Raw genomic sequence first — 57,671 nt, 5'->3', positions numbered from 1 at the left:
TTTTTCTCTCACTAATGCCAGATCCAATACTTCTTGGAACTCTTTTACCGGAATGACCTCAATCCCGTCAATTTCCTTGATGATCGACTGCATATTATCTGCCGGAATGATGACCCTTTCCGCTCCAGCCTGTTTGGCAGCCTTAATTTTCGGAATCACTCCACCGATTGGTTTAACAGTGCCATGTATACTGATTTCCCCTGTCATAGCCACAAGATTACTTACTGGTATTTTGAAAATGGCAGAGTAAATCCCCGTTGCCATCGCTATTCCAGCAGAAGGGCCGTCAATCGGGATTCCCCCAGGAAAATTGACATGTATATCATAATCGGCTGCAGGTACTCCGAGTTTTCTTAATACCGTGATAACATTCTCCACAGAACCTTTTGCCATACTCTTTCTGCGGATTGATTTACCGCCTTGATTGCCCATGCTTTCTTCTTCCACAATTCCAGTGATGTTCACCGTTCCTTTTTTCTCTTCGGTCGGAATCGCTGTCACCTCTATTTCCAGCAGAGCTCCAGAGTTTGGACCAAATACTGCAAGACCATTAACAAGTCCAGGTTGAGCGGCTTCTTTTATTTTGTTCTCATATTTCGGCGCCAATTGACTGGAATGGATCACCCATTCGATGTCTGCCACCTTTACTGTATCCCGGTCTTCCGTGATAGCGAGTCCACATGCGATTTGCATCATATTTACCACTTCTCGCCCGTTCCTGGTATAGGAAGCAAGCAGGCTTATACCCTCTTCTTCGACCATCATATTGATCTTTGAAGCTGCATTCCTTCCCACCGTTTCCAGCTCTTCCTGATCAAGCTCCCTGAAGAAAACCTCCATGCATCTTGATCTGATTGCCGGTGGGATCTCATTTGGTGTTCTTGTTGTCGCTCCGACAAGGCGGAAATCAGCTGGCAGGCCATTCTGGAAAATATCATGGATATGTGTAGGGATTTGGTTATTTTCTTCGCTGTAGTACGCGCTATCTAAGTATACTTTCCTGTCTTCCAATACTTTAAGTAATTTGTTCATTTGGATGGAGTGAAGTTCACCGATTTCATCAATGAAGAGCATCCCTCCATGTGCATGTGTTACAGCTCCTTGCTTAGGTTGGGGAATCCCAGCCTGTCCCATCGCTCCTGCACCTTGATAGATGGGATCATGCACCGAGCCAATTAATGGATCCGCAATCCCTCTCTCATCAAATCGTGCAGTGGTAGCATCCAATTCTATAAAAACGGCAGAGCCCCTGAATGGAGATTTCGGATTCTTTTTTGCTTCTTCAAGAACAAGCCTTGCTGCTGCGGTTTTCCCTACTCCCGGCGGCCCATAGATGATGACATGCTGGGGGTTTGGTCCACAGATGGCAGCTTTTAATGCCTTAATTCCATCCTCTTGCCCGATAATCTCTTTGAAGCTTGTGGGCCTTACTTTTTCCGCAAGTGGTTCAGACAATGAAATACTTCTCATTTTCCTCAGTTGTTCCATTTCCTTTTTCGATTCTTTATCGATCGTCACTTTTTGCGTCCGTTGGTTCTTGAGCAGGTTCCAGAAATAAAGCCCGATGATGACCCCGAAGAAAAGCTGTATGAACAGTGCTATACCTGTAAAAGACATAGAAACCCTCCTGCATTCTTGATGTGATTATATGGTAGTATCTCCGCGGGAAGGGGGAATAATCCAATAAAAATTATTTGGTTAAAATAGGCTCCACACGAAAAGATTGGAGGGTATAATATGCTTTCAGAAAATGAGAAAGATGAAACTTGTCCAAGTGTTTCTTCGTAATGATATAAAGGAGGCGAAAAACTATGACAGAGCTAACTTTCACCCTCCCACTACTAATACATTCTTCTAAACCAATACCAATCCTTGACTCAACTGGACACCAAGTAGCATCTTTTAACCGTACATACCGGAGTAAGTGGGTAGAAATTGTTTCAAAGTTGCCAATCCCGATCCTCTCGGAAGGTGTACAAGCTTTTTTCGAAAAAAAAGATTTGGTTGGAGTTTCAACTATTGGAGAAGCGATCAAAGTAGAGGAGCGTACCTTTAAAGAAAACCTATTTAAACCAAAATGGGATGTTCACTATACTACAAGCCAAGGAGGAGAAGAAACCTTTTTCTTTCAAGATGTTACTAAAATAAAAACCCATGGACGGTTTATTTACAAAAGAAACGAACGAGAATTCATGCTTGAAAAAAACATGCTGGACGGTACAACGTACATAAAAGAAGAAGGGATTTTACTAACTGAAATCACTAGGGTAAAATCATTTCCAAGGCCTACCTATATCATGAAACCTTTGGAAGGGTGTCCCATTTCTTTACTGGAAATGGCTGTTCTTCATCAAGTATGCCATCTTCAATTAAAGGATTGATAGCAAACGAACCACCAAACGCAAAAGAGCACTCTCCCATTAAGGAAAGTGCTCTTTGTCGTTCATATTATGCGGAAGTCTTTTCGTCTTCTTTCAACTCAGACCCATCGTCTAAAATTAATTTTGGTGCAACATTATCCGCAACCGTTTCAGCAGTTATCACACATTTCTTGATATCCTCACGAGAAGGAAGCTCATACATGACATCAAGCATAAGTCCCTCAATGATAGATCGCAATCCACGTGCCCCAGTTTTTCTTTCGATCGCTTTTTTCGCAATCTCAGATAATGCGCCTTCTTCAAACTCAAGTTCCACATTATCAAGATCAAGCATTTTTTGATATTGTTTCACAAGTGCATTTTTAGGCTTTGTAAGGATTTCAATCAATGCATCCTCATCAAGCGGCATTAAGCTCGCTGTAACAGGAAGACGCCCGATGAATTCTGGAATCAAACCGAAACGAAGTAAATCTTCCGGCAATACTTTTCCAAGCAATTCTTTTTGCTCCAAGTCATCCGCTTTTGTTTCAGCAGTGCCGAAGCCGATAACTTTCTTACCTAGACGGCGTTTGATGATCTGTTCGATCCCATCAAATGCACCACCGCAGATAAATAGGATGTTCGTCGTATCAATTTGGATAAATTCTTGATGTGGGTGCTTACGACCACCTTGAGGAGGAACGCTTGCAACCGTACCTTCAAGAATTTTCAATAGCGCCTGCTGAACACCTTCACCAGAAACATCACGAGTGATGGACGGATTTTCAGATTTACGAGCTACCTTATCAATTTCATCGATGTAGATGATTCCTTTTTCGGCTTTTTCCACATCATAATCAGCAGCTTGTATCAGCTTTAATAGAATGTTTTCTACATCTTCCCCAACATAACCAGCTTCTGTTAAGGAAGTAGCATCCGCAATGGCAAATGGCACATTCAGAATTCTTGCAAGTGTCTGAGCAAGTAAAGTTTTCCCGCTACCAGTTGGTCCGATCATAGCAATATTACTCTTCGCAAGCTCTACATCATCAATCTTACTGTTGGAGTTAATACGCTTGTAGTGGTTATAAACCGCTACAGATAAAGATTTCTTCGCAGACTCCTGACCAATAACATATTCGTCTAAAATATCGCGAATTTCTTTAGGTTTTGGAACGTCTTTAAATTCTACTTCTTCCTCTGTACCCAACTCTTCTTCTACGATTTCCGTACAAAGTTCAATACATTCATCACATATGTATACGCCTGGACCTGCTACAAGTTTACGAACTTGATCTTGTGTCTTTCCACAGAAAGAACACTTTAATTGTCCTTTTTCGTCATTAAATTTAAACAAATTGTTTCACCCCTTATCATTTCTCTCTTTTCCCATCCATCGGCTGGTTTCCTAAAAAATGAGAAAATCTCATCACTTTTAAAAAAATAGTTATGTACTGCATTTTACCACATTTTAGCCTAACATTTCTAATAATAATACTTTGGTTATGTATGGATATTTTAGAAGATGGGTCCGTACTATTGTATCCATGAATCCATTTTACTAACACAGTGATGAATGGAAAAAGCGGAAAACTTTACTTTTAAAAAGGTCTAGATGGTACAAAACAAGGCACGATCAAGTCGCGCCTTGTCTCTTAAACTCTATTATGCAACATCTTTGCTGTTTTCTACAAGGAAATCAATTGCTTTTCTGATTTTCAAGTCTTCTTTAAGACCTTCCAAGCTGCCTAATGCTTGCTTGATTTGGTCAACAGACATGTTGTACATGCCAGCCATTTTTTCGATTTCTTCGTTTGCTTCTTCATCTGTTACTTCGATGTTTTCAGCTTTGGAGATTGCTTCAAGCGTAAGGTTCATTTTCACACGCTTTTCTGCATCTTCTTTCATTTGAGTGCGAAGAGCTTCTTCATCTTGACCGGAGAACTGGAAGTAAAGCTCCATGTTCATTCCTTGCATTTGAAGACGTTGTTCGAATTCACGAACCATGCGATCTGTTTCAGTTTTCACCATTGCTTCAGGAACTTCCACTTCTGCGTTAGCAGCAGCTTTGTCCACTAGCGTGTCGCGTAGGTGGTTGTCAGCTTCTGTTTTCTTCGCTTCTTCAAGGCGAGCTTTAGTTTTAGCTTTAAGCTCTTCAAGCGTTTCAACTTCTTCGTCTACATCTTTTGCGAACTCATCGTCAAGTGCAGGAAGTTCTTTTGTTTTGATTTCGTGTACAGTCACTTTGAACACTGCAGGCTTACCAGCAAGCTCTTCAGCGTGGTACTCTTCAGGGAAAGAAACTTCTACTTCTTTCTCCGCTCCAGCTGCAAGTCCTACTAATTGCTCTTCGAAACCTGGAATGAACGTGTTAGATCCGATTTCTAAAGAATAGTTCTCCGCTTTTCCACCTTCGAATGCTTCGCCGTTAACGAATCCTTCAAAGTCCATAACCACTGTATCGCCGTTCTCTACAGTTCCTTCTTCTTTCACAACAAGCTCAGCTTGACGCTCTTGAAGGCCTTTCAAGTCAGCTTCCACGTCTTCGTCCGTCACGTTATCGTCTAAACGCTCCACTTCTAATCCTTTGTATTCGCCAAGTTTAACTTCAGGCTTCACAATAACTTTAGCAGTGAATACAAGCTTTTCGTTTTTAGCGATTGTTTCGATGTCGATTTCTGGTTGATCAACTGGCTCGATTCCAGTTTCAACAACTGCGTTAGAGTATGCAGTTGGAAGAATGATATCAAGAGCATCTTGGTATAGGGATTCTACACCAAAACGTTGTTCGAACATTCCACGAGGAATTTTCCCTTTACGGAAACCTGGTACGTTTACTTTCGTTACTACTTTTTTGAATGCAGCGTCAAGACCTTTGTTAACAGTGTCAGCATCCACTTCAACCGTTAATACGCCTTGATTACCTTCTAATTTTTCCCATTTAGCAGACATAATTTTCCCTCCAACATCTATTTTCAAAAAAGATAATGTTTCGGACACTATCCATTCTGATGAACCACACATGGTGGTTGTTGTTTTCTACAATTTGCTGCAAGTACACAGTCTTAAACACCCCTTAAACAAGAGGTAACCTAAGAGCCTATATCGTATATACAGTTTACAACCCTTACATTATAACATAATCCACGGCGAGTTCAACACATAGCCTTATAATCGTAAATATGAAAAATCTTCAAGCTTATTGATCTCCCGTACCGCAGATTTTATTTCCAATGCAGACACATCATATTCCTCTGCCAGCTCCTCATCTGCCACACCTAAACCAAATAGCTCTACACCCGCACTATGCAGCCCAGCCGCCCATACTTCTGGTTTCTCCGGTGTGAAAGGGAATGGGAATTGTACAGTATGAATACGGACCAGCATTTCTTTTAACCCTTCAAAAAGAGATGGATTATCACTTTCCACTTTGTCTTCCAAGATGGATATGATCTTGTTTAAGAAAGGATCCTCTTCACCGCTCATTAAATCAGTCGGAACGATGGTGATCCGTTGCCCCATTTTATGCACTTCTGTTTCCTTGTCCCAGCCCTGTTCTATAAGAATATGAAGCAAGAACGTTTTCAGGACCGGATGCTTTAGTTCGTCTACTAAGTATTTCTGAATATCAGGGATGAGTGGGCGTATGTTACGGTGCTTAAACATCTGAATCAACTCATATTGTTTTTGAATCGTCCCTTCATGTAACAAAAAAACCTCATCTTCTTGGTCATTTGCTTGACCGTAGTCTGGCTCAATCTGTGACGAGTCTTCTGAAGGGAGCATTTTTCTGGCAAATTCCAAGAGCTGATAAAAATTTTGCGCATACTGAGCGGGCAATTTATCTTCTTCGAGGATTGCTTCTATTGTCAGTTTGACTTCTGCATACTCTTTTAATTGAATCAGTATGGTTATGTATATTTGAAGCACATGAAAATAATCGCCGATATCCTCACGCAACATTTTCTTGCAACGATTCTTTGCCTCTGTGAGTTGACCGAGTTCCATAAAGCAAACAACCATCCCAAGTTCAACTTCGGCATAGGCATAATCATTTTCTCGAGCCTGTTCAAAAAGCTCTAATGCCTCAGAGAACTTTTTCTCTTTCATGGTTTGCATCGCTTTTTCCAACAGCCTCTGTTTTAGATTGGGAAATTCAACTATCTTTTTTGGTTTTTTCATATGTATGTAGCCGTCCTATTTTTATTGTGGAAATATTTGAAACAAGTTTATCAGTGTTTGGAGGGGAGCACAAGTGAAAGGAGGTATGGTTATGTTTAATGATGATAGATAAAAAAACAAAAAACCATGCAATCATTTTTATCAACACTCTTTTTAAGAGTATTCATAAAAATGCACATGGTGTTCTTTAGGTAAAATGGCGTCCCAGGAGGGATTCGAACCCCCGACACACGGCTTAGAAGGCCGTTGCTCTATCCAACTGAGCTACTGGGACAATATAAAAATAAGGCTTGCTATATTCTGGAATACCGTCGTCCCGATTTTGCTTGGAAGATAACTCAGGAAGTTTTCAAAATCGGTACGCTGAGGTTTAATCAGGTAGCGTATTCGATCGTGCTCTATCCAACTGAGCTACTGGGATAAAAGCTTGCTTGCTATGTATTCCCCGATAAGAAATATTTACTAATTATCATCAGCGACAAGATTTATTATATGAGATACATAAATCAAAGTCAACACTTTTTAAAAACTTTTCTCAAATAATTTTGATTCAAGTAAAGAGAGAGGGTAAACCTCTCCCTTGTCACTTCTCAAACGTATGGGAAGAAAGTTTTTCTCCCTTTTCATTATAGTAGTGTACAAAATAAGTGCTGTCTTTTATGTCTAGTATAGCATAGGTCTTGTTGCGTGTCATTCGGGGAAGCTCTATGCTACCCGGATTAATAAATAGGATTCCATCCAGAAACTCGGCACCGGCAATATGCGAATGTCCGAAGCAAACAATATTCGCTTCCTCTTCTTCTGCTGCATATTTTAATGGCAGTAAAGAAGACTTCACTTGATAAAGATGTCCATGTGTAGCAAAAAGTCGGTTGTTGGAAAATTCCTTGGTTAATTGTTGAGGATAATCATCATCATAATCGCAGTTTCCCCTTACACCATAAAAGCCTTTCATTTCTTCACATGTCGATGGGAGTTCAGAATCACCACAATGGATGAAAAGGTCCACTTCCCCTTGATGACGGGCCTTTATTTGCCGAAGTATCTCTGCTTGTCCATGATTGTCACTAACAATTAAAACTTTCATGCTTCCACTCCTAGTTTTTGCGGGAGAGCATCTCCCACTGATTAGTCAACTGACTGATGGCATTTCCTCTGTGACTGATTTCACTCTTTTCTTCTTTGGAAAGTTGGGCCATCGTCCTCTGTTTCTCTTCCACATAAAAAATCGGATCATAGCCAAAGCCGTTATCCCCTACAGGTTCAAAAGCGATGGTACCTTCACACGTGCCACGAACGGTAAACCTTTCCCCAGCTGGATCGACTACTGCCAATACACATACAAATCGAGCCGTACGCTTTTTTTCAGGTATTCCTTGCAGTCTTTCAAGCACCTTTTGGATGTTTTTTCTATCATCTTTATCCATACCCGCATAGCGAGCGGAATACACACCAGGCTCTCCATTCAGTGCATCCACCTCAAGGCCGGAATCATCTGCAAGCACTATTTTACCAAGATGTGTGGAAACCGCCTCCGCCTTTAGTAATGCATTCTCTTCAAAGGTGGTTCCCGTTTCCTCTACGTCTGGGATGTGAGGGAAATCAGCAAGGGATTTCACCATAAATCCTTTAGGTTCCAAAATCACTTTAAAATCTTTTACTTTCCCAGGATTATTGGTTGCTATAATAATTTCGGTCATTTTAGTTTTCTCCTTTTCCTTTTGCACTGATACTATCAGCTAAAGCTCCTAATGCCTTTTTTTGTTCCTCCACCAAATAAAGGACTCCTTCTTCTGCCAAATCCAACAATTCATTCAGTTGTTTTCTAGTAAATGTTGCTTCTTCTCCTGTCCCTTGTAATTCCACTAAATCCAAGGAACCCGTCATGATGACGTTCATATCAACTTGTGCATTGGAATCTTCTATGTAATTCAAATCAAGCAACGGCTCACCATTCTCCATTACTCCAACAGAAGTAGCTGCCAAATAGTCTGTCACTGGAAGATTGGGAATCTTCTTTGATTCCACCAACTTTTGAAAGGCAAGGACCATTGCCACAAACGCCCCTGTAATGGAAGCCGTTCTTGTTCCCCCATCCGCTTGGATGACATCACAGTCTATCCAAATCGTTTTTTCACCTATTTTATCCAGTTCCACAACCGACCGTAGCGCTCGCCCTATCAGACGTTGGATTTCCATTGTTCTGCCTGTCACCTTGCCCTTTGTGGACTCCCGCATGGTCCTTTTCTCCGTTGCCCTTGGAAGCATGGAATATTCCGCTGTAATCCATCCTTTTCCCCCACCGCGCATAAAAGGTGGAACCCTGTCTTCTATCGTGCCTGAACAGATTACTTTTGTATTTCCTACACAAATTAAAACCGATCCCTCAGGATGGGTGATGTAATTCGTGATGATTTCCACTGTTCTGATTTGATTTGGTACTCTTCCATCTGATCTGGACATTCTAACAAACTCCTTTTGTCGCTATATGTATAAAAAGAAAGAAGAGGCAGTTTTTCACCTCTTCTTGGTTCTATTATTAGTATATCAAATTTTACACGTTAAAACCTGCCCGTGTTTACTTTTTCAGGACGTGTCACAGGTTCAGAGATGTTCGTTCCATCTGTCGCCATAAGGTCGCCTTCCCCATCCACCGTGATGGCAATGCTCTCCACACCTGTCTGCTCGGTCAAAGTGAGTACCAAGGAGTCAACAATTGACTTGGACACTATACGCCCCTCAAGACCTAAAATCGCTTCATTGAAATTCAGCACTAAATTACCATCTTCCATTACCGGATCATCGAGCAAGGCAATTTCATTGCTTAAGTCATTTGTTAAGCCGGAGTTATGCGCTGGACCTTTGATAAGCGCCTCCACGATTGCAGCAAACTTATCTTTTCCTTCTAAGCTCAATCTTGCTGTGACCGGAACATAATATGGGTCTCCATCATTGCTCTCTGCCATAAAGTAAAGCGTCACGGCTCGCGAGCTCATCAGATCGACAGCTTCTGCCGTATCATAATTTATCCCATTGGCTCTGCTTACCCCTTCCCCAATAGGGGTTTTGTTGACAGGCATCACCGTTTGCAAATGTCCATTCACCATTATCTGGACCTTTTCCACATTTTTGAATTGAGTGAGTGTCCATGTGATTGCTTGAAGAATTTTCTCTTCATCTGCAGCATCATAGCTCATGAATTCATTATTGAAATCAGCAACGATTGTGCCGTCTTCCTTAAGGTTCACATCCACTTCCGTCCCAGCAGGTAAAACCGCACGGAACCCATTCGGCAGCATAGCATCCACCGGCCCACCGGCAACTAAGTATTCCAATGCCTGTTTCGCCACTTCGTTTGTTTTTGGCAACTCCATCGTTTGCGAAACAACATATCCATTGCTATCAATTAAGTATAATTCTCTTTGGACATTTTCGGAAACAACTTCTTCCCCATCCGTTTCTTCCCCAGTTACATCACTTTCTGTACCATTTTCATTTGTTGCATCATCTACATAAGAAATATCCTGCGGAATATCCTGTTCCGAACCCGCTTGCTCGTCACCTCCAAATAATCCACATCCGGATAAAAGCACAGAAGAAGCAAGCACGGCAGCAGCGGTCATTTTTACTTTTTTATGAGACATAGGTTTCCCTCCTAAGACGGTTTGTACTAATATATATACGAGCTTTCCAAAAAATAGACCGAGCTCTGGAAAAAGTTTTGTCCCATTTGTAATTTGCTTCTGTTTTTCCCTTGAGTAGGGCAAAAAAAGCCACTCTACCCTATTCGGATAAAGTGGCTTCTTACTTTTTTATTGTTAAATTCCAATTGGATCCAGTACAATCGTTTGTACATTTTCAATCGGTTGCTCGAACAGTTTGCTTGCTATTTTTTCAAACATATCCTTTGAGCCGGTTGTGTAGAATTGGTGTTCTTCTTTTAATTGGCTTCTATTTAAAAGCTTTTTGAAATTGAGAATCGTACTAACTTCACGGGCCGTTTCATCACCAGAGCATATCAGCTCGATATCCTCCCCCATCACTTCCTGGATTGTCGAACGCAATAAAGGATAATGGGTACATCCAAGTATCAATGTATCGATCTTTGAGCCCTTGAAAAGGTGTAAGGTATCCTGAACAATGTCTCTGGCCCGCTCGCCTTCGAAATCCCCGCTTTCGACTAACGGCACGAAGTTCGGGCAAGCCAAGCTTTCCACGTGCACTTCATTATTGATGGATCTCAGTGCATTGGCATAGGCACCACTGTTAATCGTCCCGACAGTACCAATGACACCTACCTGATAATTTGAAGTGACCTTGAGCGCCGTTCTGGCACCAGGATCCACCACTCCTATAACAGGAATGTCCAATTGTTCTCTTATCTCATCCAATACAACAGCGGTGGCGGTGTTACAAGCGATGACGAGCATCTTGATATTGTGGGTCAACAGATACCTGGTCATTTCCCATGTGTAAAGCCTTACTTCGTCAACAGGCCTTGGTCCATAGGGACAACGAGCCGTATCCCCCAGATAAATGATGCGCTCTTTCGGCAACTGACGCATGATTTCTTTCGCAACCGTCAGGCCTCCTACTCCGGAATCAATAACTCCAATTGGTCTTTGCAACTAAATCCCTCATTCTTTCATTTCTAGATGTAAACGTGCTAAACACTTTTCTAACATGAAAATCTCATCTTTGGAATAGTTCTTTAGTATGTTTTGCAAATAGTCTTGACGCTTTTTTACCACTTCTGCGATAATGCGCTCTCCTTCTTCTAACAGATGGATTCGCACTACACGACGATCGTTCGGGTCTTTTACACGCTGGACAAGTTCATTCTTTTCCATACGGTCTACAAGGTCTGTAGTCGTACTGCATGCCAAATACATTTTCGTGGACAATTCACCAATCGTCATATCTCCACCTTCCAGTAACCATTGCAACGCAACGAATTGAGGAGGTGTGATCGTGTAATTGCTCAGAATTTCGCGACCTTTTTGTTTTACTAAAGTCGCTATGTATCTTAATGATTTTTCTATATCAGCCACTAATTGTTGGTCCTGTAATACTGCTTCATTTTGATTCGTCATTCTCGACCCTCTTTCTTCCCTTTTTCTTTTTTTATCTGAACATAAGATGTCATGTGATCATTGTGTCTATTATGTTTATTTTCTTATGTTTTCATATAAAAAGCAAGATGTAAAGGCTTATAAACATATTTACCCACATTGAAATACTTGGTTTAATCAAGTATAAATAACCGACTACCACTCATAACTGGTTTGTTAGAAGATAGTCGGCAGGTTAAATTAAAGCTCTAATTCTCCCATGCGAAGAAGCTCGACAACTGCTTGGGAACGCCCCTTTACTCCCAGCTTTTGCATAGCATTTGAAATGTGGTTCCGAACTGTCTTTTCACTGATAAACAACTCACCAGCAATCTCTTTGGTTGTCTTATCCTGAACTAACAGCTCAAATACTTCTCTTTCTCTTTTGGTAAGCAATGGCTTTGGTTGAAACTCTTTCTCCTTCAATAATTGTAACCCTCCTTGCCTTAGCCAGAGCTGAACTAGCGGATGGGTGTATATTTAGTCATGGTATAATATGTTAGAAGGAGGGCGGGAGTTACATCTATTTAGATGTATTTTCATTATTTTTTCAAAGTTTCTCTAGAAAGAAAGAGATTTCTCTGTTCCTTACTCCATGCCTCCCCTTTTCCGGTGTGTTTATTGAGCTGGACCATGCGTCCTCTACCTACAAAACATGGCTCTCCATTCCTCTTTCTACCAAGATAATGCAGATCAACAGAAGAGGTTCCAACTTGATTCGCTTTTACACGCACCTCTAATTCCTCACCAAAATATACCTGCTGCAGAAAATCACATTGCAAATCCGCTACGACTGGAATGGTATTGCTCCCTTCCTGTGTCCAGTCTTGCATAAAACCCAGACTCTTAAAAAATTCAATTCTAGCTTCTTCAAAATAAACAAATGGAACTGTATTGTTCATATGCCCGAACATATCTGTCTCTGAAAATCTCACTTTGACTCCGTGACTGAATGAGAACTCATTCATCCATTGTTGTAGATCTTCAATATAAGCTGGTTTTTTCATAACCTATTCCTCCCCGGTTTAAAAGATATTTTTATGTTAGTTGTAACTCCCTGATTCCTTTCGTTCCAGGTGTTCGCTTTCCGCGGGGCGACCTTGAGCCTCCTCGGGCTACGCCCTGCGGGGTCTCAAGAATGTCGCTATCCCCCCGCAGGAGTCTTTGCCTATTGCTGCAATCAACAGCTAGAAAACGTAATAAAGATAAGTTTTCGGGTTTTTCAGTGGCCTCTAGGCTTGCAGAGGAGGCTCCCGGACCGCCCGCAGAAAAGCGAAGCGCCTGGAACGGAAATCAAGGTCTTTTAAATCATTCTGAATTTTCTAACATGCACTTTTGTAAAAAAACGCCCCTTTTGTAAAGAGGCGTTCTGTTGGTTGTTTATTACCCTTGGTCGGAACCGAAGAAGTTTCTGAACATCTGAACCGTTGTGTCACGGTTAAGAGCAGCGATGGATGTTGTCAAAGGTATACCTTTCGGGCAAGACTGCACACAGTTCTGTGAGTTACCGCAGTTTGCTAGGCCTCCGTCACCCATGATTGCTTCCAGACGCTCGGATTTGTTCATCTCCCCAGTTGGATGGGCGTTGAATAAACGCACTTGGGATAACGGTGCAGGACCGATGAACTCAGATTTGCTGTTAACATTCGGACAAGCTTCCAAACATACTCCACATGTCATACATTTGGAAAGTTCATATGCCCATTGACGTTTTTTCTCCGGCATACGAGGACCAGGTCCAAGATCGTAGGTTCCATCGATTGGGATCCATGCTTTTACTTTTTTCAAAGAATCGAACATGCGACTTCTATCCACTTGAAGGTCACGAACCACAGGGAATGTGCTCATTGGCTCTAGTACGATCGGTTGCTCCAATTGGTCAACAAGCGCCGTACAGGATTGTCTCGGCTTGCCGTTGATCACCATGGAACACGCTCCACATACCTCCTCCAAACAGTTCATATCCCAGTTTACAGGAGTCGTCTCTTTCCCTTCATTGTTAACCGGGTTACGACGAACTTCCATAAGTGCAGAGATTACGTTCATGTTCGGGCGGTATGGTAATTCAAATGTTTCATAATAAGGGGTTCCCTCGGGACCATCTTGACGCTTCACTTTAAATGTTACAGTTTTTGTTTGTTCAGCCATCATTCTTTACCCCCTTTTTTCTTAGAGTAGTCACGCTTACGCGGCGGAATCAAGCTTACATCTACCTCTTCGTAATGGAACTCTGGGGCAGATTTAGGACCTGTGAATTTCGCCATTGTAGTTTTTAGGAATTCCTCGTCATTACGCTCTGGGAAGTCCGGTTTGTAGTGCGCTCCACGGCTTTCATTACGGTTATATGCACCGATTGTGATAACACGAGCTAATTGAAGCATATGTTGCAGCTGACGGGTGAACGCCGCTCCTTGGTTACTCCACTTTGCTGTATCGTGGATGTTGATATTATCATAACGCTCTAGAAGCTCTTGGATTTTCTCATCCGTTTGCTTCAGCTTGTCGTTGTAACGTACAACTGTTACGTTGTCTGTCATCCACTCTCCAAGCTCTTTATGAAGCACATAAGCATTCTCTGTACCATTCATTGTCATGATCTTGTTCCACTTTGCTTCTTCTTCTTTTACATAGCGATCGAAAAGGGAGGAAGAAAGGGAATCTGTGGATTTCTCCAATCCGTTCATATATTCTACTGCTTTTGGACCTGCGACCATACCACCGTAAATCGCGGACAATAAAGAGTTCGCTCCAAGACGGTTCGCACCATGCTGGGAATAATCACACTCACCTGCAGCAAATAGTCCAGGGATGTTTGTCATTTGGTCATAATCGACCCAGATTCCGCCCATAGAATAGTGAACAGCAGGGAAGATTTTCATTGGTACTTTACGTGGATCATCGCCCATGAATTTTTCATAGATTTCAATGATACCGCCAAGTTTGACATCCAATTCTTTCGGATCTTTATGAGAAAGATCCAGGTATACCATGTTTTCACCGTTAACACCAAGCTTCTGGTTAACACACACATCAAAGATTTCACGTGTTGCGATGTCACGTGGTACAAGGTTACCGTAAGCTGGGTATTTTTCCTCAAGGAAGTACCAAGGCTTACCGTCTTTATATGTCCAAACACGTCCGCCTTCTCCACGAGCTGACTCACTCATCAGACGAAGCTTGTCATCACCAGGAATGGCTGTCGGGTGAATTTGGATGAACTCACCGTTCGCATAATAAGCACCTTGCTGATACACGATGGAAGCAGCAGAACCTGTGTTGATAACAGAGTTTGTGGATTTTCCGAAGATGATTCCTGGTCCACCGGTTGCCATGATCACGGCATCTGCAGGGAATGATACAATCTCCATGCTTGTAAGGTTTTGTGCGACAACTCCGCGGCAAACGCCATCGTCATCAATAACAGAACCTAAGAACTCCCAGCCTTCATACTTTGTTACTAGACCGGATACTTCGTGGCGACGAACCTGCTCATCCAAAGCGTATAACAGCTGCTGACCTGTTGTTGCACCAGCAAATGCGGTACGGTGATGCTGTGTCCCACCAAAGCGACGGAAGTCTAGTAATCCCTCAGGAGTACGGTTGAACATAACTCCCATACGGTCCAATAGATGGATGATTCCTGGTGCCGCTTCACACATTGCTTTTACAGGAGGCTGATTTGCTAAGAAATCCCCTCCGTATACGGAATCGTCAAAGTGTTCCCAAGGAGAATCCCCTTCCCCTTTCGTGTTTACTGCCCCATTAATTCCACCCTGGGCACAAACTGAGTGAGAACGTTTAACTGGTACTAATGAAAATAGATCAACTGGTACACCGGCTTCAGCGACTTTGATGGTTGCCATCAAGCCAGCAAGTCCACCGCCGACCACGATAACTTTTTTACTCATATGTAACTCACTCCTTAATAGTTGCTGATTAGACGAATGCTAGAATTGCACGGACACCTACGAAAGATAATGCAAAGAAAATCCCGATTGTTACGTAGGTTGCAATAAGTTGAGAACGAGGAGTTACAGTGATTCCCCAGCTAACACAGAAAGACCATAGTCCATTTGCAAAGTGGAAAATCGTTGCAATTACACCAACAATGTAGAACCAGAACATAAACGGGCTGGACAGGATGTCTGCCATCATGTTGTAGTTAACGTCCGCTCCAAGTGCTGCTGCGATTCTCGTTTCCCATACATGCCATACGATAAAAATTAATGTAACGATTCCTGTAAAGCGTTGAAGCATAAACATCCAGTTACGAACAAATCCATATTTGCTTACATTGTTCTTTGCTGTAAAAGCAATATATAAGCCATAGATAGCGTGGAATAGGATTGGAAGAAAGATTACAAAAATTTCTAGCGCATAACGAAACGGCAAGCTCTCCATAAAGTGTGCCGCTTTGTTAAAAGATTCTGGCCCTTTAGTCGCAAAATGGTTGATAACCAAATGCTGAACCAAGAAAAGACCAACAGGAATGACTCCTAGTAACGAGTGGAGTCTACGAAGTAAAAATTCACGTTCAGTTGCCATCACTTAACCCCCTTTTTCGAATAAGAAAATAGATTAGATGTTTTGTAAGTTCTGCTTTTCACTATCTATTATAGTAGAAAATCAAGGAACTCCCCATCTCATTTTTGAAACTTTCAATAAAATGAAAGCCTTTGCAGATTTATCGACAAATATGTGACATATTTATTTTACTCCCCTATATGTGTAGCGTCAAGAAAACGCGAACAAAAATTGAACTTTTAGGAAAACTCTATCGCTTCTACAATTGTCAGAAAAATAGAAAAATATTTTCGTAGAATAAAATACTCCATACGTTTCATTTATTTAAGGGCTTGTATGGTATATAATAAAGGTAGAGAAAGAGGGGAACTAAATGACAGAATCGAACAACCAACAACAAGTGGTCGACACACAAATCCAAGTCCCTATCTTCGGGTACGAATTGATCCGCGACATGCTCCTGCCTGACCTTTTGGGAAAGGATCATATTCAGCTCATCTATTGGGCTGGAAAACAGCTTGCACGTAAGTTCACGATTGATACCCAAGAGGAAATTGCCCAGTTCTTCAAAGAGGCTGGCTGGGGAGAGCTTGAACTAATCGAACAGAGCAAATATGAGATAAAATACCTCATCCGTGGTGAGATGGTTGCGCGCCGCCTTGATTTGAACAAGGACGCTACCTTCCAACTTGAAGCAGGATTCCTTGCTGAGCAGATCCAACGACAAAAAGGCAAAACAGCCGAAGCGATTGAAGAACAGAAAAAAAGAAAAGAGATTACCATTACAGTACAGTGGGATAGATAATGGAGTTTGGTTGCTGCCTCCAGGGTGGTTGATGGTCAATCAGGCATCGGATTCACATGCAGTGGATTCTGGCCGGTAGGCTTTTGACTACCTTACGGGTGGCAACTTCATGATGTTGGATTTTCCGCTTGCTACATTTTAGATAGGTGATGGCCGGTTGCCCTTGGTGGGGTGGCCGGCTTTTTTTGTGGGGGGATGGGGGTGGTACTCGGGAGCGGGATATTGTGGTTTTTTTGTCGAACAGCTCGTATTTTTTGTTTAACTACTCATATATTTATGTAACAGCTCGTATTTTTGTGTAACAGCTCATATATTTGTGTAACAGCTCGTATTGTTCATTAACGGAAAGTATTTTGCTTGCTCTGGTATGTAACGGATAGTCCTTGCACGCGCACTCTCTCTACTTAAGCAAAAAAGCACCCTCTCCAGCAGGAAAAGGGCACTTTCGAAATAAAAACTAGTTTTCTTTTAGCTTAATACTCTCTCTACAGACTCTTCCCCCAGCTTAAATGCCACATGAAGCGCCTCTACCGCACGAACCATCTCGGCAACATCGACTACTGTGGAAACTTTGATTTCAGAAGTACTTACCATTTTTACATGGATGCCTTCTGTTGCAAGGACTTGGAACATTTCTGCTGCCACCCCTGGATTTGAAACCATACCGGAACCAACGATGGATACCTTTGCAAGTCCGCTCTCCTGCTCGATGGCCGTGAATCCTAAACGGGATTGATGTTGCTCCAACACTTCAATTGTATCTTTTACGTCTACTGTTTTAACAGAAAACGAAATATTGGTAGTATCTTTATCCATGCTTGTTTGGATGATGATATCCACGTTCAAGCTATGTTGAGCTAATGTCGTGAAAATGGTGGATAAAGTATGTAGCTCATTAGGCAGGCTACAAACAGTAATGCGGGTGATTTGATCTTCAAATGCGATTCCTCTTACAACTAGATTTTTTTCCATGGATACTTCCTCCTCAATGATCGTTCCTTCTTCCTCTTCCATACTGGACCGCACAACCAGCTGCACGCCATAATTTTTCGCAAATTCAACCGCACGTGGGTGAAGAACCCCCGCACCTAGGTTGGCGAGTTCGAGCATTTCATCATATGCGATGGCAGCAAGTTTTCTCGCTCCCTTTACAAATCGCGGATCTGTGGTGAAGACACCAGTAACATCTGTATAAATGTCACACTTCTCTGCGCTTAGTGCTGCAGCCAGTGCAACCGCAGTCGTGTCCGATCCACCGCGTCCAAGCGTTGTGATTTCATTAGTGGCAGTAATCCCTTGGAAGCCTGCAACAATGACAATTTTCCCCGCGTTTAAATGACTTTTTAAAAGATCTGTTTCAATATGCGTAATCCTTGCGTTTCCATGGACAGGCTCTGTACGGATTCCCGCTTGCCAGCCTGTTAGGGAAACTGCTTCATGCCCTCTGACCTGCAAGGCCATGGCAAGTAAAGAGATGGTGATTTGCTCACCAGTCGTCAAAAGCATATCCATATCGCGTTTGCTAGGATGAGGGTTGATGGCATTCGCTAACGTCAATAGCTCATCTGTTGTTTTTCCCATAGCCGAAACCACTACTACTACTTTATGTCCGTTTTCCACTTCGCTGATGACCCGACTTGCAACATGCTGAATTCGTTCAACCGAGCCTACTGATGTTCCTCCGAATTTCTGTACAACAATCGTTGACATGTGCACCATTCCTTTTTCATTGTTTATTTCATCATAATGTCGATAGCTCTCAGTACGCATTTAGCCATAGCAGCCTTTTGAGGATATAAAAAAACAGCAATGAGCTAATGTCTCATTGCTGTGATTGGTCAAATAAAGAATCCGTTCACGCGGTGAGATAGCTCTCCAGGCAGCACAAAGACAACCTGACAGTCCTACATTTCTTAAACGCAGAACCAGTAAAAAAAAGAAAAAGAGACTTTTTTTTACTTCGGCGATCCTCCCCTTTCCGTAATCATCTCGGAAGCTCTTTCTTCTCCGATTACATACTTTTGAAGTTCGCACCTCTATCATCACTTCATCGATTTGAAGTGGCACATTATGAAATTAATAGTGATTATATCAGACAATAAGAATCCTTACAACACCTATTCGCGAAGTTTTTTAAAAATTTCTTCAGCTATTGGCTTCGGAATTTTCGCAGCTTGGATTTCTTCCACGGTGGCCTCTTTCATCTTTGCGACGGAACCGAAGTGTTTCATGAGGGCCTTTTTCCTTGTTGCTCCTACCCCTGTAATCTCATCAAGTATGGATTGAAAAACACTCTTACTTCTAATTTGACGATGGAACGTAATCGCAAATCTGTGGACTTCATCTTGAATTCGTTGTAGAAGGTAGAATTCTTGACTTGTCCTTTCAAGCGGAACGATCATGGCATCTTCGCCTGCAAGAAGGTTGCTCGTTCTATGTTTGTCATCTTTGGCAAGGCCGACAATCGGAACATATAAATCCAGTTCGTTTTCAAGAACGTCCCTCACAGCACTCATATGACCTTTGGCACCATCGATCACAATCAAATCTGGGAGCGGTAACGATTCTTTCAAAACACGTGTATATCTTCTTCTGACTACTTCCCTCATGGATTCATAGTCATCAGGTCCTTGGACGCTTTTTGTTTTATATTTCCGGTATTCGCGTTTCTCCGGTTTTCCGTCGATGAATACAACCATCGCTGAAACAGGATCGGTTCCTTGAATATTGGAGTTATCAAACGCCTCGATACGGTGTGGAGTCATGATGCCGAGTATTTCCCCAAGGTTCTCAACAGCTTTTATCGTTCGGCTTTCATCTCGTTCAATCAAGGAGAACTTTTCTACGAGAGCAACCTTTGCATTCTTGTTTGCCAGATCAACCAGCTGCTTCTTCTTCCCCCGTTGCGGCTGAAGCACATTGGTTTGTAATAGTTCTTGAGCAACCGGCAGGTCAATTTGACTAGGGAGCATTACTTCTTTTGGTACGAAATGATTCTGCTTGGAATAGAACTGCCCGAGGAATGTTAGGAAATCCTCTTCCGGTTCGTTGTAGATTGGGAACAGTGACACATCCCGTTCAATCAGTTTTCCCTGACGGATGAAAAAGACTTGAACACACATCCAGCCTTTATCAAAAGCAAATCCGAAAACATCCCTATCAACAAAGTCATTCATCTCCATTTTCTGCTTTTCCATTGTCGCTTCTATATTGATGATTTGATCTCTGAATTCCTGTGCCCGTTCAAATTCCAGGTTTTCTGAGGCTTTCATCATTTTTTCAGTAAGCTCGGTTTTGACTTCCTTATAGCCTCCGTTCAGAAAGCGGACAATTCCATCGACCATTTGCTTGTTCGTCTCCTCGGATACGTGTTCCACACAAGGTGCAAGGCATTGTCCCATGTGATAGTAAAGACATACCCTGTCTGGAAGTGTCATGCACTTTCGTAGAGGATAGATCCGGTCAAGCAACTTTTTCGTTTCATTTGCCGCTTGCACATTTGGGTACGGTCCAAAATACTTCCCTTTATCCTTTTGCACTTTACGGGTAATTAACAGACGCGGATGCTTTTCCGCCGTAATTTTTATAAAAGGATAACGCTTGTCATCTTTTAACATGACATTGTATTTAGGGTTATGTTTTTTTATAAGATTAAGTTCAAGTATCAGTGCTTCAATATTGGAAGAAGTCACAATATATTCAAAGTCGACAATTTCATTTACAAGTCGGAGCGTCTTGCCATCATGGCTCCCAGTAAAATACGAGCGAACCCTATTTTTTAGGACCTTCGCCTTTCCGACATAGATGATCGTTCCTTGACGATCTTTCATCAGGTAACATCCCGGTTGGTCAGGCAAGATGGCAAGCTTTTCTTTTAATGATTCATTCAATGATTCTTCCTCCCAACCTAAGATTTTTTGTATGTTCCTATTATACCTTGTTTCGTACGTATGTTCCATTTGAGAGTTTGGGGGATTTTTTATATTCGGAGTATCAAGGTACCAACAAGTGGGAGAGTGATGTGGAGAATTAATGATATATCTTGGAAATTAATGATATATCTTAGAATTTAATGATATATCTCAAAAATTAATGATATATTGTATTTTTTAATGATATATACTAAAAATTGATGATATATCTTAGATTACATTGTAATAAGTGCTTAGCTGAGTGCTTTTTCCACATAAAACATGCAAAAAGCCCGGTCACAGGACCGGGCTTTCTCAAAATGTATCTTAAGCGTGCTTGTTTAAAAGTTCAGCCAAAGCTTCTTTCGGTTGGAAACCTACTGCTTTGTCCACTACTTCACCATTTTTGATAACAAGTAGAGTCGGAATGCTCATAACGCCGAATTTCCCGGCAGTTTCTTGGTTCTCATCTACATCCACTTTTACGATTTTAACTTTGTCGCCCATGTCTTGATCTAACTCTTCAAGAACTGGAGCAATCATTTTACAAGGTCCGCACCATGGTGCCCAGAAATCTGCAAGAACTAGACCTTCGCTAGTTTCTTGTGTAAAGTTTTGGTCAGTTGCATTTGTAATTGCCATAATAAATTCCTCCTAAGCCTTTTATCTCACAGTTAACAAAATATGCTGTTAATGTGCACTCTGACAGATGGAAAATCTTTCAGAGTTTTACTATAGCTAAAGTATAGCATTTAGCACATAGTGTTGCTAATTATTTGCTTCGTTATAGGTTTACCCGTTTTTGGCCATTTTATTTCATGGAAGATTCGTCGGGGCGCTGCTTGAGCCTCCTCACAACGCTTCAGGGGTCTCAAGCTACCGCTATCTCCCTCAGGAGTCTTCGCCCTGTGCTCCAATCACCAGCTGGGTTTTCCTTATTCCATCACACCAAAACAGCCAAGCACCCAAAAGTGCCTGGCTGTTTAATGATTCAATCTCAGATCTCAGTTCGTCACCAACAGCTTTTTGAATTCAGCTGTCAACATTGGTACTACTTCGAACAGGTCACCGACGATACCATAGTCAGCGACTTTGAAGATATTTGCTTCCGGATCTTTATTGATTGCAACGATTACCTTGGAGTTGGACATACCGGCAAGATGCTGGATGGCTCCGGAGATACCGCATGCAATGTAAAGGTCAGGTGTTACTACCTTACCTGTTTGACCGATTTGTAAGGAGTAATCACAATAGTCTGCGTCACACGCTCCACGGGAAGCACCTACTGCTGCTCCAAGAACATCCGCCAATTCTTTTAATGGTTCGAATCCATCTGTGGATTTAACGCCACGGCCACCAGCTACTACCACTTTCGCTTCGGAAAGATCTACACCTTCCGTTGCTTTGCGAACGACTTCTTTGATGATTGTGCGAAGATCCTTCACATCTACATCTAAGGAAGATACGTCACCTGAACGGGACTCATCTTTTTCAAGAGAAGCGATGTTGTTTGGACGTACAGTTGCAAAGATAACACCATCTGTTACGATTTTCTTTTCGAACGCTTTACCGGAGTAGATTGGTCTAGTGAATACGAGGTTTCCACCGACTTCTTCTACTTCAGTTGCATCAGAAATCAATCCGGAATTCAACTTGGAAGCTAATTTAGGGGATAGATCTTTCCCTAATGCTGTATGACCAAAAATGATTCCTTCTGGATTTTCTGATTCAATTACCGCCATTAATGCTTGGGAGTAACCATCAGATGTGTACGCTTTCAAATTTGCGTGTTCAATTGTCACTACACGGTCTGCACCGTAAGCGATTAATTCTTGAGCTAGGGAACCTACGCCTTCCCCTACTAGTACAGAAACTACTTCTCCACCTTCTGCTACTGTTTTTCCTGCTGCGATTGCTTCAAATGATACATTACGCAACGCGGAATCACGCACTTCTGCTAATGTTAATACTTTTCTTGCCATGTTTTTCTCCTCCTGTCCATGTATCTATCTATGATTTCTTTCTAGCGACGTTACTGACTTCCGCATCTGGCTTCGCTTTCCGCGGGGCTCTTGCGGTGCCTCCTCGGCAAGGCCAGCGGGGTTTCCCCTAACCGCTACCTCCCGCCGGAGTCTTCGCCATCTGCTCCAATCAAACGCTAATTCTCTTTAGCCGTTAGATTACTTTCGCTTCATTTCTTAATGCGGAAACTAGTTCTTTTACTTGTGCATCTAATTCACCTTGAAGCACGCGACCTGCTTCTTTTTTCGGTGGAAGGTAGATTTCCAAGGTTTTTGTTTTTGCTTCTACATCATCCTCATCAAGATCTAGATCATCTAGTTCTAATTCTTCAAGAGGCTTTTTCTTTGCCTTCATGATCCCTGGAAGAGATGGATAACGTGGATCATTTAATCCTTGTTGTGCTGTTACAAGCAATGGAAGGGATGTTTCAATTACTTCGGAATCCCCTTCCACATCGCGCACGATAGTAGCTTTTCCGCCCTCGATTTCTAATTTTGTGATAGTTGTCACGTAAGGGATATCCAATAATTCCGCCACACGTGGTCCAACTTGTCCTGAACCGCCGTCGATTGCTACGTTACCGCCGATAATCAAATCAGCTTCTTTATCTTTTAAGAATTCTGCCAAGATTTTCGCTGTAGTAAATTGATCTCCATTTTCGACATCGTCTTCTATGTTAATCAAAACTGCTTTGTCAGCACCCATCGCTAGTGCCGTGCGAAGTTCTTTTTCTGCTTCTTCAGAACCGACCGTCACCACAGTCACTTCTCCGCCATGAGCGTCCCTTACTTGAATTGCTTCCTCCACCGCATACTCGTCATACGGGTTGATAATGAATTCTGCACCATCTTCATTTATGCTGCCATTTGAAACGGTAAGTCTTTCCTCTGTATCAAATGTTCTTTTTAATAAAACAAAAATATTCATTACAGTACCTCCTGTTTAAACATTATTTTTATTAGTAATTTTCAGATATTATATTATAAAAAAAATTACTTCCCTTTGAAATCGGGAGCTCTTTTTTCCATAAACGCTGTGATTCCCTCTTTACCATCTTCGGACGTGAAGACCTTGCCAAATAGTTGTGCTTCCCTGTCTACACCTTGGTAAAATTCTTCATGTTTTGCATATCGGGAAAGCTCGATAACGGAAGCAACAGAGATTGGTCCCTTTTGTGCAATTTTTTTCGCCATCTTCAAAGCTTCTTCCATTAATGCTTCTTCATCGACGGCTTTATTTGCCAGTCCCCATTGAACCGCTTCTTCCCCTGTTAAGGTATCGCTGGTGAACAGCATTTCAAAGGCTTTCGCAGAACCGACAAGTTTAGGTAAACGTTGTGTCCCGGCGAACCCTGGAATTAACCCTAATTGCAATTCAGGTAATCCAAGCTTAGCCGTTTTCGTTACCAATCGGATATGGCAGCCCATTGCAAGCTCTAGTCCTCCGCCCAATGCGGCACCATGGATGGCGGCAATGATCGGTTTAGGGAAATTCTCCATTCGTTCAAAAAGATCCTGGCCGAATTTGGCTAACTGTGCAAACTCCTCACCCGTTTTCACTGTGGTGAATTCCTTAATATCAGCTCCAGCAGAGAAGAATCTACCTTCTCCATGAAGCAAGATCACCCTTACGTCCTCTTGCTTTTCCAGGTCATCCATCAACGATGAAAGCTCTTTCAAAACTGCGGATGACAAAGCGTTTGCCGGTGCTTTATTAATGGTGATGATAGCAATGCGGTCTTCTACTTTCATTTGCAAAAATTCCATAATAACTCCCTCCTTAGTGGCTAAAAGTTCGACCGTCCCTTGTCGCTGCAGGCACTCGCTTTCCGCGGGGAGGGCCGGGAGCCTCCTCGGCAAGCCTGTGGGGTCTCCCGTTTCCCTCTACCTCTCGCAGGAGCCGAGTGCCTTCCGCTCCAATCCACTCTTCACTTTAATTTTGCTTTTATTAACAAACTGAGTCACGGTCTTATGTAAAGCGCAGAGCTACTTAAGGTGTAGCCCCAAACCCTTTGATTAGTAATTCGTGCACTCTTGGCGCGATGGATGCCAGGTCGTACTTTTGGTCATTCATCACCCAAGTGGTGACCGTTTCATCTATCGTGCCGAACACCATCTGTCTTGCCAGTCGGACATCCAGGTCTGCACGAAGCTCCCCATTCTTGGTGCCAGCCAGTAAAATCTCATCCACCACATGTAAATACCCTTTTAGCACTTCGTTAATCTTCAAACGAAGCTCTAAGTTGGATTGGCGCAACTCTAATTGGGTTACGATTGCTAGATGGTGATCTGCAGCAAGCATGGAGAAATGTTTTTCTATCAACGTTAATAATTTCTCTGTTGATGTCGATTTTCCTGCAATTTCTTGACGAATCTTTTCGACGAAGAGTCCCATTTTTTCTTGAAACAGAGAAATGAGGATATCTTCTTTATTTTTAAAGTATAGATAGATGGTACCGTCCGCCACCCCTGCCTGTTTGGCAATCTTGGAAACTTGCGCGTGGTGGTAGCCGTTTTCGGCTATGACAATAACCGCCGCATCTATTATTTGCTTGTATTTAGGCTTTTGTTGTTTCAACCTATTCGCTCCTTTTGGGAAAATGAATGAATCATCATTCATATTTTCATGATACTTTACCCTGAATGAACTGTCAATCATTATCTTATCATAATTTTCATATAAAATACATAACTAAAAGAGAGGGACTCATCCCTCTCCCTTTGTCTAACTTACTTTGCGATTTTCTGTTTTTCTTCATCCACCAGTGCTCTTCTTAAAATTTTCCCAACTGCTGTCTTTGGAAGCTCATCTCTGAATTCGTAAAGCCTTGGGACCTTGTAGGCCGCTAAGTGTTTACGTGCATAGGCATCCAGTTCTTCTTCTGTAAGAGTGGCTCCTGCTTTTTTAACAATATAAGCTTTTACGGTCTCACCACGATAAGCATCCGGGATTCCCGCCACCACTACCTCCTGGATTTGTTCATGCTCATAAAGCACTTCTTCAATCTCCCTTGGATAGATGTTGAATCCGCCAGCAATGATCATGTCTTTCTTACGGTCCACCACATAGAAATAGCCACGTTCGTCCATATAGCCAAGGTCACCTGTCAATAACCATCCGTCTTTTAGCACTGCTTCTGTTTCTTCTTTCCTGTTCCAGTAACCCTTCATGATTTGAGGGCCTTTTACAGCAATTTCGCCGATTTCCCCAACTGGAGCCAGTTCGCCATTTTCCATGGAGAGGATGACGGATTCCGTATTTGGCCAAGGAATGCCAATGCTACCAGATACCCTTTCATCCCAAAGGAAATTTGCATGCGTAACCGGGGATGCTTCTGAAAGCCCGTATCCTTCCACCAACTTCCCTCCTGTTACTCGTTCGAACTGTTCCTGCACTTCAACAGGCAATGCTGCCGAACCACTGATACAGGAATCAATCGAAGATAGGTCATATTTTTTAATATCAGGATGGTTCAAGAGAGCGATGTAGATCGTGGGTGCTCCCGGGAAAAGCGTTGGCTTCTCCTTTTGGATGGTTTTCAAGGTTGTCTCCGGATCGAATTTAGGCAAGAGCACCATTTCAAAAGCCTGCATGATGGAAAGGTTCATAACAGCTGTCATTCCATATACATGAAAGAATGGAAGGATTCCTATGACCTTTTCCTGTGCTCTTTTACATCGATACATCCATTTTACACTCATCATCGTATTGGAAACGAGATTCATATGTGTCAACATGACCCCTTTAGGAAATCCTGTCGTTCCTCCTGTATATTGCAGCAAGGCAAGATCTTCGTTAGGATCTATTGGAATATCGATCATTTGTGCTTCTGATTGTTTGATCACTTCCGTAAATAAGTGGTTTTCCCCGCTATGTTCCACTTTAACGACAATCCCATATTGTTTCTTCTGCACAAATGGATACAGCATGTTCTTAGGGAACGGAAGATAGTCCTTTATTCCCGTGACAATGACATGCTTCAATTTTGTCAGCGCTTTCACTTTTGACACTCTTGGATAAAGAATATCCAATGTGATGATGACTTCCGAACCGGAATCATTCATCTGATATTCGAGCTCACGTTCCATGTAAAGAGGGTTCGTCTGCACAACGATTCCTCCTGCAAACAGGACACCATAATAGCTGATAACCGCTTGGGGACAGTTGGGCAGCATGATGGACACCCTGTCACCCTTTTCAATTCCGAGGCCTTTTAAGTAGTTTGCCAGTTTTAAAGATTGATCATACACTTCTTCAAATGTCAGTTTCTTGCCAAGGAAGCTTATGGCCGTTTTTGTTGGGTACTCTTCCGCTGCTTGTTTTAAAAATGACTGCAATGTTCGTTCTTCGAAGTTGATCTCATGAGGTATTTCATCTGGATAAAGTGAAAGCCACGGCTTATTCACTACTTGCTCCATTCCATTCCCTCCTCTTTATCGGCCTGTACTACTACAAAAGGCCCATATCTGTTTGTTATAGTATATCAGTAATCCGATGAAAATTATAACATTTTTTTGATTTTTGCAAAAATATAGTTTTAATTGCTATTCAAAAACCCGCATCGTCGCCAGACTGCCTAACAACTGATTGCGGGTTTCTTCTTAAGAGGGAACTTTTAAATTTCTTTTTTTCTTCTGTTTTTTTCCATAGATTAAATCCGTTAACTTAGGTGCGAAGATAAAGAACAGGATACCGAGCATTGCCGATACTAAAATGAACACCCCACTAAAGACCTTTGTAGCCCCGGTGGCTATACCGGCTATGACGACAGAGAATTCTCCCCGTGGAGTTAGGGAAAATCCTGCTCTTAACGCCACTCTTTTTGACAGTCCATACCATCTTCCACCAAGCATGCCTACGATTATTTTTCCTACAAGAGCCCAACCTATAAGGGTGAAGAGGAGTCCAACATAAGGGATACCTTCCCCAAGGTTGATCGTCGTACCAAAATGCAAGAAGAATATTGGTAACAGTAAGTCTCTTACAGGAAGCGTTACGTTTTCAATGTCATGTGACCGTTTGGTTTCGGCAAGCATGATACCTGCTAAAAATGCACCAAGTACTTCAGAAAGACCTAATAATAAAGCAAGTCCTCCATAGGTCAACGCAATTCCGACCGTCAACAAAATAAACATATCACTTCCGATCAGCCGCTCAAAAAATTTCTCGAGCCTAGAGAATCCAAAGCGCCCTATCAGCATGGCACCTGCTGTCAGAATGAGTATTTTCCCTAGGAGAATAGCAAAATCCAAACCTGTAATTCCACCATCAGAGGCCATGCCTATCAAGACGGCAACGATGATTGGCGCTACAATATCTTCAAAGATGAGGATGGCAAGTATGTATTCCGATTCCGCATTTGCAAGCCTCTTTGTACTTTCAAGCAGCTTAGCGGAAATGGAAGAGCTTGTAGCGTATAAGACTCCGCCAATAATAAGGGAAGGTAAGAGGTCTAGTCCAAAAAACAGACAGATGAAAGTAGAAATCCCCAGATTGAGGACGAGATCGAGCAATCCCGGCTTCCATACTTTAACGGCCATCCCTTTTAATTTTGCCAACGGAAATTCCAAACCCAGTAGGAAAAAAAGAAGCACGATTCCCACTTCGCTTGCGATATGGAGAATCTCATTATCTGAAATGAATGATCCGATTCCAATTCCTAAAATAATATAAAGGATAACTCCTGGAACCTTTATTTTCCCACCAATATAGCTAATAAGAAAAAGAACCAATAATATGACACCTATGCTTAAAAGTATCGGTGTTCCATGATCCATCAGGAAGCGTCTCCTCCCTCACAAAGCTTCGTAAGTTTTGCAATTTGCGCCTGCTTTCCGCAGATCATCAACACATCTCCTTCGTGTAGGATAACATCAATATCAGGAACGGCGATATTGTCTTCTCCTTTGACGATCCCAATGATGGAAGCACCAGTTCTAGTCCGTATCTGGGATTGCCCAATGGTTTTCCCAACAAGGGGCGATCCTTTTTTTACATCGACCCATTCGATGATGATCTGTTTTTTAAACATTTTCATTTTATCCATATCTACAGGCTGGTACATGGCACCCAATAATTGGGCCCCAAGCTCCCTTGTTTCATCCGATGTCATAGAAATGGAAAAGTCCGCTTCATCACTATCAGGGTCATCAAAGAAGTACATTTCTCTTTTACCGGAATGGTGGACAACTAACACTACCATGTTGCCTTCTGCAGTAATAAAGGATATTTTTTTGCCTATTCCGGGCAGTTCGGTTGTTTTAAATTGCATGTCTTTTCCTCCTAGATAAAAAAGAGAAGGAGATTCGTCTCCTTCTCCCAGACTGTTGACAAACCCTAATAATCATTAGATTTACATTTTACTGTTGATCTTCGTTTCAGGCGCTTCGCTTATCCGTAGGGCGGTCCGGAAGCCTCCTCGGGCTAACGCCCTGCGGGGTCTTCCCTGTCCCTTCCTCCCGCGGGAGTCTTCGCGCCTTCCACTACGATCAACTTGAAAACTGCTTTATATTTTGCTTTGTCACAAACTAAGAGAAGGAGATCGTCCCCTTCTCCCTGCAATATACGATACTATGCGATAACAAGATAAATGATTCCAATCAAAACAAAAATTACGCACAAGCCTATTAATACTTTCGCTAAAGTTTCCACAGTTTCCTTCTCCTTACCCAATACTTGCGCCTATGATAAATGATAGGCCAACGGAAATGACAAACGAGATAAAGCCGACTGCCCGGTTGTCATTTCGTATTTCTTCATCGATGTTAAAACTCGGTGTCAAAAATTCAAAAATGAAATAAGCAAACAGCAATAGTACAAAGCCTGCCGCACCCCATCCTATCATCGTCAGCAACGTGTCATGATCACTGATGGAGTATCGGAAAATATTCGCAATACCCAATATTTTTCCGCCAGTGGCCATCGCTACGGCAAGATTCCCCTTTTTGATTTCTTCCATATTTTTATACTTCGTCACTAATTCAAAGATAGCCAGAAATAAAACAAGGCACAAAACCACCACACTGAAATTTGCAGCCGTTCTGACTAATTCATTTTCCCAAAAACTAGACATATCAGGCTCCCTTCCTATTTCAGTTCGACTACGGTTACACCTGTGCCACCTTCAGACGCCTCACCGAATCGATAATTTTTTACAGAACGATGGTTTTTCAGGTAATTTTGGACCCCGACACGCAATGCCCCCGTCCCTTTTCCATGTATGATCGATACACGATGGTAGCCTGCCAGTGTGGCATCATCTAGGTATTTCTCCACTCTCATCAATGCATTTTCAAAGCGCTCACCACGAAGGTCCAGCTCTATGCTTACATGATAATCTTTCCCCTTGATGGTTGCCAGAGGCTTCGTTTCGACCGGTTTTGGCCTGCTGATGTATTGAATGTCTTTTGTTTTCACTTTCATCTTCATGATGCCGATCTGAACCTGCCACTCTTTGTCCCCCGTCTTTTCTACTAGGTGACCTTTTTGATTAAGACTTATTACCTTTACTTCGTCTCCTGGTTCAAGCGTTTGATTTGTTGCTTCCTGCTTTTTGGTGGAAGCCGATTTTTTAACAGTTGGCACGGCACCTTCCAAACGTTTCTTCGCGTCTATCAATTCATGCTCTTTAACAGTAGCGTGTTGTTCGATTCGCATCTTTCGTAATTCGCGGATGACCTTCTCTGCTTCTTGTTTGGCATCTTCGACCATCTTCTCCGCTTTTGCCGCCGCTTTTTCATAGAGTTTGTCACGCTGCTCATTCAGTTCCTGCATTTGTTGTTCAAGATCCTCATGCAGCTTTTGTGATGTTTTTCTTAACTGTTCCGCTTCTTTCCATTCCTCTTCCGCCTTTTTTTGAGAGGCTTCTAAAGAGGCAATCATGTTCTCGACTTTGTTGCTTTCCTCACTCACGAATTCTTTCGCACGGTCGATGACATCCATGCTCAACCCAAGTCGTTTGGAAATTTCAAACGCGTTACTTCTTCCTGGGACCCCAATAAGTAAACGATAGGTCGGGCTTAAGGTGTCCACATCGAATTCCACACTGGCATTCACCACACCCTCCCGGTTATAGCCATATGCTTTTAGCTCCGGATAGTGGGTGGTTGCAATAACACATGCCCCACGCTGATACACTTCATCAAGAATGGATATAGCTAGGGCCGCACCTTCTTGCGGATCTGTTCCTGCTCCGAGCTCGTCAAAAAGAACGAGGCTGTCATGATCGACCTTTTTTAGGATATCCACAATGTTTACCATGTGAGAAGAAAAAGTACTTAAGCTCTGCTCAATGGATTGCTCGTCGCCGATATCTGCATATACTGCGGAGAATACCCCAACTTCTGAACCGTCTTGGGCCGGTACATGCAATCCGGATTGTGCCATGATGGTCAAGAGGCCCAACGTTTTCAAAGTGACGGTTTTCCCACCTGTATTAGGTCCGGTTATGACAATGGAAGTATAGTCCTTTCCTAGCTCAATGGTGTTCGGGACCACTTCTTCTTCTGATATGAGAGGATGTCTTGCCTGAACAAGTCTGACGTATTTCTCATTATTGATTTCCGGCTTGGTTCCACGGATGAACTTTCCGTACTTCGCCTTTGCAAACATAAAATCAATCTCTGCCAAAATACTTACATTTTCAAGAAGGTCTCGCGCAACTTCTGCCACTTCTCCTGACAATTCAGCCAATATGCGATCGATCTCAAGCTTCTCTTTTACCTTCGCTTCCTGCAGGACATTATTCAGATCCACTACCTGTTGAGGTTCAATGAACAAGGTCGCGCCAGAGGAGGATTGGTCATGTACAATTCCTCCATAAGCACCTCGGTATTCTTGTTTTACCGGAATCACATAACGCTCATTACGGATGGTGATGATGGCGTCAGATAGCATTTTTTGCGCATTGGATGAACGAATCATGCTTTCTAACTTTTCACGCACCCTGGATTCTGTGGACCTTAATTGTTGGCGTATTCCTCGTAATTTATCACTTGCCCCGTCCAACACTTCACCGTATTCATCGATACAATTCTTGATATTGCGTTCAAGCTCTGGATAGATGATTAGCTGGTCCATATAGCTTTTCATGATCGGAATAGAGATTTCCTCTTCCAGTACCGTTTCCACAAATCGATCAAGCTTGCGCGCCGCATAGATGGTTCCTGCTATATCCAAAAGCTCTTGGGTGTTCAATGTCCCGCCAATCTCGGCCCGCTTCACATGCGCTCTGATATCTGTGATGCCTCCAAGTGGAACCTCCCCTTTTAATCTAAGAATGGTTGCCGCTTCATCTGTTTGTAGCTGCCTCTCCACAACCTCCTCATAGTTGGTCGCTGGTGTCAGCTGGGCCACTTTTTCTTTCCCCAAGGATGAGGCAGAAAATGTAGCTAATTTATCTTTTACTTTATTGAATTCCAATACCTTTAAAACTCTTGGTTGCACGTACCCATAACTCCCTTCTTTACTTGCTTACGTATGGTGTCGTGTTAAATACTTCTTTAACTCTTCTAGTGACCATGTATTGATGACATTTTCCTTTTTAATCCAGCCTTTTCTGGCTGTTGCCACACCAATTTCCATGTGATCCAACATATCAATGCTATGTGCATCTGTATTGATGACAAGTTTCACCCCGGCATCTTGAGCAAGACGCACATAATGGCTGGCAAGATCTAATCTATTCGGATTTGCATTAAGCTCGAGTGCCGTATTTGTTTCTTTTGCAAGCTGAATCAACATTTCCACATCTACATCATAGCCTTCCCTGCGTCCAATCAGGCGTCCTGTCGGGTGGGCGATGATATCCACATGGTAATTCTCGAGCGCTGTTTTTAATCGCTCCATGATGACTTCCCTTTTTTGTGAAAAGCTTGAGTGGATCGAAGCGATGACAATATCCATCTCTTCCATCAGCTCGTCATCATAATCAAGGGAACCATCTGGGAGAATGTCCATCTCCACACCAGACAAAATGGTGATATCGTCATACTTTTCATTTAATTTCTTTATTACTTCCTTCTGTTGTCTCAAGCGTATCGGCGTTAGCCCGTTTGCCACCTTCAAGTATTGGGAGTGGTCGGTGATCGCCATATATTTATACCCTTTAGCACGGTTTGCTTCAATCATCTCTTCTATTGTATGGGCACCATCGCTCCAAGTGGAGTGCATATGAAGGTCGCCGCGAATTTCTTTTAATGTAACCAATGGAACTTCCCCATTTTCTAATGCATAATCGACTTCCGTTCCATCCTCCCTTATTTCAGGTGGAATAAATGGAAGATTAAAATGTCCGAAGAATTCCTCTTCTGATTTGAAATGCTTGATTTCCCCGGTTTCTACATCCTCCACACCATACTCACTGATTTTCTCTCCACGTTCTTTTGCTAACTGTCTCATGCGGACATTATGATCCTTTGAACCGGTGAAATGATGAAGAGTCGTAGGAAAACTCTGTGGTTCCACCATACGGAAATCAACGGATACATCATAGTCATATTTTAAAATGATGGATACTTTCGTATCACCATTGGCGATAATCTCTATAACCCTGTCCATCTTCACAAGCTGCTCTCGTACCTTCTCGGGATTTGTTGTGGAGATGATAAAATCCAAATCCTTGATGGTCTCCCTGTATCTGCGCAGGCTTCCTGCACGGGAATATTCCTCTATCCCATCAACCGTTGATAGGTATTGCTCTATTTGCTCAGCAATCGGTGTCATAAAGGAGATTGGCAAACGGTCAGGACGTTTGCCCACTTCTTCGATGGCAGCAAGGATTTTCTCTTCCGTTTTTTTACCAAATCCCGCAAGCGCCTGCACCTTTCCAGCTTCACATGCCTCTTTCAGACTTGTTATATCTACTACGTCCAATTCTTGATAAAGTTTCGCAATTTTTTTGCCGCCCAAACCAGGCAACTTTAACAAAGGTACCAATCCCTCTGGCACCTCCTGTTGTAGTTCCTCTAAAACCGATGACTTGCCTGTTTCCATAATCTCGTGGATGACAGCTGCCGTTCCTTTGCCAATCCCACTTATTTTTGTGAAGTCATCAATCTGTGTAAGGCTTCTCTCATCATTTTCAAGGGCCAACGCTGCTTTTCGGAAGGCGGAAACCTTGAAGCCGTTCTCTCCTTTTAATTCCATATATGTTGCGATCGTCTCCAGCCATTTCACGATCTGTTTTTTGTTCATCCTTATCACCTAACCTTATGTAAACTTATCCTAATAGAATCATACAAATAATTAGAGGAAATGTACAATCGAAGTTACTTGGGGTAGCGGAAAAATGGGTCTGCGTTAATTTTTCATAAAAAAAATGAAACCTTTCTCCCTTGTATCCAGTATAAACTACTAAGAGTTTCCTATTTTTTTGCTTAACTAAAGGAGGAATGTTTGTATGAGTATCATCGCGAGATTCAGAGATATTATGTCCAGTAACATTAACGCTTTGTTGGATAAAGCGGAAAACCCGGAGAAAATGATTGATCAATATTTACGGAACCTGAACAGTGATTTAGGAAAGGTAAAAGCGGAAACCGCATCCGTCATGGCTCAGGAGCAGCGTTCCAAGAGGGAATGGGATGCGTGCAGGGACGATATGGAGAAAATGGAACGTTATGCGATTAAAGCTTTGGAAGCTGGTAATGAGGATGATGCAAGAAAGTTCCTTGAGCGAAAAAGAACGTTTGAGACCACTTTCTCCGAACTGGAAGCATCCTATCAACTGGCTAGGACCAACTCCCTTCAAATGAAACAGATGCATGATAAATTGGTTTCTGATATTGGCGAATTGGAAGCGCGCAGAAATATGCTCAAAGCGAAATGGTCTGTCGCCAAGACGCAAGAGAGAATGAATAAACTCGGAGATTCCGCAACACGAGCAGGGGGATCGATATCGGCATTTGGCAGAATGGAAGACAAAGTGAACCGGGCGCTCGATGAAGCGAATGCAATGGCAGAGCTAAATGCAGGTCCAAAGGATGACATTGAAGACCTTACAGCAAAATACGATCAGCAAAGTAAAAATGTAGATAATGAGCTAGAAGCATTAAAGGCGAGATTGAAGAATAATAATTAGTCATCGTAAACGAAGCTGTAGCATACTCGCTACAGCTTTGAAATGTATATTGATAGAAAATACTTGTACCAATAAGGAGAGAGGTGATGTCAAATGATCCTTCATTACAAATGTCCAGGCTGCGGAAGCGATATGAGTTTTGATGCCGACTCAGGCAAACTTTCCTGTCAAAGTTGTGGCCTCCGGGAAAATATTGAAGAACATCCGGAACAATTGATAAAAGCAACTTTTACAGAAGATGAAGTGAAGGAATATCAATGTGAGAACTGTGGAGCGGTCCTAATGACGGAAATAGAAACCACCGCGACTAGCTGTAGCTTTTGCGGAGCGGGGGTGGTGATTGCGGATCGATTGTCAGGCAACCTTGCTCCTGCTAAAGTCATCCCCTTTACTATCAGCAAAGAGGCTGCAATCAGCGCATTTCAGAAATGGTGTGGCAAGGGACTCCTGACACCAAAAGGCTTTATGAGTGCAGATCGAATTAAGAGCATCACGGGAATCTATGTACCTTTTTGGTTGTATGATTTGAATATCAAGGTCCAGGTACATGCTGTCGGGACCAAGGTAAGAACCTATAGCCAAGGGGATTACATTTATACCGAGACAAAGTATTACGACGCCTTTCGTGATATCAATCTCGATTATGTCAAAATTCCGGTGGATGCCTCGGAAAAGATGAATGACGAACTCATGGATAAATTGGAGCCTTTCCCATATGATCAGCTAAAGGAATTTAAAACTCCTTATCTAGTAGGCTATGTGGCGGAGAAGTACAATTATGATGACAAAGAACTCCTTCCAAGGGCAAAGCATAAAATAAGCGGATATATCGATTCCTACATACAATCCACCCTATCCGGCTATCAATCGATTAACTTCAAGGAGAAGCAGATAGATACGAAAAGTGTGAATAACCATTACGTGTTATTGCCTGTATGGATGATCAGCTATGATTACGCCCAATCGGAGCATACTTTTGCCATGAATGGACAGACAGGAAAAGTGGTTGGTAAACCTCCCATCAGTATGGGCAAAGTGGCGATGTGGTTCAGTGGTGTTGCCGGCGGTACCCTCCTTGCGATGAAATCAATCGCCTACATGATGGGAGGCGGTTTCTGGTGAGAAGGTACAAAAGCATTTATTCATTGATGATGACAGTTTTATTAGTGGTAACATGGGGATTCACTGCTCAGGCTGAATCAGTTAACCAGGAACAATTTGTATTCGACTATGCCGGGATATTGACGGACCAAGAAATCACACAACTTGAAACGTTAGCCAATGAGCTTGGTGCAGAATCTGAAACTGCTTTTATAATCATTACAGCAAATGGCATGGATGGTAAGGATATCGTTGATTATGTAGGAGACTTTTATGATGAGAATGCCCCTGGGTATGACCAGCCTTATGGAAACACAGCCATCCTGGCCATCGACATGAAAGAGCGGGATATATATTTGGCTGGATTTAAAAAAGCGGAACTCTATTTGAATGATCAACGACTGGATCTGATCATGGAGAGTATCACACCTGCCCTCTCTCAAGGAAACTATTATGAGGCTTTTGCAGAGTTTATTTTAAATTCCCATTCTTATATGGGCATGGAACCAGAAACGAGTAGAGATAACCCAGGTTCTAATCCTGATCATAATGACGGGTACCAAAATTATGAGGAAGAGTATTATGCAGGTGGGACCTCCTCTGATAATCTCTTTTTCCAGCTATGGTTCCAGCTTTTGGTTTCATTCATCGTTGGGGGAGCCGTTGTTGGGATCCTTACTTATAACTCTGGTGGAAGAGTCACAGTAAATTCCGGAACCTATATGAATAGCAACAGCTCCAAAGTCCTGCATCGACATGATAGATACCTCAGAAAGACAGTGACAAGAGTCAAGAAACCGACCAATAACAACAATAATAGCGGCGGGTTCACAGGCGGTGGCGGCATCACAGGTGGCGGTCATTCCCACAGCGGCAGCCGAGGGAAATTTTAAAAAGTAAGGAGAAGAAGTAACATGTCATTTTTCAGAAACCAATTTGCCAATGTCATTGAATGGCAAGAATTCAGAGAAGATATGATCTTCTATAAATGGAACAACAAAGAAATCAAAAAAGGAAGCAAGCTGATTATTCGCCCAGGTCAAGATGCCATTTTCTTCAACAACGGGAAAATAGAAGGAGTATTCCGTGATGAAGGCACCTATGATGTGGAGTCACAAATCATCCCATTTTTATCCACATTGAAGGGATTTCGTTTCGGCTTCAACAGTGGCATGCGCGTGGAGGTCTTATTCGTCAACACGAAAGAGTTCACCGTAAAATGGGGCACAAAAAATGCCATCAACATTCCAGCACCGGGTCTACCTGGGGGTATGCCTATCCGTGCAAATGGAACATTCCAATTCAAGGTTGATGATTATATTGCCTTGATCGATAAAATTGCCGGGGTCAGGGAGCGCTATCTTGTAGAGGACGTCAGGATTCGAATCACTTCCGTTCTTGATCAGTTATTGATGAAGTGGATTACACGGGAAGGCAAGGATATGTTCAATCTTCAGTCCAATTCTTTTGAAATATCCAAAGGCATCAAAGAAGACTTGGATATGCAAATCATTAATAATGGTCTTACCATTACAGGTTTTCAAGTGATGAGCTTCAATTATCCTAAAGAGATCCAGGATATGATCTCCAAAACAGCCTCACATGGTATGGTTGGTGATGTGGATAAATACCAGCGACTATCCATGGTGGATGGCATGTCGTCCGGAAAAATGGGTGGTAGTGGAGCTGCTTCAGATATGGCAGGAATGATGATGGGCATGAACATGGCGAATCAAATAATGAATCAGATGAATCAACAAAACCAAAACAATAATGGGCAAAAGCAGCCTCAGCCTTCTGCCCAACCGGTGACTCCAGCTCCAGAAGGTGGAGTGCAGCAGCCAACTTCGGAAGGCAAACCAAATTTCTGCCCTAACTGTGGCACCAAAACAGCTGGCGGCAACTTTTGTGCTAACTGTGGACATAAATTAGTTTAGAAAATGGCAAAACGTAAAAAGCAGCAGTTCCTATGTGAACTACTGCTTTTACTATGTCTTCCTATTTATCTGCTGGCCATATAACCGGCCCATAATTCCTGCAACTTAGCAGAGAAAATCGGGGTGTTCTCCACGATTCCCTTCGCCATGGATGAATCGCTGATGGATGTCTGAACCATCTCCAAAGGAACAAGCGCTCCTATGTACAAGAAAATGAAGACAACCAGATAAACTTCTACAAACCCAAGAACCGCTCCGGCCCAACTGTTCAGCTGCTTCAATATCGGCAGATGGGATAGAAAATCCAGCATGGAACCGATGATCTGTGCAGCAATTCTTGTCCCGAAGAACAAAATGGCAAAGGCAATTGCTCTATAATAGGCGGTATCGAGGCTAATGGTCTCAAAAAACATAGAGAATTCCGAGTTACCAAAACTCGGCATCGGTACCCAAAGCTTCAATTTTGGCGCCAAGTCCGCATAGAACATATATGCAACCACAAAGGCGGCAATGAATCCGGATAGATGGACAATTTGCATGATGAATCCTCGACGAATCCCCACAATTAATCCCATAATAAATAGAAAAATAATAATCAAGTCTAGCATCGTACTCAACCCTTTTTCTTTAATTCTCTCTCAAGCATATCGTATTCATCTTTTAATTTGATATAATCATGTACAACGTTAACCGCAGTCAACACTGCCAGTTTACTGATGTCCAAGTTTGAATTTTTACTATTGATTTCTCTCATTTTTTCATCGACAATGGAAGCAACAAGTCGTATGTGACTTATACTTTCCGTACCAACAATCGAATATTGTTGTCCATATATGTCGACAGTTGTGCGAGTTTTATGCTCTGACAACGTGTATGCCCCCATTCATTAAAATCCTAATCTTTATAATACCACGAAACTTTCTAAAGTGGAAAAGAAACATGGAAAAATGTAAAAATTTGTAGTAGGAGTGAATTAATTGTCATATCAAGTTATTCAAGTATCTGGGACTATTTTAAACAAAATTGAAAGTTTCTATAAGGAACATAAGATAGACAAACTGCCAACAGGAGCCGTTTTTGTTGCAAAATCGCCCACATGTAACATTACGGCATACAAATCAGGAAAAGTGTTGTTCCAAGGAAAAGGAGCGGAAGAGGAAGCGAATATATGGAAGGGGTTTGGGGCTACTGATGCACCTTCTAAATCTGGTAAAAAGGCCACCACTGTTTCATCATCAGGAAACAAAGTGAAATCTTCCTTGCCTGCAGGCTTTGCCTCCCTCTCTGTCATCGGATCTGATGAAGTAGGGACTGGGGATTATTTTGGTCCGATTACCGTTTGTGCAGCTTATGTAAAAAAAGAGCAAATGGTTAAGTTGCAAGAACTTGGTGTCCAGGATTCAAAAGCATTAAATGATGAAAAAATCGTGCGGATTGCAAAAGCAATTTTGCCACATGTACCTTACAGCTTATTAGTATTACATAATGAAAAATACAATGAACTGCAACAAAGCGGTATGAGTCAAGGGAAAATAAAGGCATTGCTGCATAATAAAGCATTGCAGCATGTACTGGATAAGATTGCGCCAGAGAAACCTGATGCTATATTGATTGACCAGTTTGCGGAATCAGGCATCTACTATCGTCATGTGGCTCAACAGAAGAATATTGTTCGTGAAAATGTTTATTTTCATACGAAAGCGGAAGGCTTGCACCTTTCAGTGGCAGCAGCGTCCATTATCGCGAGGTATTCTTTCTTGAAAGAGATGGATAAACTGAGCGAGCTTGCTGGAATAACGATTCCTAAAGGAGCGGGTTCAAAAGTGGATTCTGCAGCTGCAAGGGTAATCGAAAAGCATGGAGAAGGATTTTTGAACAAGGTGGCGAAAGTGCATTTTGCTAACACGTTGAAGGCAAAAAAACTGGTCAGATAACTTTACCAATTGAAAGTTCGTTTACAGTCGGTTGTCTTGTGCTATAATTTGTGTATACACATGATTGAAGAAGCCAAAGTGTTGGACGCACTTTGACTTAACAGTATAAGTTCCGCAGAAGCACGGCTACTGTGGAGTCGAACGTAATAAGTAACTCACCCGACTGCCTAACAGCGAATTAGAAGTCACGGGTGGGTTATTTTTTTGTCATTTCTTTTATCAACACGATTACTAGATTCACTAACGCAAAGATGAATAGTCCTGATGTGAGGAATAGCTGCATCTCGCTCATACGGTCACCCCCGTTCTCCACAGGGATTCACCGCACCACCCGTTCCTATTATACTGTCCACTCTATTATACCATTCTATCGGAAAAACAGAACACACGTTCTTATAAATCATTCGAAATACCTAGTTTTGGATTAAGAAAAACCTTCAAAGACAATTAGCCCTTTTAAATCTAAAAATTTGAGTTTGGTTAATCGCTAACCGCCGCTGTTCCTTTCCACAAATGGCTACGCTTTCCGCGGGGCGACCTTGAGCCTCCTCGGCAAGCCTGCGGGGTCTCAACATTGCCGCTACTTTCCCGCAGGAGTCTTCGCCATTTGCTCCAATCCACAGCTAGAAATTACGTTACAGAAACGCTACTGGTATTTTCAGTTAACTGGCTCGGATAGGTGAATGAAATTACCTTGTTGATTGGAGTGGAAGGCGTGTAGACGCCCGCGGGAGGAAGGGACAGGTGAGACCCCGCAACGGAGTGAGGAGGCTCACGGACCGCCCGCAGGCAAGCGAAACGCCTGGAACGGAAATCAACGGTATTTAATGCCTTCTTGTCTTTCAAAAAGCACAAAAAAGGGATCCCATTTGGAATCCCTTCGTTTATTTTAGCTTCTTAGTACAGCTTCGAATTTTTCTTCGACTGCTTGAAGTACTTTTTTGTGGACTTTTGTTACTTCTTCGTCTGTAAGTGTGTGTTCTGGGTGGTAGTAGCGTAATGCGAAAGCGACTGATTTTTTCGATGAGTCGATTTTGTCTCCTTCGTATACGTCAAATACCTGAACTTCTTTCAATAAAGAACCACCAGTTGTCTTGATGACTGCTTCTAGTTCACCAGCAGGAGTTTCACGATCCACTACAAGCGCGATATCGCGGCTGATGGATGGGAAACGTGGGATTGCTTCGTATTGGATTTCTCCGATACTCTCTCCAAGTAGTGCTATTAAGGAAAGCTCGAATACATATGTTTCAGGCAGATCCAGCTCATTTAATTTCTCTGGATGAAGCTGACCGATGAAACCAATGCTTTCACCGTTCAGTAAGATTTCCGCTGTACGCCCTGGGTGTAAGCCGTCTTTTTCAGAACGAGTGTAAGTAATTGTTTCACTCACTCCTAGCATAGAGAACATGCCTTCTAGGATTCCTTTTGCTACAAAGAAATCGACTGCTTTTTTCTCTCCTTGCCATGGGTGTTGCTGCCAAAGACCAGTTAATGCACCAGCCAAACGCTCTTTTTCTTCCGGTAAAACCGCACCATCTTTTCCGATGAATACAGAGCCGATTTCATATACCGCGTTCGATTGTGTGGAACGGGCAATATTGTGCTGAAGAGCTTCCAGAAGATGCGGTACTAGGCTTAGTCGTAACGTGCTTCTTTCTTCACTCATTGGCATCGCAAGGCGTATCGCTTTCCCATCTTCTAGGGCAAATTGCTTCGCGCGCTCATCGCTTGTAAGAGAGTAAGTGATATTCTGGATCAAGCCTGCACCCTCAAGGTAACGGCGGACTTTACGACGTCTTGCTTGGTAAGGTGTCAACACACCAGGTGTCGCTGCACTTACTGGTAGTGTGGTTGGAATGTTGTCATATCCGTAAAGACGAGCAACTTCCTCCACAAGGTCCTCTTCAATCGTGATATCCCCACGACGAGTCGGGACCGTTACTGTGAAGCTCTCATTGTCTTCTGAAACTTCAAATTGTAGCTTTGTGAAAATATCTTTCACTTCCGCGGCAGTGATGGAAGTTCCTAAAACAGAATTTATCTTTTCTACAGTAGTAGTCACAACTGCAGGTTCTACTTTCAATGTGTTTACTTCTACTGAACCACCGACCACTTCACCGCCAGCATATTCTGCCATAAGGGCAACTGCTCTTTCTGCCGCTTCATGTGTACGGTTTGGATCGATACCTTTTTCATAGCGCGTACTTGCTTCACTACGAAGACCGTGGTCCTTAGAAGCTTTTCTGACAGTAACTCCGTTAAAGTATGCGGACTCCAATAGGATAGTCGTTGTATCAGATTGGACCTCTGAATTCGCTCCACCCATGACACCTGCAAGTGCGACAGGCTCTGAGCCATTTGTAATCACAAGATGGTCTTCTGTTAATGTACGTTCTGCATCATCTAGCGTCGTGATTTTTTCATCCTTACGAGCACGACGTACAAGGATTTCCTTGCTGCCAAGACGATCATAATCGAACGCATGCAATGGCTGACCGTATTCTAATAAGATGTAGTTGGTGATATCGACCACATTGTTGTGTGGGCGGATTCCGGCTGCCATCAGACGAGCTTGCATCCAAAGCGGTGACGGACCGATCTTCACGTTTTTCACTACTTTCGCTACATACAATGGGTTGTCTTCAGAAGCGTCCACATTAACAGAAATATAGTCAGAAGCTTCTTCACTGTTTGCTTCATATTCCGTGGAAGGCCATTTTACATCACGGCCAAGGATTGCACCCACTTCATAAGCCACACCTAGCATGCTTAATGCATCAGAACGGTTTGGAGTAAGCCCTAATTCCATCACTTTGTCGTTGCGGTTTAAGTATTCTAGTGCATCTGTCCCAACTTCCACATCGTTCGGGAATACGAAAATTCCTTCAGAGAATTCTTTGGCAACAAGCTTAGAACCAATACCTAGCTCCTGAAGGGAACAAATCATTCCGTTGGACTCTTCGCCGCGAAGCTTTGCACGCTTAATTTTAAAATTACCAGGAAGCACTGCCCCAACTGTTGCCACTGCCACTTTCTGGCCTTTGTCTACATTTTTAGCGCCGCATACAATTTGTACCGTCTCTCCGTTTCCAAGATTTACTTGGCATACGTTCAATTTATCTGCATTTGGATGCTGTTCTTTTTCTAAAACGTGACCGACTACGACACCTTTGATTCCGTCGTTCAGCACTTCCACGCCTTCTACTTCAATGCCGCTTCTTGTAATCTTCTCTGCCAAGTCTTCAGCAGAAATATCCTCTATATTTACGTAATCTTTTAACCAATTGTAAGATACTAACATGGTTTCCCCTCCTCTTAAACTCGATTGAATTGCTTCACGAAACGTTGATCATTCGTGTAGAAATGGCGGATATCGTCAATGCCGTAACGAAGCATCGCAATACGTTCAGGTCCCATTCCAAAAGCAAATCCTTGATATTTCTTCGGATCATATCCGGACATTTCCAACACGCGCGGATGTACCATACCAGCTCCAAGGATTTCAATCCAGCCAGTTCCTTTACACATGCTGCAGCCTTTTCCTCCACATTTCGCACATGTCACGTCAATCTCAACGGACGGTTCTGTGAACGGGAAGAAACTTGGACGAAGACGAATTTCACGGTCGTCACCGAACATCTTTTTCGCAAATGTTTCAAGCGTTCCTTTCAGGTCGCTCATGCTGATGTTCTCATCAATAACTAGTCCTTCAATTTGCGTGAACTGATGGGAGTGAGTCGCATCGTCATCATCACGGCGATACACTTTACCAGGACAAATAATTTTGATTGGTCCCTTTTCTTTATTCGCTTCCATCGTTCTTGCTTGAACAGGAGAAGTTTGCGTTCTGAGAAGAACTTCATCTGTAATATAGAAAGAATCCTGCATATCTCTTGCTGGATGATCCTTTGGCAAGTTCAATGCTTCAAAGTTGTAGTAGTCCGTTTCCACTTCCGGTCCTTCTGTGATCGTATAGCCCATTCCTAAGAACAGGTCTTCGATTTCTTCGATGACTTTTGTCAATGGATGCGGGTTTCCTGTTGGTCCAGGACGGCCAGGTAGGGTTACATCAATCGTTTCAGATGCAAGCTTCTTTGCTACCTCAGCTTTTTCAAGCTCAGCTTGTTTGGCTTCGATTTTTTCTGCAACGTTTCCACGCACGACGTTAGCCAGTGCTCCCATTTTCGGGCGCTCTTCTGCTGAGAGCTTACCCATTCCTTTTAAAATTTCCGTGATGGGTCCTTTTTTTCCAAGGTACGCCACACGGACTTCATTCAATTGCTTTAAGTCTTGCGCTTGTTCTACCTGCTCGATGGCAAGCGTCTCTAATTCTTTCAATCGTTGTTCCATATCTATTCCTCCTTGGTTCATTTTTTGAGTGAAATTGAATAGGTTGTTATGATTCCCAGCTGTTGATTGGAGCAATGGGCGAAGACTCCGGAGGGAGGTAGCGGTTGGTTGAGACCCCGCAACGGAGTGAGGAGGCTCAAGCACCGCCCCTCGGAAAGCGAAGCCCAGTGCGGAAATCAACAGCGGCGTTTAACAGAGCCTATAAAAAAACAAAAAAACTCGCCCCTCAAAAAGGGACGAGATATTCGCGGTACCACCCTAGTTAACAAAGACAAAATACGCTTTGTTCGCTCTGTTCCAGATAACGGCTATCTAACCGGTCCACCTTTACAGCATTTGCTTAAGCACGCTGGTCCAAGTGTCACTCAAGAGGTGAAATGTTCGCTCTTTCTTCCATTAAGATGCTTTCAGTCTACGGCACCTTTTCCCTGATAAGGTCTGAAATGAGCTACTTGCCTCTCTCATTGCTTTGATTAGTATGTAACTATTTTTATATTATATTGAAAACACGTGCCGGATGCAACTCTATCCGCGTAAATAATACATTAAAATCCCTGCCGCAACGCCGACATTCAACGATTCGCTCTGACCGTGAATCGGAATGTATAGATTCTGGTCTGTCATGTCGAGATGCTCTTGTGCCATACCCTTTCCTTCATTGCCAAGAATCAGCCCGAAAGTACCGGATGGTTGGATTTCCTGATAAGGCACACCGTTTTGTAAGGAAGTTCCGTAAACAGGTGTGTTCAGTTCTTTACACTGCTTGATATAGCTTTTGAGGTCTCCTCTTGCTATTGGCAGGTGAAAAATCGAGCCTTGTGTGGAACGAATCACTTTGGAGCTGTATAAATCTGCGCAACCTTCTCCCAAGATCACCATATCCATTCCCGCAGCGTCTGCTGTTCTTATCATGGTGCCCACATTTCCCGGATCTTGTACATTATCGAGTAAAAGAATTTTTTGGTTGGGTTGGATAGTGTGTTCGTCTTCTTCGGGGATGCGGCAAATAGCTGCGACTCCTTGTGGCGTTTCCGTCTCACTAATCTCTTTTAGGACATTGGGAACGGCATATATTAGTTCCACATGGTTGAGATCCCATTCTTTTGGAATGGAGCGATCTTCGGAAATGATGATTTCTTCCACAAGATTGTCTATTTTCAGTGCCTCTTCCACCAAATGAAATCCTTCAATGATAAATGTTCCCGATTGTTCGCGTTCCTTCTTTTTCTGCAGCTTTTTCCACTGCTTCACTTTATTATTCTTAATGGATTCTATATGTTTCAATGATTGTTTCCCCTTTTCCGTAACTCACTATAAGCTATTATACGCATTTTATACACATAATTAAACCATCTGTTGGACATGCTATGTGTTGATACTATTTTTCCTACGAGGTGATAAGGATGAATTTGAATTTACGTCATGCGATTCGTCAGAATGTGGAAGGAAATTCTCAAGACCAGCTTAGAGAGACAATCTTAGATGCCATCAATAAAGGCGAAGAAAAAATGCTTCCAGGTTTAGGCGTGTTGTTTGAAGTGATTTGGGAGAATTCTTCTGAGCAGGACAAAGCTGAAATGCTCTCAACTTTAGAGGATGGATTGAAATAGTATTGGATTGAGGCAGCTCCTGTGGGGGCTGTTTTTATTTGAGTTTGTATGTTCTCCTAAACTTTGATCCGCAGTGTGTTAGTCCTAAAGAGGAAATCATTTTCGACGTGGTTGAATTCGTTGCTAACCCTAGAAATTCTTTTATTTCCTGATGGGTGATGTTGGTACCAAAGTAAGCGATAATCTTCCAGGGTTGCTATATGAGCATTTTTAGATTTCAAATTGCACTTCTCACAAAACCATGAACCACTTTGTCTGTTCAGTGGAATGTTCGAACAACCTGGGCATTGAACTCCTTTTAATATTTCATTCCGGTTTATATCATATCGTTCAAGGATGTTAACATTTTCCTCGCAATGTTGCTTTAATAATTTTCGCGAAATCTTTAGTAATTCTTTTTCAGTAAAATTGGACGAGTCAAATTGTTGATTTAGCTGTTCTAGTTTTGAAAAAAGATTGTGTGCATGCATGACGTATTGGGAAGCTTTCACTCGGGAATCTGATCTGATAATGGTTTGAGGGTTGGTAAAGCATACCAGGGATTTTATTGGGGGACGCTTAATCTTTTGGCTTTCTATAAAGGAATCTAGTCTTAATTTTTGTTTCTTTACTTGATCTAGAGGATTATAGAAACCTTCTTCTATGCCATTTAGTGTCCGAATAAATTGAGCAAAATGATTTTCAAAAGTGACTTGGCCGATGATGTTTTTTATCTCAATGATGAGGAAGTATTTTGAGGTTAAGAGGAGGACATCCATTTGAAAGTAGTAGTTACTAGATGATTGTAGTCTTAATGCATGCAAGATATAGAATTTGCGCTCATCCAAAAACGATAAATGATATTCCATGGACTGCTCACCTTTGTAGCCTGCCAATCTTTTAGCCAGATCTTGCTCAATTTGCGGTCTTTTTGGGTGATTCTTATCAATTCTTCTCAACAATGCTTCTAACTTTTTGATAGTTAGCGGTTTTTCGAGTGGTTTTATTATCATTTTTCCCTCCAAATAGTTTAATTAGGTTAATTTTACCATAATATAACTATTATGTGCAGAGAATTTACTATAGTTGGTGCCATTTTATAGTGAGTTCGTGCGGAAATGGACCAAGTTCGTGCCGAAATAGCCCGAGTTCGTGCCAAAACAAACTGAGTTCGTGCCAAAAAGAATTTTTACCTAATTTCCACCAAGAAAGAGATCGATAACCTTTAACTTCCTATCTAGAAACAAAAGGCCCGCCGTCTAAAACGGCAGGCCAACCAAAATAACTATCAATCAAACGTCAATCTGCTAACCGTATCAGCATCCAACTTCTTGATTACTTCTGCAATCAATTTCACTGCGTTTTCGTAGTCATCGCGGTGTAGCATTGCTGCATGAGAGTGGATGTAGCGTGTTGCGATGGTGATGGATAGTGCTGGTACACCTTGTGCTGTCAGGTGGATGGCACCGGAATCTGTTCCGCCTCCTGCAACAGAGTCGAACTGATATGGAATTTCCATTTCGTCGGCTACACCTGTTACAAAGTCGCGTAATCCTTTGTGGGAGACCATGGACGCATCATAAAGGATGATTTGTGGGCCTTTCCCCATTTTGCTTAGTGCTTCTTTTTCAGTAACGCCTGGAGTATCTCCTGCGATCCCTACGTCCACACCAAATCCGATGTCAGGTTGAATCAGGTTTGCGGAAGTTTTCGCACCACGAAGGCCTACTTCCTCTTGAACAGTTCCTACTCCGTACACCACGTTTGGATGGTCTGCGCCTTTTAACTGCTTTAACACGTCAATCGCGATGGCACAGCCGATACGGTTATCCCATGCTTTTGCAAGCAGCATTTTTTCATTGTTCATGACAGTGAATTCGAAGTAAGGAACAACCTGGTCGCCAGGGCGCACTCCCCATTCTTGTGCTTCTTCACGACTGGATGCACCGATGTCGATGAACATGTCCTTGATGTCTACCGGCTTTTTGCGCGCTTCCGGGGGCAGGATGTGTGGAGGTTTGGAACCGATCACACCTGTTACGTCGCCTTTAGAAGTTACGATGGTAACACGTTGTGCAAGCATAACTTGGGACCACCAACCTCCAACTGTTTGGAAGCGAAGGAATCCACGGTCATCGATATGTGTGATCATGAAGCCCACTTCGTCCAAGTGTCCGGCTACCATTACTTTTGGACCGTCCGCTTTACCAATTTTTTTGGCGATTAAGCTTCCCAATCCGTCTGTGAAAACTTCATCAGCAAATGGCGTTATGTATTTTTTCATTACGTCGCGTGGTTCTCTTTCGTTGCCGGGAATACCCTTGGCATCTGTTAGATCTTTCAACATTGTTAATGTTTCATCTAGCTTTGTCATGTATTTCGACCCCCTTAATAAATATCAATCCAACAATTATTATACAGAAAACTCTTACTAATGTAAAAAGGATTAATAACCTTGCTCCTGACGCTCATGGTTTACTTTGTTTTTCTCAAGGTAAGCACCTTCCACTTCCTCCCACGAAAAGCCTAGCATTTCGCCCAGTTGCATATAGGAATCAACCAGTACGTTATAGTTTTCTTCAGAAACATCATTTCTAAATACAGAAACAAGATGATACACGATATTGAATTGTTCGGTTATAGACTCTCCTTGCCTGGTAAGACCTATTGATACTTCTTCCCCAAATCCAAACGTCAGTCCGAGAGACAGAATAAAGTGCACACCGTCCACATACTCTTCTAAGATCACATTGCGTTCAGCAGGTGGTTTTACACTCCAGAACTTGAAGCATCTAGTTTCATTTGCCAGTTCACCCAGCTCCACAAGCAAGGCTAAAATCTTTTCCTCCACTAAATTCTCTTTTATTAAGCCGTGCTGAGATTCTATTTTCTCATCAAGCTCTCTTTGCATGTCATATAACTTATGTAATTTCATAAAGTACCGCCTTTTTTAAAATTTTTTTATAAAAAATGAAACCTATTCATACCTCCACCCGTATATAAGGTATTTTATAATAAAACTTTTAAATTTGCGAAGGAGTAGCAACTATGTTTATGATTCTCATTCGTCTTGCTTTACTTGCACTTGTTGCGTTTATTATCTATTCGATTTTCAAGTATCTCCTGAATCCGAAGCGGAAGCTCGAAATTGCCCATGAACAGAAGAATTTCTTCCTGTTAGATCAGAAAAGCAACGTGCGTAAGAATTTCCTTCTCACATACAAAGGCGTCATGTTTGAAGGAGAAAAATATTTAGGCACGACGGATAGGGCATTTGAAGTCATCTCCATCTTCATTTGGCCGAAGAATACGGAAAAGTTACAAGGTCTTAAGAAGCATGATTTTGAATTTATCCAAAATGAGGTTAGAAAACAATACCCTGATGCCTTAATCGATTGGAAAAGTCCAATTAAAGAGTTTTTAAAAGAAAAAAGAGGTTAACGCTGTTTTACTTGCGTTAACCTCTTTTAACTTTAAAAGGCAATCCTTCTTAATGAAGGATTGCTGTATACCTACAATTGTTTATTAGCTTCTCCTATTTGCGTCGCTATTACTTTACCATTCTCGTCTAATAAAGGGGTGAGTGCGCATCCTTGCGCACTCCATGTGTATAAATAATTAACACCAGTTTGACGATCAATCCATATAGATATTAGGCTACTTTGTTGAGAAGTTTGTACTTTGAAATATGCAACAAATGAATCTATTGTATTTTCGTCTTTTTCCTTAGCAATAGCTCCCATTAGGAAACAAAAGCTCTTAAGTTATTTGCTTATCAGTTTAATTCCCCCTATTTTTAGCCTTACTATTTTCTTTATCATCATTATACGTTTTCAACTCTTTATAGATATATCTAGCTATGTTTTCAGGAAAATAACTATTAAATTCATGATTGTACTTAGCTAAAAAATAGTCATCATCAACTAGATTTAGGAGAATTCTACTCGCAGGGGATAGGATAGGCTATCCATTTTGTTTAGAATTTTTTGTACTTTTTTTCTGCTTGCATAGTCATTACAGTGAATAGCATTTCTAATTGCTTGAATTAATTTCCATATTTCTCTATCCATCTTCTCCTTGTATTCAGGATCATGAAGCAACTTTATTTCTTTCAAGATTTCCTTGTTATTTACAAAATGTTCTTCAAATATTTGAATTTGTGATTTTTCTCTCCTAAATATATCAAGCATAATAAAAGCAAATTCATCTAATTCATCCTCAGTAATCCCTTCAATGTTGTACAGTCTCTCCATTCTCGTAATTACTTCTAGCTTATCATTTAATTCCAATTGCTTTTTTTCAATTAACTGCTTTTGCACCTGCAACAACTCTCGATTATTAAACTTTTGATTAGTCATTTGTTCTTTTATTTCATTTAATGATAAACCAAAATGTTTTAAAATCATTATTTGTTGAAAAAGTTCCCAGTCTAAATGTGTATATACTTTTCGACCATTTTTATTTAATTTTTTGGGAGTAAGTAATTCAATTTTATCGTAGTATCTTAGTGTTCTTACCGTTGAACCCACTAATTTTGCAAACTTACCAATTGTCATTTCCATGTTAACACCACCTTACTGTATTTTAAGCTGTTACGTAAGGTCACAATCAATACATACACTTGTTAATCTCTTTACTGATATAAATTAACGACTTAAAAACAGTCATTTTTTGTATAAAATGTTTGCTTACGACTTTACGTCACAAATTATGATTGGTTCTATAATAAGTTTGAGAGGTGGCTTTCTATGGAACAACAATCATTATTTCGGAATCGCACTTTTATATTTCTGTTTATCGGTAGCTTTTTGGCGCTGATAGGCTTTAGTATGTTTTTTATGACGACAACTTGGTTTGTCATTTCTGAATTGAATTCTGCTAGTTCATTGGGCATTATTCTTATTGCCATTACTGTACCACGTATTCTCATGATGGCATTTGGAGGGGTGCTTGCTGATAAATTCAAGAAGACGACCATAATGTTCAGTACGAGTTCGAGTCAAGGAGTTCTGCTGGTTATAATATTTTTATTGCACAATACAAATCAATTAACATTTTTGTACCTGATTATATTAGGCTCCGTTTTCGGAACATTAGATGCATTTTCTGGACCAGCCGGAACATCATTAATCCCAAAAATAGTTCATAAAAACCAAATAAAACAAGCAAATGCTATTATTCAGGGATTGGGTCAGATTGGCTTTGTTATTGGGCCTATTATCTCTGGAAGTGTCATGGAATTCGGTGGCGTGATATCCGGTTATTTAGTCTCATCTATTATTGTTCTGTTATCTGCCTTTTTTATGTTCCCGCCTTTTATAAAGGAAGGTCCTCTAGTCCATACAATAAAACAAACACCATTTAAAGACCTCATAGAAGGACTTTCCTATGTAAAAGCAAGTAGATTCTTGAAAACAGGTATCCTTATACTAGTAACGTTAAATTTCTTTGCCTTCGGAGCAATAACCATCGCCATTCCAATTTTAGTGGAAGCTTATGGGGGGACACCAATTAATCTTAGTTACATTGACGCTGCTTTAGGGGCTGGGATGCTAATAAGTACAGTAATAATCGGTATGGTCAAAATACGCCGTAGGGGATTAACATCAATTGCAGGCTTAATTGCAACATTAATAGTAGCTATAGCCTTTAGTCAAATTCCTAATTTATATATTTTAACGGCGTTAGGGTTCTTAATTGGGTTTACCATGACATTTGTATCTATCCCATTTTTCGCTTCAGCACAAGAAGATACTGATCCCCGCATTATGGGGAGGGTCATGAGTATCGTCTTTTTAGCCATGAACGGGTTTGATCCGCTTGCCTATGCAAGTGTAACTTTACTCGTTTCTAGAGGATTTGATATTCAATTAGTCATTCTATCCTTTTCTATTGTTGGATTAATCATTTCTCTTTCCATTTTATGGAGAGGGAGTACGTTTAGAAATTACAAATCTAACTATTAATTGCCTTAAGGAAAAGACCACTATAGATAGCGGTGGTCTTTTTTAGGTTTTATAGATAAAGTGAAGACCCTTGTTGTACAGTAAAGTATTCTACGTAATAAACGAGTGCGCTGATCCTTGTTAAAGGATAGCGCCCGATTCTTGAACATCGGGAAACATTAATATGTTTTATTACATTTTTTGAATAATAAAGACAAACAACCCGACAACTTTAGATTAAAAATGTCGAGTATGCTTATACCGGCTTTGATATTATGTATTCATGAAAGGAGGGATATGATGTTAAAAGAATTGAACCAAGTGATTGACTATATTGAAGTTCATTTAACCGATGACCTCACTCTTGAAAGGATTTCCAATTATGCTGGGGTTTCCGATTACCACTTGAGAACGGTATTTTTTCATCTTTCAGGCATGACATTAAAGGAATATGTAAAAAACAGAAAACTATCGGAAGCAAATATGGATTTATTGAGTGGAGAAAAGGTAACAGATGTTGCTTTTAAATATGGTTATCAATCAATGGATGGTTTTACTAGAGCATTTAAAAAATGGTGTGGTTTTTTACCCACAGAGGTAATAAAAAAAAGGGTAAGCAAATCTTTTCCCAAACTTTCATTCGTAATTACTGTAAAAGGAGGAATATCTATGGAATTTAGAATTGAAGACAAACCAGCGTTTAATCTAGTTGGTGTAAGTAAACGTGTCCCTATACAATTTCAAGGTGTGAACAACGAAATAGTAAAGCTTGCAGAAAGCATAACAGAAGAGCAAAGAAAAGAAATGCATTCTCTTCAAAATATAGAGCCTTATGAAATTGTTAATGCTTCTTACAACGCTGACGAAAATTTTCTAAAAGAAGAAGGGGATTTAACCCACTTGATAGGTGTATTAACAACTAAAAATCAAGTCAGCGATTTTTTAGACGTAGTGCCTGTTGAAGCTTATACTTGGGCAGTATTTCCAAATGAAGGGCCATTTCCATCTGCGTTGCAGGATACAATGGCAAAAACCTATTCAGAATGGCTTCCTTCTTCTGATTACGAAGTAATCAATGCTCCTACTTTTTCTTTTACTAAAATGGATAAGCATAAAAAAGATTACGCTTATAGTGAAGTTTGGCTTCCCGTGCGAAAGAAATAAACAATAGTGAGCATTCTATTGAGGATTAATGCAGAGCAACGCAGGTTCAACGTTGCTCTTTTAAAACTATTATTGTAGTCTACAATTACAGAAGGTGAAACTCATTATTAGGACAATCATTTCAAGAATCTGGCCCTAAAATGAGAAATGAGCGCTGATTCTTGTTCCAGGATCGCGCCCAATTGCCGAAGACTCGATTTCGAGATAACTTTGTATATGGTTCTTCAATTAAAGCCCTATTTAATTAAATAACAACAGCATCAATATTAAACATAATATCTCATTGGTCTTCTGTCTTAGTATGTAATTGTAGATCACACACAAACAACAAAAAGAGCATAGGTTGAACAGCAACCAATGCTCTTTTGTTTTTTATTTAATTGAATTTGCAATCTCAACTAGTATATCGGAAGTAGCTATATCAGAGATTCTTTTGTCCACACTCAAAATGTACTGGAATTTATCCTTTTCAAATACTAGTAAATTAAATCCATTTACGGCTTTTGTACTATATATGGCTTCATTGCCATTACCCAATTTAATTCTTTGGTCGATTTGATTATCCCTAAAATCTATCCCATATTTAACAGGTTGTATAGTAATATTAAAGTGGTTTTGAGGTTTATCTTTATTCACGTATTCAATGTCGTACCTATCATTTACTTCGCCATCAGGGTTTTCGAATCTTCCGAAACTATGCGTAAAAGCAACTGGAGGTAGCTGTACTGGCAAAACTATTTCTTGATTAAAATATTCATTACCTTCGTTTAAGGCATCATAAATGCTTTTATAGCCAATTTCAAAAAGTGATTCTTGAAATTCTTCGCTTGTGTAGTTAGCTTTAGCAACAAATGAAAAAGAAAAGGTGAAGACAATGCATAACAGGAATATTTTCACTCTCTTGATAATAACCACATCCTTTTTATCATAAATTCAGATTTTAGTATGTGCAATTATTACCTTAAATATGAAATATCCTAATTGCTTCCCTTTTAACCTTTTCCTGCTTCTATTAAATACCATTGTTCCGCAATAGCTCCTAGATTGTTGAAGACATTTTTCTTATTCAATAGAGTAATTAAATAATAAACCAGCATCAGATACTATTTGAGAAACTTGTGCGAGAAAACGTTCACAGCTATCTGTAATAGAATCTCTAAAGCTAATATTTATTTCAATGATTTTGTCTATTGACGGAGAGTAAGTCGAGTAAATTTCTCCTGATTCAATAAAACTAAGATATGTATTAATTTTCTCTTGCAGCAGCATTAAATGTTCATTTTCGTTATTCCAATCAAGACTATCGATTATCGTAAGAGTACAAATACCTGTTTCTTTATTAACTGCAATTATGTCAACTAGGTTTGTATTCTCCACTCCCACATTATTCACTCCAGTATTTATATTAAATTATTATTATTCTAGAGGGCTTTTTAAAGTAAGCACCCAATTTTTATGTAACGAGCGACCCATTATGCTGTAATCGCTCCTAGATAGCCGAAGACTCTAATTCGAGATAACCTGTTATAGGAACTTCGAATAATGTCCTCTTTTGTTCAATAAAATCATTCCATTTTTATCCACAATTAATTCTTTCAATTATGTCCTTTGGATTTATATCAAAACCGACTGCTCTTTTACCACTCCAATTAACACCCACATTAAGTCCGTCTTCTTCCAACCCTTTTAGCCATTTGTTTATAAAATCACTTAATGTTATTTCATATGGTTGAAAAGAATTGTAGTCTGGTACATTTGTAATTATTTTCTCTGCTCTTGATTTCAATGACCAAAACGGGACAGAGGTTTCTCCATCTGGATTTGTAGAAGTAGGAAACCCTTGTTGATCTTTTACTGTCCATACCGTTTGATTTTCTAAAATTTCTTTAATAAAAGTATGATATTGTGCTGATGATTGGCTCATTCTACCACTCCAGTTTTAGACTAAATTTTGACCTTTCTTCTTCAACAATCCTGCCCAATAGTTGAATAATGATATTGCTGAAAATCATTGAGTTGATCTTCAGCTTTCGCCCTCGATAGTTGAAGATGGTAAGAAGTTTAATTCAATGACTGTTTATATTGTTCTAATGATTCATTGTTATATTCGAGACTATTTAGCAAGGACTTTAAATTCCCCAGCAACTCTTTATCGTTCACCTTTGATAGCTGAATATAATTAAAGTTTTCTATAATTTTATTTATATCTTTCAGCCATATATTAAGTAAATCCAATACCTCTTCTTCGGTATAATTTTTTCTTATCATTTCCTTCAATTCTGTTGGTATATGACTGTAAATACTAAGTAGATTCACAAGATTACTATATTCTTTATCGTCTGGTTTAATATCTTCTAATGTCCAAGCAGATAAAGTCAAACTCCAATGCATTGCTGTTAGGTACTCAACCTTTTCATCTAATGTTAAACGGTTATATTTTTGGCTAAGCGTGTCTCCGAAATCATACGAATATCTTATTCCGTTATGAACCTCTTCAAAATGTGCTAATCTGGATTCTTCTTTATTGTTATAAATATTTTGGAACAGAACCAAATTTAGGATTATTGATACTATAAGTCCAAACGTTATTAGGTTATTTTTCTTCATTTTTCCCCCCTAAATTTTAATTCAATATTTTAGAAACATTCCAACCAATGGAATATGTTTAGCCCTCCATTAAACTGAACTTTAACTTTATAACAATCTTCTCAAATTTCCATTATTTCCACAATAAGTTATTCAAGAATATGGCCCGATTGTTGAATAAGCATGACTAGATAATTTAATGTTAATAGTAGCTTTTTCAAATAGAATTTTTTAGGCTAAAAATTCACTTTATAAGGTTCATAAGAAACCAATGTTCTATACTCAAATCTCTTTGTTCTTTTGAAGTTTCACTTTGATCACCTAAATCTTTATACACTGCACACCACGTATTTGTCCCCTTTAGGAACGAGAGCCTCCTTTATTCCTAGTTTTCAAACAGAGTTTGAAATCAAAAAAAAGCCTATCTGCACCCTGCAGTTAGGCTTTTTTATTAAAGAACTTATTAAGAAAGTTAATCGGATATCCATCGTTATTCAATTCAGTTTATTTACTCCCTCTTTTATCCAAAACAAGCGTTAATACTGTAAATAAGCGTTAACCTCTTTTGTATTGCTTTTCCTTATGGAAAAACTGTTCCCATTTCATGACGACCACTTTTTGCCTCATGATAAGCATGAGAAGAAGAAGACCAATCAACACAGCCAACATGGCCGTAGGGGAGAAATCCGTGATGAATTGCCCGAAGACTGTATAAATGATGGCGAGTGGGATGTTACTTAGAAGAGAGGCTTTCGCATATTTTGGGAAGCTTTTCGTCGTTTCAATCAAACAGAGGGAAAGCAGGTGAAAGTGAATGAATGGGATGAGCCGCATAATCGTTATTTGGCCAACGGTGAAATTGGCACGGTTGCCGAACAGTCTTTCTTTCATGGTTAAAATCTTTCCAAAGATACTGGGAAACTGTTGGTAAAGAAAATAAAAAAACAGGCTTGATAACGTTAAACCAGCTATCGAATAGATGCTACCTACAAGTCCGCCAAATAATGCACCACCTGCAATACAGATGATGACAACCGGAATGAATAGAACTTGTCTTAATATATGAAAAAGGATAAAACCAAGAGAAGCCAGCCACCAATGACTTTCAATGACGACAAAAAGTACGTCTAATTTTTCGTCCATTCTGCTTGCCCCCTTAGCTGTAATAGTAAAGCTTATTCAAAATATAAGTAATTATGTTGCCTATCAGACAAGGAGATAGTACCCCATTAATCCAATATATATAAAAGTGACAAATGGAAGTCCAAAACGAAAAAGCGGTCGTTTTGTTTTATGACGGTAGGTTCGCATCCCCATCCATGTACCAAGGGCTCCACCCAGGAGCGCTACTCCCCAAAGATGTAATTCAGGTACCCTCCACCGATGCTCAATAGCCCGCTGTTTATCCACTTTCATTATAATGAAGCCTACTATGTTAATAAAGATAAAGTAACCGATGAGTACTTCCATCATATCCTCCAGCATTGGAATGTGTGCATTTTTTTCAGACTTGTTTTATTCCAAAGTCTATACATTTATTTTACCAAATACAAAAGAGGCTACCAAATCGTTAGCCTCTTTTGTGTAAGAAATTATTTATTTAAGCTGTTTTTCGCAGCAGATGCCAATTCAGCAAATGCTTTTTCGTCGCTAACTGCTAGCTCAGCTAACATTTTGCGGTTTACTTCGATTCCAGCTACTTTCAAACCGTGCATTAGACGGCTGTAAGAAAGACCGTTCATGCGAGCCGCTGCGTTGATACGAGCGATCCAAAGCTTACGGAAGTCGCGCTTCTTCTGGCGACGATCGCGGTAAGCGTACATTAGGGATTTCATTACTTGTTGGTTAGCTACTTTATATAAAGTATGTTTAGAACCGTAATAACCTTTGGCTAATTTAATGACTTTTTTACGACGTTGGCGTGTTACTGTACCGCCTTTAACTCTTGGCATTATAAATACCTCCTATAAAAATATTATCTTAAGTTGTCTAACATGTGACGGATGCGTTTGAAATCACCTTTGCTGACCATAGCTGATTTACGCAATTTACGCTTTTGCTTTTGAGA

57 protein-coding genes, 1 tRNA gene, 1 riboswitch and 1 other annotated feature (2 of these 60 running past the window's edge) are annotated in these 57,671 nt (G+C 41.2%); of the genes, 11 read left to right on the top strand and 47 right to left on the bottom strand.

Features of this window, described 5'->3' with window-relative positions; translation table 11 throughout:
- A protein-coding gene (lonB, locus tag EKQ44_RS10975; RefSeq protein ID WP_237663610.1) for an ATP-dependent protease LonB crosses the window boundary here: on the bottom strand, positions 1-1,617 show its 5' portion. It extends 69 nt beyond the left edge of the window; 1,617 of the gene's 1,686 nt are visible here — the first part of the coding sequence; the start codon lies at positions 1,615-1,617; the stop codon falls past the left edge of the window.
- A gap of 194 nt (positions 1,618-1,811) precedes the next feature.
- On the opposite strand from lonB, the gene EKQ44_RS10970 reads away from it, so the two are divergent.
- Complete coding sequence (locus EKQ44_RS10970; RefSeq protein ID WP_237663609.1) at positions 1,812-2,381, top strand: tubby C-terminal domain-like protein; 570 nt, start codon at positions 1,812-1,814, stop codon at positions 2,379-2,381.
- Between the two features lie 67 nt (positions 2,382-2,448).
- Here the strand turns inward: EKQ44_RS10970 and clpX are convergent, their stop codons facing one another.
- The 15 genes from clpX to EKQ44_RS10895 all read right to left on the bottom strand — a co-directional run bounded on the left by clpX (position 2,449) and on the right by EKQ44_RS10895 (position 16,198).
- Positions 2,449-3,717 carry an ATP-dependent protease ATP-binding subunit ClpX gene (gene clpX / locus EKQ44_RS10965; protein WP_237663607.1) on the bottom strand — a complete coding sequence of 423 codons (1,269 nt, stop codon included), beginning with the start codon at positions 3,715-3,717 and terminating at the stop codon, positions 2,449-2,451.
- 308 nt (positions 3,718-4,025) lie between these two features.
- Positions 4,026-5,312, bottom strand: coding sequence for a trigger factor (gene tig / locus EKQ44_RS10960; protein WP_237663606.1), 1,287 nt, complete (start codon positions 5,310-5,312; stop codon positions 4,026-4,028).
- Positions 5,313-5,528: 216 nt separating this feature from the next.
- Positions 5,529-6,542 (bottom strand): tetratricopeptide repeat protein, encoded by a 1,014-nt coding sequence (locus EKQ44_RS10955; protein ID WP_237663604.1) that lies wholly within the window; start codon positions 6,540-6,542, stop codon positions 5,529-5,531.
- A gap of 197 nt (positions 6,543-6,739) precedes the next feature.
- A tRNA-Arg gene (locus EKQ44_RS10950) sits at positions 6,740-6,816 on the bottom strand.
- A 309-nt stretch (positions 6,817-7,125) separates the two neighbouring features.
- The gene (locus EKQ44_RS10945; protein ID WP_237663602.1) at positions 7,126-7,629 is read right to left on the bottom strand and encodes a metallophosphoesterase family protein; all 504 of its coding nucleotides are present in this window, start codon (positions 7,627-7,629) and stop codon (positions 7,126-7,128) included.
- Between the two features lie 10 nt (positions 7,630-7,639).
- Positions 7,640-8,242 (bottom strand): XTP/dITP diphosphatase, encoded by a 603-nt coding sequence (locus tag EKQ44_RS10940; RefSeq protein WP_237663600.1) that lies wholly within the window; start codon positions 8,240-8,242, stop codon positions 7,640-7,642.
- 1 nt (position 8,243) lies between these two features.
- Positions 8,244-9,005 carry a ribonuclease PH gene (gene rph, locus EKQ44_RS10935; RefSeq protein WP_237663599.1) on the bottom strand — a complete coding sequence of 254 codons (762 nt, stop codon included), beginning with the start codon at positions 9,003-9,005 and terminating at the stop codon, positions 8,244-8,246.
- Positions 9,006-9,103: 98 nt separating this feature from the next.
- Positions 9,104-10,186: a GerMN domain-containing protein gene (locus EKQ44_RS10930; RefSeq protein ID WP_237663597.1), complete on the bottom strand. Its 1,083-nt coding sequence runs from the start codon at positions 10,184-10,186 to the stop codon at positions 9,104-9,106.
- Between the two features lie 174 nt (positions 10,187-10,360).
- Complete coding sequence (gene racE / locus EKQ44_RS10925) at positions 10,361-11,170, bottom strand: glutamate racemase (RefSeq protein ID WP_237663596.1); 810 nt, start codon at positions 11,168-11,170, stop codon at positions 10,361-10,363.
- A gap of 9 nt (positions 11,171-11,179) precedes the next feature.
- Positions 11,180-11,635: a MarR family winged helix-turn-helix transcriptional regulator gene (locus EKQ44_RS10920; RefSeq protein WP_237663594.1), complete on the bottom strand. Its 456-nt coding sequence runs from the start codon at positions 11,633-11,635 to the stop codon at positions 11,180-11,182.
- 219 nt (positions 11,636-11,854) lie between these two features.
- Positions 11,855-12,079, bottom strand: a complete 225-nt coding sequence (gene gerE, locus EKQ44_RS10915; protein ID WP_047972062.1) for a spore germination transcription factor GerE — start codon at positions 12,077-12,079, stop codon at positions 11,855-11,857.
- A gap of 116 nt (positions 12,080-12,195) precedes the next feature.
- Positions 12,196-12,660: an acyl-CoA thioesterase gene (locus EKQ44_RS10910; protein WP_237663593.1), complete on the bottom strand. Its 465-nt coding sequence runs from the start codon at positions 12,658-12,660 to the stop codon at positions 12,196-12,198.
- A gap of 376 nt (positions 12,661-13,036) precedes the next feature.
- Entirely contained in the window at positions 13,037-13,804 is a 768-nt protein-coding gene (sdhB, locus tag EKQ44_RS10905; RefSeq protein WP_237663591.1) for a succinate dehydrogenase iron-sulfur subunit, read from the bottom strand.
- Positions 13,801-15,561, bottom strand: a complete 1,761-nt coding sequence (gene sdhA / locus EKQ44_RS10900; RefSeq protein WP_237663589.1) for a succinate dehydrogenase flavoprotein subunit — start codon at positions 15,559-15,561, stop codon at positions 13,801-13,803. Before sdhA ends, sdhB begins: the two co-directional genes overlap by 4 nt.
- Positions 15,562-15,589: 28 nt before the next feature.
- Positions 15,590-16,198: a succinate dehydrogenase cytochrome b558 subunit gene (locus EKQ44_RS10895; protein ID WP_223490495.1), complete on the bottom strand. Its 609-nt coding sequence runs from the start codon at positions 16,196-16,198 to the stop codon at positions 15,590-15,592.
- Positions 16,199-16,550: 352 nt separating this feature from the next.
- Here EKQ44_RS10895 and EKQ44_RS10890 point away from each other — a divergent pair, with 352 nt between their 5' ends.
- Positions 16,551-16,982, top strand: a complete 432-nt coding sequence (locus EKQ44_RS10890; protein WP_237663588.1) for a YslB family protein — start codon at positions 16,551-16,553, stop codon at positions 16,980-16,982.
- Positions 16,983-17,450: 468 nt separating this feature from the next.
- Here the strand turns inward: EKQ44_RS10890 and EKQ44_RS10885 are convergent, their stop codons facing one another.
- The 13 genes from EKQ44_RS10885 to polX all read right to left on the bottom strand — a co-directional run bounded on the left by EKQ44_RS10885 (position 17,451) and on the right by polX (position 34,108).
- Positions 17,451-18,692 carry an aspartate kinase gene (locus EKQ44_RS10885; protein ID WP_237663587.1) on the bottom strand — a complete coding sequence of 414 codons (1,242 nt, stop codon included), beginning with the start codon at positions 18,690-18,692 and terminating at the stop codon, positions 17,451-17,453.
- Positions 18,693-18,842: 150 nt separating this feature from the next.
- Positions 18,843-19,029: riboswitch (Lysine riboswitch) on the bottom strand.
- A 70-nt stretch (positions 19,030-19,099) separates the two neighbouring features.
- Positions 19,100-20,872, bottom strand: coding sequence for an excinuclease ABC subunit UvrC (gene uvrC, locus EKQ44_RS10880; RefSeq protein WP_237663585.1), 1,773 nt, complete (start codon positions 20,870-20,872; stop codon positions 19,100-19,102).
- A 348-nt stretch (positions 20,873-21,220) separates the two neighbouring features.
- The gene (gene trxA / locus EKQ44_RS10875; RefSeq protein ID WP_060664845.1) at positions 21,221-21,535 is read right to left on the bottom strand and encodes a thioredoxin; all 315 of its coding nucleotides are present in this window, start codon (positions 21,533-21,535) and stop codon (positions 21,221-21,223) included.
- 362 nt (positions 21,536-21,897) lie between these two features.
- Positions 21,898-22,875, bottom strand: a complete 978-nt coding sequence (locus EKQ44_RS10870) for an electron transfer flavoprotein subunit alpha/FixB family protein (protein ID WP_237663584.1) — start codon at positions 22,873-22,875, stop codon at positions 21,898-21,900.
- Positions 22,876-23,068: 193 nt separating this feature from the next.
- The gene (locus tag EKQ44_RS10865) at positions 23,069-23,842 is read right to left on the bottom strand and encodes an electron transfer flavoprotein subunit beta/FixA family protein (RefSeq protein WP_237663582.1); all 774 of its coding nucleotides are present in this window, start codon (positions 23,840-23,842) and stop codon (positions 23,069-23,071) included.
- 65 nt (positions 23,843-23,907) lie between these two features.
- Entirely contained in the window at positions 23,908-24,681 is a 774-nt protein-coding gene (locus EKQ44_RS10860; protein ID WP_237663581.1) for an enoyl-CoA hydratase, read from the bottom strand.
- Positions 24,682-24,904: 223 nt separating this feature from the next.
- Positions 24,905-25,492, bottom strand: a complete 588-nt coding sequence (locus EKQ44_RS10855) for a TetR/AcrR family transcriptional regulator (RefSeq protein WP_237663579.1) — start codon at positions 25,490-25,492, stop codon at positions 24,905-24,907.
- 152 nt (positions 25,493-25,644) lie between these two features.
- Positions 25,645-27,333, bottom strand: coding sequence for a long-chain-fatty-acid--CoA ligase (locus tag EKQ44_RS10850; protein ID WP_237663578.1), 1,689 nt, complete (start codon positions 27,331-27,333; stop codon positions 25,645-25,647).
- Positions 27,334-27,516: 183 nt separating this feature from the next.
- On the bottom strand, positions 27,517-28,692 hold the full coding sequence (locus EKQ44_RS10845) for a cation:proton antiporter (RefSeq protein ID WP_237663577.1): 1,176 nt from the start codon (positions 28,690-28,692) through the stop codon (positions 27,517-27,519).
- Positions 28,692-29,186: a cation:proton antiporter regulatory subunit gene (locus EKQ44_RS10840; protein WP_237663576.1), complete on the bottom strand. Its 495-nt coding sequence runs from the start codon at positions 29,184-29,186 to the stop codon at positions 28,692-28,694. Before EKQ44_RS10840 ends, EKQ44_RS10845 begins: the two co-directional genes overlap by 1 nt.
- A 393-nt stretch (positions 29,187-29,579) precedes the next feature.
- Positions 29,580-29,987: a DUF350 domain-containing protein gene (locus EKQ44_RS10835; RefSeq protein WP_237663575.1), complete on the bottom strand. Its 408-nt coding sequence runs from the start codon at positions 29,985-29,987 to the stop codon at positions 29,580-29,582.
- 14 nt (positions 29,988-30,001) lie between these two features.
- Complete coding sequence (locus tag EKQ44_RS10830) at positions 30,002-32,359, bottom strand: endonuclease MutS2 (RefSeq protein ID WP_237663573.1); 2,358 nt, start codon at positions 32,357-32,359, stop codon at positions 30,002-30,004.
- 27 nt (positions 32,360-32,386) lie between these two features.
- Positions 32,387-34,108 carry a DNA polymerase/3'-5' exonuclease PolX gene (polX, locus tag EKQ44_RS10825; protein ID WP_237663572.1) on the bottom strand — a complete coding sequence of 574 codons (1,722 nt, stop codon included), beginning with the start codon at positions 34,106-34,108 and terminating at the stop codon, positions 32,387-32,389.
- A 205-nt stretch (positions 34,109-34,313) separates the two neighbouring features.
- Between polX and EKQ44_RS10820 the strand changes: the two genes are divergently transcribed.
- From EKQ44_RS10820 to EKQ44_RS10805, 4 genes are all read left to right on the top strand, one after another.
- A complete protein-coding gene (locus EKQ44_RS10820; protein ID WP_237663571.1) occupies positions 34,314-34,994 on the top strand; it encodes a PspA/IM30 family protein in 681 nt (226 codons plus the stop codon).
- A gap of 93 nt (positions 34,995-35,087) precedes the next feature.
- Complete coding sequence (locus EKQ44_RS10815) at positions 35,088-36,116, top strand: TFIIB-type zinc ribbon-containing protein (protein WP_237663569.1); 1,029 nt, start codon at positions 35,088-35,090, stop codon at positions 36,114-36,116.
- The gene (locus tag EKQ44_RS10810) at positions 36,113-36,988 is read left to right on the top strand and encodes a TPM domain-containing protein (protein ID WP_237663567.1); all 876 of its coding nucleotides are present in this window, start codon (positions 36,113-36,115) and stop codon (positions 36,986-36,988) included. The genes EKQ44_RS10815 and EKQ44_RS10810 overlap by 4 nt, the downstream gene beginning before the upstream one ends.
- Positions 36,989-37,009: 21 nt before the next feature.
- On the top strand, positions 37,010-38,032 hold the full coding sequence (locus EKQ44_RS10805) for an SPFH domain-containing protein (protein WP_237663566.1): 1,023 nt from the start codon (positions 37,010-37,012) through the stop codon (positions 38,030-38,032).
- 65 nt (positions 38,033-38,097) lie between these two features.
- Here EKQ44_RS10805 and EKQ44_RS10800 read toward each other — a convergent pair whose 3' ends face one another.
- Positions 38,098-38,640, bottom strand: a complete 543-nt coding sequence (locus EKQ44_RS10800; RefSeq protein WP_237663564.1) for a CvpA family protein — start codon at positions 38,638-38,640, stop codon at positions 38,098-38,100.
- A 5-nt stretch (positions 38,641-38,645) separates the two neighbouring features.
- Positions 38,646-38,915, bottom strand: a complete 270-nt coding sequence (gene zapA, locus EKQ44_RS10795; protein ID WP_060664833.1) for a cell division protein ZapA — start codon at positions 38,913-38,915, stop codon at positions 38,646-38,648.
- 94 nt (positions 38,916-39,009) lie between these two features.
- Between zapA and rnhC the strand changes: the two genes are divergently transcribed.
- Positions 39,010-39,966 (top strand): ribonuclease HIII, encoded by a 957-nt coding sequence (rnhC, locus tag EKQ44_RS10790; RefSeq protein ID WP_237663563.1) that lies wholly within the window; start codon positions 39,010-39,012, stop codon positions 39,964-39,966.
- 889 nt (positions 39,967-40,855) lie between these two features.
- Here the strand turns inward: rnhC and pheT are convergent.
- The 3 genes from pheT to EKQ44_RS10775 form a co-directional block, all read right to left on the bottom strand.
- Positions 40,856-43,270, bottom strand: coding sequence for a phenylalanine--tRNA ligase subunit beta (pheT, locus tag EKQ44_RS10785; protein WP_237663561.1), 2,415 nt, complete (start codon positions 43,268-43,270; stop codon positions 40,856-40,858).
- Between the two features lie 14 nt (positions 43,271-43,284).
- Entirely contained in the window at positions 43,285-44,319 is a 1,035-nt protein-coding gene (gene pheS, locus EKQ44_RS10780; RefSeq protein ID WP_237663560.1) for a phenylalanine--tRNA ligase subunit alpha, read from the bottom strand.
- Positions 44,320-44,548: 229 nt separating this feature from the next.
- Positions 44,549-44,793: a binding site (T-box leader), on the bottom strand.
- Positions 44,794-44,844: 51 nt separating this feature from the next.
- Positions 44,845-45,603: a TrmH family RNA methyltransferase gene (locus tag EKQ44_RS10775; protein ID WP_237663558.1), complete on the bottom strand. Its 759-nt coding sequence runs from the start codon at positions 45,601-45,603 to the stop codon at positions 44,845-44,847.
- A gap of 119 nt (positions 45,604-45,722) precedes the next feature.
- Here EKQ44_RS10775 and sspI point away from each other — a divergent pair, with 119 nt between their 5' ends.
- Positions 45,723-45,929 carry a small acid-soluble spore protein SspI gene (sspI, locus tag EKQ44_RS10770; RefSeq protein WP_010195705.1) on the top strand — a complete coding sequence of 69 codons (207 nt, stop codon included), beginning with the start codon at positions 45,723-45,725 and terminating at the stop codon, positions 45,927-45,929.
- Positions 45,930-45,985: 56 nt separating this feature from the next.
- Here sspI and EKQ44_RS10765 read toward each other — a convergent pair whose 3' ends face one another.
- From EKQ44_RS10765 to EKQ44_RS10755, 3 genes are all read right to left on the bottom strand, one after another.
- Positions 45,986-46,921, bottom strand: coding sequence for a nuclease-related domain-containing protein (locus EKQ44_RS10765; protein ID WP_237663557.1), 936 nt, complete (start codon positions 46,919-46,921; stop codon positions 45,986-45,988).
- A gap of 275 nt (positions 46,922-47,196) precedes the next feature.
- Positions 47,197-48,282 (bottom strand): M42 family metallopeptidase, encoded by a 1,086-nt coding sequence (locus EKQ44_RS10760; RefSeq protein WP_237663555.1) that lies wholly within the window; start codon positions 48,280-48,282, stop codon positions 47,197-47,199.
- Positions 48,283-48,354: 72 nt separating this feature from the next.
- Positions 48,355-48,843 carry a dUTP diphosphatase gene (locus tag EKQ44_RS10755; protein ID WP_237663553.1) on the bottom strand — a complete coding sequence of 163 codons (489 nt, stop codon included), beginning with the start codon at positions 48,841-48,843 and terminating at the stop codon, positions 48,355-48,357.
- Between the two features lie 113 nt (positions 48,844-48,956).
- On the opposite strand from EKQ44_RS10755, the gene EKQ44_RS10750 reads away from it, so the two are divergent.
- Positions 48,957-49,349, top strand: coding sequence for a sigma-w pathway protein ysdB (locus EKQ44_RS10750; RefSeq protein WP_237663552.1), 393 nt, complete (start codon positions 48,957-48,959; stop codon positions 49,347-49,349).
- 71 nt (positions 49,350-49,420) lie between these two features.
- Here the strand turns inward: EKQ44_RS10750 and EKQ44_RS10745 are convergent, their stop codons facing one another.
- Both EKQ44_RS10745 and EKQ44_RS10740 read right to left on the bottom strand, forming a co-directional pair.
- Positions 49,421-49,651: a DUF6440 family protein gene (locus tag EKQ44_RS10745; RefSeq protein WP_237663551.1), complete on the bottom strand. Its 231-nt coding sequence runs from the start codon at positions 49,649-49,651 to the stop codon at positions 49,421-49,423.
- A 186-nt stretch (positions 49,652-49,837) separates the two neighbouring features.
- Positions 49,838-50,470 (bottom strand): MerR family transcriptional regulator, encoded by a 633-nt coding sequence (locus tag EKQ44_RS10740; protein WP_237663549.1) that lies wholly within the window; start codon positions 50,468-50,470, stop codon positions 49,838-49,840.
- A 186-nt stretch (positions 50,471-50,656) separates the two neighbouring features.
- Between EKQ44_RS10740 and EKQ44_RS10735 the strand changes: the two genes are divergently transcribed.
- Together EKQ44_RS10735 and EKQ44_RS10730 are read left to right on the top strand one after the other, a co-directional pair.
- Positions 50,657-51,874, top strand: coding sequence for an MFS transporter (locus EKQ44_RS10735; protein WP_237663548.1), 1,218 nt, complete (start codon positions 50,657-50,659; stop codon positions 51,872-51,874).
- A gap of 279 nt (positions 51,875-52,153) precedes the next feature.
- Positions 52,154-53,017 carry an AraC family transcriptional regulator gene (locus EKQ44_RS10730; RefSeq protein ID WP_237663829.1) on the top strand — a complete coding sequence of 288 codons (864 nt, stop codon included), beginning with the start codon at positions 52,154-52,156 and terminating at the stop codon, positions 53,015-53,017.
- Positions 53,018-53,389: 372 nt separating this feature from the next.
- Here EKQ44_RS10730 and EKQ44_RS10725 read toward each other — a convergent pair whose 3' ends face one another.
- The 8 genes from EKQ44_RS10725 to rpmI form a co-directional block, all read right to left on the bottom strand.
- Positions 53,390-53,914: a hypothetical protein gene (locus EKQ44_RS10725; RefSeq protein ID WP_237663546.1), complete on the bottom strand. Its 525-nt coding sequence runs from the start codon at positions 53,912-53,914 to the stop codon at positions 53,390-53,392.
- 165 nt (positions 53,915-54,079) lie between these two features.
- A complete protein-coding gene (locus EKQ44_RS10720) occupies positions 54,080-54,400 on the bottom strand; it encodes a DUF6572 domain-containing protein (RefSeq protein ID WP_237663545.1) in 321 nt (106 codons plus the stop codon).
- A 193-nt stretch (positions 54,401-54,593) separates the two neighbouring features.
- Positions 54,594-54,941, bottom strand: coding sequence for a DUF2750 domain-containing protein (locus tag EKQ44_RS10715; RefSeq protein ID WP_237663543.1), 348 nt, complete (start codon positions 54,939-54,941; stop codon positions 54,594-54,596).
- A 137-nt stretch (positions 54,942-55,078) separates the two neighbouring features.
- Positions 55,079-55,624 carry a hypothetical protein gene (locus EKQ44_RS10710; RefSeq protein WP_237663541.1) on the bottom strand — a complete coding sequence of 182 codons (546 nt, stop codon included), beginning with the start codon at positions 55,622-55,624 and terminating at the stop codon, positions 55,079-55,081.
- Positions 55,625-56,158: 534 nt separating this feature from the next.
- Positions 56,159-56,746: a TVP38/TMEM64 family protein gene (locus tag EKQ44_RS10705; protein ID WP_237663540.1), complete on the bottom strand. Its 588-nt coding sequence runs from the start codon at positions 56,744-56,746 to the stop codon at positions 56,159-56,161.
- A 63-nt stretch (positions 56,747-56,809) separates the two neighbouring features.
- Complete coding sequence (locus tag EKQ44_RS10700) at positions 56,810-57,076, bottom strand: DUF1294 domain-containing protein (RefSeq protein ID WP_237663539.1); 267 nt, start codon at positions 57,074-57,076, stop codon at positions 56,810-56,812.
- A 119-nt stretch (positions 57,077-57,195) separates the two neighbouring features.
- The gene (gene rplT, locus EKQ44_RS10695) at positions 57,196-57,555 is read right to left on the bottom strand and encodes a 50S ribosomal protein L20 (protein WP_063559999.1); all 360 of its coding nucleotides are present in this window, start codon (positions 57,553-57,555) and stop codon (positions 57,196-57,198) included.
- 23 nt (positions 57,556-57,578) lie between these two features.
- Positions 57,579-57,671, bottom strand: partial view of a 50S ribosomal protein L35 gene (gene rpmI / locus EKQ44_RS10690; protein ID WP_010195692.1) — the 3' portion only. 108 nt of this gene lie beyond the right edge of the window; 93 of the gene's 201 nt are visible here — the last part of the coding sequence; the start codon falls outside the window, past its right edge; the stop codon is at positions 57,579-57,581.

It is taken from the genome of Sutcliffiella horikoshii, from assembly GCF_021991925.1.
Taxonomy (GTDB): Bacteria; Bacillota; Bacilli; order Bacillales; family Bacillaceae_I; genus Sutcliffiella_A; species Sutcliffiella_A horikoshii_F.
Note: the sequence above shows the minus strand (reverse complement) of the source record. Positions and strands in the feature narration are given on the sequence as shown.

What these genes read in the sequence shown, in the direction of transcription:
- EKQ44_RS10970 (WP_237663609.1), top strand. Translation starts at nt 1,812, where the DNA reads ATGACAGAGCTAACTTTCACCCTCCCACTACTAATACATTCTTCTAAA.
- tig (WP_237663606.1), bottom strand. Translation starts at nt 5,312, where the DNA reads ATGTCTGCTAAATGGGAAAAATTAGAAGGTAATCAAGGCGTATTAACG.
- EKQ44_RS10955 (WP_237663604.1), bottom strand. Translation starts at nt 6,542, where the DNA reads ATGAAAAAACCAAAAAAGATAGTTGAATTTCCCAATCTAAAACAGAGG.
- EKQ44_RS10945 (WP_237663602.1), bottom strand. Translation starts at nt 7,629, where the DNA reads ATGAAAGTTTTAATTGTTAGTGACAATCATGGACAAGCAGAGATACTT.
- EKQ44_RS10940 (WP_237663600.1), bottom strand. Translation starts at nt 8,242, where the DNA reads ATGACCGAAATTATTATAGCAACCAATAATCCTGGGAAAGTAAAAGAT.
- rph (WP_237663599.1), bottom strand. Translation starts at nt 9,005, where the DNA reads ATGTCCAGATCAGATGGAAGAGTACCAAATCAAATCAGAACAGTGGAA.
- EKQ44_RS10930 (WP_237663597.1), bottom strand. Translation starts at nt 10,186, where the DNA reads ATGTCTCATAAAAAAGTAAAAATGACCGCTGCTGCCGTGCTTGCTTCT.
- EKQ44_RS10920 (WP_237663594.1), bottom strand. Translation starts at nt 11,635, where the DNA reads ATGACGAATCAAAATGAAGCAGTATTACAGGACCAACAATTAGTGGCT.
- EKQ44_RS10910 (WP_237663593.1), bottom strand. Translation starts at nt 12,660, where the DNA reads ATGAAAAAACCAGCTTATATTGAAGATCTACAACAATGGATGAATGAG.
- sdhB (WP_237663591.1), bottom strand. Translation starts at nt 13,804, where the DNA reads ATGATGGCTGAACAAACAAAAACTGTAACATTTAAAGTGAAGCGTCAA.
- sdhA (WP_237663589.1), bottom strand. Translation starts at nt 15,561, where the DNA reads ATGAGTAAAAAAGTTATCGTGGTCGGCGGTGGACTTGCTGGCTTGATG.
- EKQ44_RS10895 (WP_223490495.1), bottom strand. Translation starts at nt 16,198, where the DNA reads ATGGCAACTGAACGTGAATTTTTACTTCGTAGACTCCACTCGTTACTA.
- EKQ44_RS10890 (WP_237663588.1), top strand. Translation starts at nt 16,551, where the DNA reads ATGACAGAATCGAACAACCAACAACAAGTGGTCGACACACAAATCCAA.
- EKQ44_RS10885 (WP_237663587.1), bottom strand. Translation starts at nt 18,692, where the DNA reads ATGTCAACGATTGTTGTACAGAAATTCGGAGGAACATCAGTAGGCTCG.
- trxA (WP_060664845.1), bottom strand. Translation starts at nt 21,535, where the DNA reads ATGGCAATTACAAATGCAACTGACCAAAACTTTACACAAGAAACTAGC.
- EKQ44_RS10870 (WP_237663584.1), bottom strand. Translation starts at nt 22,875, where the DNA reads ATGGCAAGAAAAGTATTAACATTAGCAGAAGTGCGTGATTCCGCGTTG.
- EKQ44_RS10865 (WP_237663582.1), bottom strand. Translation starts at nt 23,842, where the DNA reads ATGAATATTTTTGTTTTATTAAAAAGAACATTTGATACAGAGGAAAGA.
- EKQ44_RS10860 (WP_237663581.1), bottom strand. Translation starts at nt 24,681, where the DNA reads ATGGAATTTTTGCAAATGAAAGTAGAAGACCGCATTGCTATCATCACC.
- EKQ44_RS10850 (WP_237663578.1), bottom strand. Translation starts at nt 27,333, where the DNA reads ATGGAGCAAGTAGTGAATAAGCCGTGGCTTTCACTTTATCCAGATGAA.
- EKQ44_RS10845 (WP_237663577.1), bottom strand. Translation starts at nt 28,692, where the DNA reads ATGGATCATGGAACACCGATACTTTTAAGCATAGGTGTCATATTATTG.
- EKQ44_RS10840 (WP_237663576.1), bottom strand. Translation starts at nt 29,186, where the DNA reads ATGCAATTTAAAACAACCGAACTGCCCGGAATAGGCAAAAAAATATCC.
- EKQ44_RS10835 (WP_237663575.1), bottom strand. Translation starts at nt 29,987, where the DNA reads ATGTCTAGTTTTTGGGAAAATGAATTAGTCAGAACGGCTGCAAATTTC.
- polX (WP_237663572.1), bottom strand. Translation starts at nt 34,108, where the DNA reads ATGAACAAAAAACAGATCGTGAAATGGCTGGAGACGATCGCAACATAT.
- EKQ44_RS10820 (WP_237663571.1), top strand. Translation starts at nt 34,314, where the DNA reads ATGAGTATCATCGCGAGATTCAGAGATATTATGTCCAGTAACATTAAC.
- EKQ44_RS10815 (WP_237663569.1), top strand. Translation starts at nt 35,088, where the DNA reads ATGATCCTTCATTACAAATGTCCAGGCTGCGGAAGCGATATGAGTTTT.
- EKQ44_RS10805 (WP_237663566.1), top strand. Translation starts at nt 37,010, where the DNA reads ATGTCATTTTTCAGAAACCAATTTGCCAATGTCATTGAATGGCAAGAA.
- EKQ44_RS10800 (WP_237663564.1), bottom strand. Translation starts at nt 38,640, where the DNA reads ATGCTAGACTTGATTATTATTTTTCTATTTATTATGGGATTAATTGTG.
- zapA (WP_060664833.1), bottom strand. Translation starts at nt 38,915, where the DNA reads ATGGGGGCATACACGTTGTCAGAGCATAAAACTCGCACAACTGTCGAC.
- pheT (WP_237663561.1), bottom strand. Translation starts at nt 43,270, where the DNA reads ATGTTAGTATCTTACAATTGGTTAAAAGATTACGTAAATATAGAGGAT.
- pheS (WP_237663560.1), bottom strand. Translation starts at nt 44,319, where the DNA reads ATGGAACAACGATTGAAAGAATTAGAGACGCTTGCCATCGAGCAGGTA.
- sspI (WP_010195705.1), top strand. Translation starts at nt 45,723, where the DNA reads ATGAATTTGAATTTACGTCATGCGATTCGTCAGAATGTGGAAGGAAAT.
- EKQ44_RS10765 (WP_237663557.1), bottom strand. Translation starts at nt 46,921, where the DNA reads ATGATAATAAAACCACTCGAAAAACCGCTAACTATCAAAAAGTTAGAA.
- EKQ44_RS10760 (WP_237663555.1), bottom strand. Translation starts at nt 48,282, where the DNA reads ATGACAAAGCTAGATGAAACATTAACAATGTTGAAAGATCTAACAGAT.
- EKQ44_RS10755 (WP_237663553.1), bottom strand. Translation starts at nt 48,843, where the DNA reads ATGAAATTACATAAGTTATATGACATGCAAAGAGAGCTTGATGAGAAA.
- EKQ44_RS10750 (WP_237663552.1), top strand. Translation starts at nt 48,957, where the DNA reads ATGTTTATGATTCTCATTCGTCTTGCTTTACTTGCACTTGTTGCGTTT.
- EKQ44_RS10745 (WP_237663551.1), bottom strand. Translation starts at nt 49,651, where the DNA reads ATGGGAGCTATTGCTAAGGAAAAAGACGAAAATACAATAGATTCATTT.
- EKQ44_RS10740 (WP_237663549.1), bottom strand. Translation starts at nt 50,470, where the DNA reads ATGGAAATGACAATTGGTAAGTTTGCAAAATTAGTGGGTTCAACGGTA.
- EKQ44_RS10735 (WP_237663548.1), top strand. Translation starts at nt 50,657, where the DNA reads ATGGAACAACAATCATTATTTCGGAATCGCACTTTTATATTTCTGTTT.
- EKQ44_RS10730 (WP_237663829.1), top strand. Translation starts at nt 52,154, where the DNA reads ATGTTAAAAGAATTGAACCAAGTGATTGACTATATTGAAGTTCATTTA.
- EKQ44_RS10715 (WP_237663543.1), bottom strand. Translation starts at nt 54,941, where the DNA reads ATGAGCCAATCATCAGCACAATATCATACTTTTATTAAAGAAATTTTA.
- EKQ44_RS10710 (WP_237663541.1), bottom strand. Translation starts at nt 55,624, where the DNA reads ATGAAGAAAAATAACCTAATAACGTTTGGACTTATAGTATCAATAATC.
- EKQ44_RS10705 (WP_237663540.1), bottom strand. Translation starts at nt 56,746, where the DNA reads ATGGACGAAAAATTAGACGTACTTTTTGTCGTCATTGAAAGTCATTGG.
- EKQ44_RS10700 (WP_237663539.1), bottom strand. Translation starts at nt 57,076, where the DNA reads ATGATGGAAGTACTCATCGGTTACTTTATCTTTATTAACATAGTAGGC.
- rplT (WP_063559999.1), bottom strand. Translation starts at nt 57,555, where the DNA reads ATGCCAAGAGTTAAAGGCGGTACAGTAACACGCCAACGTCGTAAAAAA.